Consider the following 56,953-nt stretch of genomic DNA (forward strand, 5'->3'; position numbering starts at 1 on the left):
GCGGCTGATGCAGCGCGCCAGCGGCTATGACGCGACCATCGTCGCGGGCCAGGTCACCTGGCGCGACGGGGAGTCCACGGGCGCCCTGCCCGGCCGCCTGATCCGCGGCGCGCAGGCCGCCCCTCTCGCAAGGAGCGCCGCCTGATGCCGTCGCGCGTGCATGTCTACTCCAAGTTCAACGACCGTATCGTAGAGCCGCTGCAGGCGGTCTTCCCCGGGGCGGAAATCATCACTCTGGACAGCGAGACCGAGTTCGCCGAGGGGCTGGGCGAGGCCGAATATCTGATGTGCCTGAAACCGCCGCGCGGCCACTGGGCGAAGGCGAAGCGGCTGAAGCTGGTGCAGAGCTTCGGCGCCGGCATCGACCATCTGGTGCCGATGGACGGTCTGCCCGACGGCGTGAAGGTCTGCAACGCCGCCGGCCTCGCCGCCGAACCCATGGGCGAATACGCCCTGACCCTGATCCTGATGTGCCTGAAGCGCGCCTGCTGGGCGGTCACCGGCCATCGCTCCGCCACCTGGCGGCAGTACATGCCGGGCTCGGCCAGCGGCGCCACGGTCTGCATCCTGGGGCTGGGCCGGATCGGCGAATCCACCGCCGCGAAATGTGCCGCGCTGGGCATGCGCGTCACCGGCACCCAGCGCCGCCCGCGCGAAGTGGCGCATGTCGACCGGATCTGGCCCGCGGAGCAGACGAAAGAGGCCGTGGCCGATGCCGATGTCGTCGTCTCCATCCTGCCGCTGGTGCCGGAGACGGAGAACCTGATCGACGAGGAACTGATGCGGGCGATGAAGCCCGGCAGCTACGTCATCAATCTGGGCCGCGGCGGGCAGGTGGACGAGGCGGCGCTGATGAAGCTGCTGGAGGAAGGTCACCTTGCTGGCGCGGCGCTCGACGTCTTCGCGCAGGAACCGCTGCCGGCCGACAGCCCGCTCTGGACGACGCCGAACCTGATCATCACGCCCCATGTCGCGGGCGGTTTCCCCGACTACATGGGCGGGATCAGCCGGCTGTTCGCCGACAACGTCGGGGCCTTCGAGGCCGGCCAGCCGCTGAAGACCGAAGTCGACCTCGCGCGCGGGTACTGAGACGGGGGCCGGGGAGGTTCAGGAGAGCTGGCGTCCTGGGGCTTGACCCCAGGACCCAGTCCTTCGGTTCGCTGGGCCCTTGGATCAAGCCTGCCCCGGACGGCGATCCGGGGTCCAAGGGCGTCAGAGGTTTGAATGGCTCGACCTGGCGCTTGTGCCGCTTCAGGCCGCCAGTTCGACGTCGGGCAGGGTCAGGCCCAGCTCCTGGCAGACTTCCGTCGCGCGGCGGACATAGTCGTCGCGCATCTCCGCATTGGTGCGCTGCTTGATCCCCCATTTGCGGAAGATCTCGTTGTTCCTCGATTTCGGCCGGCCGAAGAAGGCGGGCAGATAGGGATAATACCGGTTCACCGCGTCCTGGATGGCCGTGCGGCCTTCTTCCGTCTCCAGCATCTCCTTCGTGAAATCCTTGCCGAACTGGGCGTGAAAGCGCTCCTCCGGCATGGTCATCCGGGCGAGATTGCGCAGCGGGTGGAAGGAGCACATGGCGAGATCCTCGACCTGGATGATCTCCGCCAGATCGGCCAGCAGCTTGATGACGCAGAACTCGGCCCAGGTTTCCAGCGGGAATTCGAAGATCGAGAGCGGGCGCTTGCCGCTTTCGGGCACCATGCGCGCCGGTTCGATACCCATTTCCTCGCCCAGTTCGCGGAAGCGGACGTGATGGCCGTACTCCTCCATGGCCACCCGGCAGGTGAGCCACTTGGCGTAGGGCGTCGGCGCCAGCGCGATGGCGGGCTCGTCGAAGACGCGCGCGCCGTGCAGCTCGTTGACGGCGTGGGAGATGACGATCTTTTCCAGCGCCTCGACATATTCCGGGTCGAGCCCCTTCAGCTCGGCCGCGGTCTTGACCTGCGGGATCTCGGTCATGGCTCAGTCCTCCACGGAGATGTCATGCCCGCCTTGTGCGGGCATCCGGTTTGCGTCGAAACATCCTTCGTCGCGGCGTGGCCGGAACGGTCGTCCGGACCCCCGCACAGGGCGGGGGTGACGGCAAAGGTTACGGAAGCGATCCGGAGCCGCCGGCATCAGACGAAGGGCTCGGTATTGAACGCCTCGAGATCGGTTTCGAGGGGCGTGTAGTCGCTTTCGAAGGCCTGCGCTGCCTCGGCCAGGCTTTCGGGCGTCCAGTCGGCGTCCTCCTTCACCAGCCGGGCGACGGGTCGGGGCTGGCTGAACAGGAAGATCTCGCGGCCGCGCACGCCGAACAGCTGCCCGGAGACATCCTGCGCCGCCGGGCCGCAAAGCCAGGCGACCGCCGTGGCGACGTGCTTCGGGTCGAGTTTCAGCGCGCGTTCCTTGTAGGACGCCTGGGCGTCGTTGGCGGGCTGGATGATGTCGGTGACCCGGGTGCGGGCGAAGGGCGCGAGCGCGTTGGCGGTGATGCCGGAGCGGGCGAGGTCCATCGCCGCGACGCGGGTCAGGCCGACCAGCCCGGCCTTGGCGGAGGCGTAGGGCGACTGGCCGAAATTGCCGTAGAGCCCGGCGGTGGAGACGATGTTGACGATGCGGCCCCGGTCGTAGCTGTCGCCCCCGCCCCGGCCGGTCTTCGCGTTCTCGCGCAGGATCGGCGCGGCGGCGTTGATCAGGTAGAAGGCCGCCGACAGATTGGTGCGGATCACCGCCTCCCAGTCCGCCGGATCGGCCTTGAAGATGAAGGCGTCGCGCAGGATCGCGGCGTTGTTGACGACGATGTCGAGGCCGCCGAAGCGGTCCACGGCCATGTCGACGGCCTGCCGCGCTGCGCCGGGGCTGGCGATGGAATCGGTGAATGCGGCTGCATCGGCCCCCAGTTCGCCTGCGGCCCGGCGGGCCACGTCCGGGTCGCCGCCCTCGCCCGCGATGCCGCCGCCATGATCGGCGATCAGCACCTTCGCGCCCGCCTCGGCGAGGCCCCGCGCGATGGCGAGGCCGATGCCCCGGCCGCCGCCGGTGACGATGGCGACGCGTCCCTCCAGGCTTGCGCTCATGCCCGCTTCCTTTCCTGTTCGGCCAGTTCGCCGGCGCTGTAGAAGGCGTCGGCGTGGCAGTCGGCTTTCGCCAGGCCCATGTCGGCCAGCGCCTCGACCGAGCTCTCCACCATGACCGGCGGGCCGGCCAGATAGGCCTTCCAGCCGTCCAGCGGGAACTGCCGCATCAGGTCGGCGCGCAGCACGTCCATCATCATCCCCGTGCGCCGCGCCGTCGGGCCGGACGGCTCCGACAGGGCGAAGCTCACCGACATGTCCCCGTGCGTCCCGGCCAGCGCCATCAGTTCGTCTTCCATGTAGACGTCGCGTTCGTCGCGGACGCCGACGAAGACGCGGATCGGCTGACCCAACCCGGCATCGACCGCGCGCCTGACGATGGCGCGGATCGGGGCGAGGCCGGAGCCGCCGGCGACCGCCACGATCGGACCGGTATGCTTCTCGCGCAGATACGAGACCCCGAGCGGGCCTTCGACGCGGACCCGGTGGCCGGGCCGGAGGTCGCGGCGGACGAAGCTGCTGACCCCGCCCTCGCCCGAATCGCGGATGTGGAACTCCAGCGCCGGCTCGTCGGGACTGTTGGCCATGGAATAGTCGCGCGCCGGCCAGCCGCCCTCGAAGCGGACCGAGGCGTACTGCCCGGCGGAAAAGTCGAACGGCCCGCCGGCCAGGATCTCCAGCCGGACCCGCGCGGTGTCGTGGGTCAGGGCCTCGACGCTCTCGACGGCGCAGTCCAGCTTGCGCAGCGGATGGGCGACGGTCTCGTCCTGATCCTGCCAGGTCACCTCGGCGTCGGACCAGGGCACGGCCCGGCAGGCCAGAATCAGGCCCTGGCGCTGTTCGGCGCCGGTCAGGGCGTACTCGGAGAAGGGCGCCATCTCGACCTCGCCCGAAGCCAGCGCCGACTTGCAGGCGCCGCAGTTCCCGGACTGGCAACCGCACGGATAGGCGATGCCGTGACGAAGCGCGGCCTGGAGAATGGTCTCCCCCATGTCCACGTCGATGGTCTTCTCGACATTGGCGATGCGGACGGTGAAGGCCACGGACGCTCCCCGGGAATTATTGTTTGGTTACCCAACAATATCGTTCAAGGTGCGTTCATGATCAAGCGTCAGGAATTGAACCGGGGCATCCTGCCCTCACTCGTGGGCTACAATCTGCGTCAGGCTCAGATCGCCGTGTTCAAGGATTTCGCGGACAGCGTCGGCCGGCTGGGGATCACGCCCGGTCAATTCGGGGTGCTGGAGCTGATCGCCAACAATGAAGGGCTCAGCCAGTCGGCCCTGGCCCGGGCGCTGGACGTCGACCGCTCGACCATCGTCGGCGTGCTGGACCGCCTCCAGGAAGCGGGGCTGGTGCAGCGCCGCCCCTCCCCCCGCGACCGCCGCTCCCACGAGCTGCATCTCAGCCCGCGCGGGGCCGAACGGGTGGGCGAGGTGCGCCGCGCCATCGCCGAACATGAGGGCCACATGCTGCGCCGGCTGTCGGCCGAAGAGCGGGCGCGGCTGCTCGATCTGCTGGGCCGCATCCGTTAACGGGTTGTTCGACTTCTCAACCGACTATTGCCAGCCGTCCCGATTCCGCAACAATGCGACAGGGCGAAGGAGCTATCCCGTAGTGGAACTGCCGGAGCACAGCAGCCGTTACGTCACCGTACTGGCCGAAGGCGAGGACGCCCTGGCCCGTGCCCACGGGCATTTCGCCCCGGCCATCGAGATGTGGCGCGCGGGCGGCGGGCCGCTGCCCGACCGGCGCACGCTGGATCCGGCGCGGCTCGGCCGGCTGCTGGACAGCGTGCTGCTGCTGAAGCGCGAGGGCGAGGATCTGATCCACCGCATCGCCGGCGACGGCTTCATCGCCAGCAATGGCGACTTCAACCCCACCAGCCACGGCATCGGGGAACTGTCGGCGACGCGCCGCGTGGCCCGCGTGCTGGCGCCGGTCTATTTCGACGTGGTGCAGCGGCCCAGGCCGGTGCTGGTCGACATCGTCTACGCCGACGATGGCGAAACCCTGGCCGATGCCGAGATGCTGATGCTGCCCTATGGCGAGGGCGAGGCCGATGGCCGCCTCAGCCACGTGCTCTCGGTCTACCGCTTCCGGGAGTAGAGCGCGCGTCGTCGGAATCCGGCCCCGCACCGGTGCTACGCGCCGCGCAGGACTCGGTGATCGATTCAGGAGGTGCGCCCGGCCGGCTTCGGGCCGTCGGGGATGACGTCACGGTGGGCAACGCCTGGGCATGACTTCCGGGCGATAACGCCCCTCAGGGGCAGCCGGCTTCCGCCCAAGCCCTCAGCGCGCCGCGCGAACCGGGTCCGAAGGCGCCGTCGATCGGTCCCTTGTAGTAGCCGGCGCGCTTCAGATAGCTCTGCGCCACCGTCGCGCGGATGACGCCGCGGGAGATCAGGTCGACATTGTCCTTCACCGTGATCTCGGGCTCGCCGGCCCGGCAGGCCGCGCCCGCGCGGTTGATCAGGGCCTTGCGATGGGTCGGGTTGAGGGTGATCGCCTTGCTGAAGTCGGCCAGCGCCTCCTGGTCGCGGCCCAGCCGGGCCAGCTCCCAGCCGCGCCAGTAGAAGCTGTCGGCCAGCTTGGGCTCCTTCTTCATGGAGACCTCATAGGCCTTCATCGCCGCGTCGGTGCGGCCGAGACGCGAGAGCGCGACCGCGCGGGAAAGGTAGACGCCGTCGGTTTCGTGGCCGCGCTCCAGGGCGCGCTCGACGTCTTCGAGGGCCTCGCCGGAGCGGTTCAGTTCCATCAGGGAGACGGCGCGGCGGTGGAAGTGCAGCCCGTTGGCCGGGTCGTGGCGGGTGGCCGAGTCCAGATCCGGCAGCGCGAGGTGATAGTATTTCTTCTTGTTGTAGGCGTGGCCGCGGCTGGAATACAGCGTCGCCAGCATCACGCCCTTGTAGTCGCCCGTTTCGATCAGGGCCGTGCAGGCCTTGACCCGCGCGTCCCAGTTCTGGGACTGCTGGCAGACGTCCATGTTGGCGGCCTGCGCTGTGCCGAACCCGGCCAGCACGGCGACCGCTGCCGCGGCGAGGAAACTACGTACGTTCATCGTTGTCTGACTCCACAGGATACCGAACGCTTCTTCGGGAGCGGTTGATCGTACAGTTCGCATGCGGACCCGGCCGCCCCTGTGCGGCCGCGCCCCTCTGGTGTCCCCTCCGCCGGTCAGGCTCCGTGCAGGCCGACGATCGCGATGGACGACACGTTCTGATGCGGAAACCCGCCCAGATTATGTGTCAGACCGATGGTGGGATCGTCAAGCTGCCTCGCGCCCGCGCGGCCGAGAAGCTGATTGTACATCTCGTAGAGCATGCGCAGGCCGGACGCGCCGATCGGGTGGCCGAAGCACTTCAGGCCGCCGTCGATCTGCGCCGGCACGCCGCCATCGGCGTCGAAGAAGCCGTCGAGGAAGTCCTTCCAGGCCTCGCCCTCCTTCGAGATGAACAGGTCCTCCGCCGTCACCAGTTCGGTGATCGAGAAGCAGTCATGGCACTCGAACATCGAGACTTCCTTGCGGGGGTCCTTGATGCCGGCTTCCTGATAGGCGCGCTTCGCCGCGTGCCGCGTGGTCAGGAAATAGCTGCCGTCCCAGTCGTTGTAGCTCGCCTCCAGGCCGTTGGAGACGGCGAGCTGCAGCGCCTTGACCGAAACCATCTCGGCGCGCTTGCGGCCCAGCTTCTCGGCCATCTCGGTGGTGCAGACGATCGCCGCCGCCGCGCCGTCGGAGACGCCGCAGCAGTCGTAGAGGCCCAGCGGCTCGGCCACCATCGGCGCGTTCAGCACCGTGTCGGTGTCGACCGCCTTCTGCAGATGGGCCTTGGGGTTCTTCGCGCCGTTGGCGTGGCTCTTGACCGAGACCTGGGCCATGGCGCGCTTCAGGTCGTCGGCCGCGACGCCGTGCTTCTTGCTGTAGGCGGAGGCAAGCTGCGCGAAGGAGCCGGGCGCGGAGGCGTTGGCCCAGTACATGTTGGCGACGGGTCCGGCCATGTTCTGCGGCAGGCCGCCATAGCCGGTGTCTTTCAGCTTCTCGACGCCGCAGGCCAGCGCGATGTCGGCGGCTCCGGAGGCGACGGCATAGACCGCGCCGCGGAAGGCCTCGGTGCCCGAAGCGCAGTAGTTCTCGACCCGGGTCACCGGGATGTAGGGCAGGCGCAGCGCCGTCGCCAGCGGCAGGGCCGACTTGCCCACGTGGATCTCCTCCAGCGCGGTCGAGAACCACGCCGCCTCGATCTGATTGGTCTCGACGCCGGCGTCGGCGAGGCATTCTTCATAGGCTTCGACAATGAGGTCGTCGGCGTCGCAGTCCCAGCGCTCCCCGAACTTCGAGCAACCCATCCCCAGAATGGCGACCTTGTCGCGGATACCCGACGGCATTTGGCGTTCTCCCCAGTCAAACAGCGGCCGATGAAATTTCGTTCGCATGTGTATCATATCGCCGCGCCGGGCGGAACGGTGCATGCGTCACACGGGCTGAGAAATGATCGGGGGCCCCGCGGTGATGTTATCCCCGATGGCCGGTGGGCCACTCGGGGACCGGGCGAAGCCGAACGCCGACGTCCTTCCGTCACCCGATGCCCGCGCGCCTTCGGCGGCCGGCAGGACAACAAGGGAAACTCACTCCCCGATCAGCGCCTCCAGCGTCTCCAGGCGGTCGGCCTCCGCCGCCGGCTTGTCCCAGCGGATGCGGGCGATGCGCGGGAAGCGCATGGCGACGCCGGACTTGTGGCGCTTCGAGCGGTGGATGCCGTCGAAGGCGATCTCCAGCACCAGCTTCGCCTCGACGGCGCGGACCGGGCCGTAGCGCTCCACCGTGTGGTTGCGGACGAAGCGGTCGAGCTCGGCCAGCTCCGCGTCGGTGAAGCCGAAATAGGCCTTGCCCACGGGCACCAGCTCCGCGCCCGTCGCGCCGCCGCGCCAGGCGCCGAAGGTGAAGTCGGAGTAGAGCGAGGAGCGCTTGCCGTGGCCGCGCTGGGCGTAGAGCAGGACGCAGTCCACGGTCATCGGATCGCGCTTCCACTTGTACCAGAGGCCTTTCGGCCGGCCGGCGCGGTAGGGGCTGTCGGCGCGTTTCAGCATCACGCCCTCGATCGCCGGATGCGGCGGGTCCATGCGCCGGGCCTCCAGTTCGTCCAGGTCGCGGAAGGGCACGAGCGGCGAGAGGTCGAGGCGCGGATGCGGCCTGGCCCGCGCCCAGGCCTCCAGGCGCGTGCGCCGGTCGTCGAAGCCGAGGCCGCGCAGATCCACCGCGCCGTCGAACAGGATGTCGTAGAGCCGGACGCCCGCGGGGAAGTCGGCCATCAGCTTCTTCGTCACCGTCTTGCGGTTGAGGCGCTGCTGCAGTTCGTTGAAGCGCCCGAGGGCGCCCTCGCGCATGACCAGCAATTCCCCGTCGAGCACGCCCTCGCCTTCCAGGCTCTCCAGCAGGTCGGGGAAGGCGGCGGAGATGTCGTCGCCGGTGCGCGAGAACAGCCGCCGCTCGCCGCCGCGCAGCGCGAGCTGGACGCGGATGCCATCCCATTTCCATTCGGCCCGGAAATCGGCCGGGTCGAGCCTCGGGCGCTCGGCGTCGTCGAGCGCATGCGACAGCATCAACGGGCGGAAGACCACCGCTCCGGAGAGGTCGGGCTTGGGCGCGCGGCCCTCGATCCAGTCGAACAGCGGGCCGTAGGGCGGCGCCAGCGCGTGCCAGACCTCCTCGATCTCGGCCGTGTCCGGCGCGCCCAGCTCGGCCAGCGCCGTCCGCGCCAGCCGCGCCGACACGCCGACGCGGAGCCCGCCGGTGATCAGCTTCAGCAGCGCCCAGCGGCCATTGGCGTCGAGGCGGTCCAGCAGGTCGGCGACCAGCGCCGGCGCGTCCTTCCGCGCCGCGGCCTCCAGCCGTTCGACGGTCTCGGCCAGGCCCGGCGCGGCGTTGGGCCGGACATCCGCTTCGGGCCAGATCAGCGCCACCGTCTCGGCCAGGTCGCCGACATAGTCGTAGGACAGGCGGAACAGCTCCGGGTCGGTGCGCGCGCCGGCCAGTTCGCGCACCAGCGCCGGCTTGACCGTCTTCAGGTTCAGCTCCCCGGCCAGGGCGGCCAGCGCCACGCCCCGGTCCGGGTCGGGCGTGCGGCGCATGTAGTCCGCGATCAGCCGCAGCTTGACGTTGCGCGCGCCGACATGGCTCAGCCGGTCGAGCAGTTCGGCGAAGGCTTCCATGTCCCCGGCGCCCGTGCGGCGTCAGCGCCCGCCCGCGTAGAGCCAGTCGAACAGCGCCGCGTCGGTCCCGGTTAGCCGGCCCGTTCGCGCGATGGCCGTCGCCGCCTCGTTGCGCTTCATCGGGTCGGTGGCGTAGAGCGAGTCCCCCGGCGGTTGGGCCGTGAACTCGACGTGCAGGAATGCCGACGCCAGGGCGATGGCGATCTTGGCCTCGGGCCGCACGCCCTCGATGGCGTAGGGATTGTCGATCGAGATGTAGAACACCGTTTCCGTGCGCGTCGGGCGGTCGCCGGGGCCCAGGCCGACGGAGCGGCGCTGGTCGACGAGCTGCCCCGATTCCACGGTTTCCGTCCATGAGGCCACGAAATCCTCGGCGCTGCGCCCGCCCGACGCGCTCGCCCAGACGCGCTCGAAGAACGGCCGCCAGTCCGGGTGGCGCAGCAGGAACTCCGGATGATCGGTGAAGAACAGCAGCATTTCGGGCTGGCAGCCCGGCGCGAACTCGATCTCAGGCAGGTTCGGGGCGGCGGACCGGAGCGCGTCCTCGTAGACCCGCTTCACGTCGCCCGGCCGGATCGGCTCGTGCTCCTGGAACAGCGCCACCGAACCGACGCAGACGGGATCGTACCAGCGGTCGTAGAGGGCGATCTCCGCGCCCTCGAGCTCGGGCGGGCGCTCGCCTTCCTGCGCCGCGGCGCCGGCGGCAAGCCCCGTGGCGACAAGGCCGGCCGCGAGCAGGGCGGGCAGCCGGAACGGACGGCGGGCGGGTTCGGCGGTCACGGCGTCTCTCCTGTGTCGGCCTGGGAACTCCGTTCGAATGTGGGCGATCGCCGCCGGCCTGTCACCCCGCAAGCCCCCCGGTCCCCGGGGCCGGGCGCGGTTCAGGCGGCTTCCTCGTCCTCCTCGCGGCCGACGAGATGCAGCGCGCGGGCGTCGCGGCCGATGGAGCGGGCGTAATGGACCAGCGCGTCCTCCCGGCCATGCGTGACCCAGATCTCTGGGGCTTCGACCTCTTCGATGGTGCGGGTCAGTTCGTCCCAGTCGGCATGGTCGGAGATGATCAGCGGCAGCTCCGCGCCGCGTTGCCTGGCGCGGGCGCGGACCCGCATCCAGCCCGAGGCGACCGCGGTCACCGGGTCCGCCATGCGCCGCGACCAGCGGTCGGCGATGGCCGAGGGCGGGCAGAGCACCAGCTTGCCCCTGAGCGCCGAACGCGGCAGGCCGGCGACGGGCGCGGTCGGGCCCATGTCGATACCGAAGCGTTCGTAGAGCTTGCAGAGGTTCTGCAGCGCGCCGTGCAGATGGATGGTCTGGTCGAAGCCCGCTTCCCGGATCAGGCGGATGACCCGCTGGCACTTGCCGAGCGCGTAGACGCCCAGCAGGTGCGTGCGCTCGGGGAAGCGTTGTATGGAGGCCAGCAGCTTCGCGATCTCGTCCGCGTCGGGCGGATGGCGGAAGACCGGCAGGCCGAAGGTCGCCTCGGTGACGAAGACGTCGCAGGGCACGACCTCGAAGGCTTCGCAGGTGGGATCGCGGCGGCGCTTGTAGTCGCCGGAGACGACGATGCGCTCGCCGCCGTGCTCGATCACCGCCTGGGCGCTGCCCAGCACATGGCCCGCCGGGGCGAGGCGGAGCGTGGCGTCGCCGATGGTCAGCGTCTCGCCGAGGCGGAGCGGCTGCAGGCTGCGGCCGGCGCGCTCGCCGTAGCGCGCCTCGGCGATGGCCAGCGTCTCCGGCGTCGCCAGCACCGCCCCGTTGCCGGGACGGGCATGGTCGGCATGGCCGTGGGTGACCACGGCCCGGTCCACGGGGCGGACGGGGTCGATGTAGAAGTCGCCGGCATGGCAGTAGAGTCCCGCGGGGCGCGGCTCCAGCCAGGACCGGCGGCGGCTCAACTGAGCAGCAGCGCCGACAGCCGGCGGCGGGTCGGACGGGTCAGCGGATCCTTCGGACCCCAGGCCTCGAACAGCTGCACCAGCTTCTTGCGCGCGGCGTCCTCGTTCCACTCGCGGTCGTGCTCGAAGATGTGCAGCAGGTGCTCGACCGCTTCCTCGCGCCGGCCGGCCGACAGCAGCGCCTCGGCCAGGTCGTAGCGTACCTGCGAGTCGGACGGCTTCCCGTCCAGTTCGGCCTGCAGCCTGTCGACTTCCTCCGATCCCGCCGGGTCGCCGGTATTGCGCGCCAGATCCAGCGCCGCCTTGGCGCCGGAGATCTCGCCATGGAGGGAGATCGCCACCGGCACCTGGTCCAGCACCTCCTGGGCGGCGTCCAGTTCGCCCAGCTCGACATAGCAGCGGATCAGCCCGGCGAAGCCCTCGGGGCTTTCCGGCTGCTCCTGCAGCAGCTGCGCATAGGCGCGCGCCGCGGTGGCGAAGTCGCCTTCCTCGCGCGCGGCGTTGGCCGCTTCGATGAGCTGTTCGGCGGGGCTCGGGCCGATGCCGCCGGCGATGCGGTCGATGAACTCCCGGATCTGGCTCTCCGGCAGGGCGCCCATGAAGCCGTCCACCGGCTGGCCGTCCTGGAACGCGAACACCGCCGGGATCGACTGGATGCGCATCTGCTGGGCGATCTGCTGGTTCTCGTCGACGTTGATCTTCACCAGTTTGACCTTGCCGCCGGCCTGCTGGACCACCTTCTCCAGGATGGGCGTGAGCTGCTTGCAGGGGCCGCACCAGGGGGCCCAGAAGTCGACCAGCACCGGCTGTTCGCGCGACGCCTCGATCACGTCGGCCATGAAATTGCGGGTATCGGTGTCCTTGATCAGATCGCCGGCCGCGGGTGCCGCGCCGCTGTCGGCGCCGCCAATTATCGTTTCCATCTGCTTCGATCCCCGTGGTTCATGTCGTGTCCCGTGATGTAGAACGTCCGGAGCTTCAGGGCAATCGGGGGGGGCGCGCGCGGCCATGGCGGAGGAAAGGACGGGACGGCTGAGGTCCGGCTGGACCACCGGCGCCTGCGCGACCGCCGCGGCCAAGGCGGCCTTCACCGCGCTGCTGACCGGGCGTTTCCCCGATCCCGTGACCATCACCCTGCCGAAGGGGCAGACGCCCGCCTTCGCGCTGGCCTTGCAGGGACTTGCCGAAGGGGCCGCCAGCGCCGGGGTGATCAAGGACGCCGGCGACGACCCGGACGTCACCCACGGCGCACTGGTGATCGCGACGGTGCGCCGCCTGCCGGCCGGTTCGGGCGTCCGCTTCCGCGCCGGCGAGGGCGTCGGCACGATCACGAAGCCGGGCCTGCCGCTGCCGCCCGGGGAGCCGGCGATCAACCCCGTGCCGCGCGACATGATGCGGGCCGCCATCTTCGAGACGGCGAGCGCCCTTGGCGCGGCGGGCGACGCGGAGATCGAGATTTCCATCCCCGGCGGGGAAAAACTGGCCGAGCGCACCTGGAACGGCCGGCTGGGCATCGAGGGCGGGCTCTCCATCCTCGGCACCACGGGCATCGTCAAGCCGTTTTCCTGCGCCGCGTGGATCGCCTCCATCCACCGCGGCGTCGACGTCGCGGTGGCAAACGGCTTCGCGCACGTCGCCGCGGCCACGGGCTCGACCTCGGAAGCGGCGGTCCGCGCCCGCTACGGCCTGGACGAAAGCCATGTCCTCGACATGGGCGACTTCATCGGCGGCACGCTGAAATACCTGAAGGCCCATCCCGTGCCGCGGCTCACCATCGCCGGCGGTTTCGCCAAGCTGCTGAAATTCGCGCAAGGGGCCAACGACCTGCATTCCGGCCGCAGCCAGGTGGATTTCGCCCAGCTTGCGGCGACGCCGGGCCTGCCGGAGGCGCTGCGGGCGAAGGTCGCCGCGGCCAACACGGCCAAGCAGGCGCTGGACCTCTGCCGCGATGGCGGCTTCGATCTGGCCGGGCCGGTGGCGGAGACGGGACGGGCGCGCGCGGCGGAAATGCTGGCGGGCAGAGGGGTCCGGGTCGGCGTGATGATCGTCGACCGACAGGGCGGGATCGCCGCGCTGGCGGAAGATGCAGACGCATGAAGCGGCTCTTGTTGCTGGCCGGCACGGGGGAGGCGCGGGAAATCGCGGCGGCGCTGAAACATCGCTTCGCGGTCACCGCCTCACTGGCCGGCGCGACGGCGCGGCCGGCCGATCTCGGTGTCGCCACCCGGACGGGCGGCTTCGGCGGGGCCGAGGGGCTGCGGCGGTTCATCGAGGCCGAAGCGATCGACCTGCTGATCGACGCGACGCACCCTTTCGCCGCGCGGATGAAGGCGAATGCGGCGGCGCAGACGGCGCCGGTGCTCCATGTCATCCGCCCGCCCTGGCGGCCCGGCCCGGACGAGCGCTGGACCCTGGTCCCCGATCTGGCGGCGGCGGCCCGGGCGCTCCCGGCGGACGCCCGCGCCTTCCTGGCGCTGGGCGCGCGCCATCTCGACGCCTTCCGCGGCCACCCGGCGCACATGCTCGTGCGCAGCGTGGATGCGCCGGAAAGCACGGCGTCTTCCGCCGTTTTCCCCTCCCCCTTGATGGGGGAGGGCCGGGGTGGGGGTGAGAGACCCGGCGCCGGTGGTGTTTCCCCCCACCCGGCGCTGCGCGCCGACCTCCCCCACCAGGGGGGAGGAATGGCGACGGAGGGAGGGAGAAAGACGTCGTGCCCTTTGTGTTCATCCGGGGCGTCCCCGGCACCGTGGCGGACGAGACGGCGCTGCTGCGCAACCACCGCATCACGCATCTGGTCTGCCGCAATTCCGGCGGCGGCGCCGGGCGGGCCAAGCTGGATGCGGCGCACGCGCTCGGGATCGCGGTTATCGTGATCGGCCGCCCGCCCCGGCCTTCCGGCGAGATCGTGGAATCCCCGGAAGACGCCATCCGCTGGGCGCTCGCCCGCGCGGGCGATTGACGCTCCCGCCCCCTCGCCGCACTCTCCGGCAACGGACGATGTCACCGGGGAGGACAGCATGAACGCGGGCGGGGCCGGGCGGCCGGACTATCACGACTTCATGGCCAACTTCGATCCCGACAGCCTGGTGCGGGAGCTGGCCGGCGACATGACCGCGCTCAACGCCTGCGTCGAGTGCTGCGACCGGCACGCCGGATCCGGCCGGGTGGCGGTGAACTACGAGGGCGCGGACGGGACCAGCCGCGCCATCACCTTCGAGGAACTGCGGGACCGCTCGGCGCAGGTGGCGAGCCTGCTGGCGAAGCACGGCGTCGGCCCCGGCGACCGGGTTTCCGGCCTGCTGCCGCGCATTCCCGAACTGGTGGCGCTGGTGCTCGGCGTCTGGCGCGCGGGCGCGGTCTACCAGCCGCTGTTCACCGCCTTCGGGCCGAAGGCGATCGATCACCGCCTGAAGACGAGCGGCGCGAAGGTCGTGGTCACCGACCCGGAGAACCGGCCCAAGCTGGACGAGGTCGAGGAACGCCCCGTCATCATGACCATCGGCGGCCATGGCGGGGACGTGGACTTCAACGCCGCCGCCGACGCCGAGCCGGCCCGCTTCGAGCCGGTGATGCGCAAGGGTTCCGACGGCATGCTGCTGATGGCGACGTCGGGCACGACGGGCCTGCCCAAGGGGGTGAAGGTGCCGCTTTCGGCGCTGCCCGCCTTCGCCGCCTACATGAAGTTCGGCCTGGAGCTGCTGCCCGACGACGTGTTCTGGAACATCGCCGATCCGGGCTGGGCCTACGGCCTCTACTACGCCGTCACCGGGCCGCTGCTGCTGGGTCACCAGACGACGCTGCACGACGGCCCGTTCAGCGTCGACAGCACCGTGCGCATCGTGAAGAAGCTGGGCGTCACCAACTTCACCGGCGCGCCCACCGCCTACCGCATGATCGCCGCCGGCGGCGGCGAGGCGCTGGCGACGATGAAGGGGCAGATCCGCGTCGCCTCCAGCGCCGGGGAGCCGCTCAACCCCGAACTGATGCGCTGGTGGGAGGCCAATGTCGGCAGCCACCTGTTCGACCAGTACGGTCAGACCGAATGCGCCATGGTGCTGATGAACCATCACGGGCTCGGCCATGATGTCCATCCGGGCGCCGCCGGGTTGCCCATGCCGGGCTTCGCGCTGGCCGTGGTCGACGACGAAGGCCGCCCGGTCGAAAAGGGGCGGCATGGCATCCTGGCGGTGGACCTGAAGCGATCGCCCTACATGTTCTTCGAGGGCTATCTGGGCCGCGAGGGGCAGGACTGGGTCGGCGATTACTACCTCACCGGCGACACGGTGGAGGAGAACCAGGACGGCACCATCAGCTTCGTCGGCCGCTCCGACGACGTCATCACCTCGGCCGGTTACCGCATCGGCCCCTTCGACGTCGAAAGCGCCCTGCTGGAGCACCCGGCGGTGGCCGAGTCGGCGGTGGTCGGCAAGCCGGACCCGGAGCGCGGCGAGATCGTCAAGGCCTTCGTCATCCTGACCGCGGGCCATGACGGCACCGACGCGCTGGCCGAGGAACTGCGCCAGCACGTCCGCCAGCGCCTCGGCAAGCACGCCTATCCGCGCGAGGTCGCCTTCCCCGACAGCCTGCCCAAGACGCCGTCGGGCAAGATCCAGCGCTTCCTGCTCAGGAAGGAATAGAGCGGGGGCAGGGTCTGGTGGTGTTCTCCCTCCCCCTCAATGGGGGAGGGCCGGGGTGGGGGTGACCTTGAAACCGCCCCCCTCACAGCGTGTCACCCCCGCCTCTGTGCGGGGGTCCGGAGCGGCTTCGCCGCCTGTCCATGAATTGACCGGATGCCCGCACGAGGCGGGCATGACGACTCGCGTACCTTCCGGATCCTGGAGACGGCGGGCTGGCCGGCCCGGCCATCCCCGGCCCGCCTGCACCAGGAGCTCAGCCCGGCTTCGTCAGGCGGAAATGGCCGACGTCGATGACGCCGTGCTGGAAGCCTGCGGCGCAGTAGGCCAGGTAATAGTCCCAGAGCCGCCGGAAACGCTGATCGAAGCCCGGCATGGCCTGGATGTCCCCCCAGGCGCCGTGGAAGCGTTCGCGCCAGTCCAGCAGCGTCCGCGCGTAGCACTGGCCGAAGAAGCGTTCGGCCCGGGCCTCCAGCCCCGCCGCGCCCGCCGCGCGCACCAGACGCTCGGCGCTGGGCAGCATGCCGCCGGGAAAGACGAAGCGCTGGATGAAGTCGGCGCGGCGGCGGTAGCTCTCGAAGGCCGCCTCGTCGATGGTGATGGACTGCACCACGGCCCGCCCGCCGGGCTTCAGCCGTTCGCGGACGGTGTGGAAGAAGGCCGGCCAGTGTTCCTCGCCCACGGCCTCGAACATCTCGATGGAGACCACGCGGTCATAGGCGCCCGCGGTCTCGCGGTAATCGGTGAGGTGGAAGCTGGCGCGGTCGGCGAAGCCGCCCTCGGCCGCGCGCCGCCTGGCCCATTCGAGCTGCTCGGTGGAGAGGGTGACGCCCTCGACGGTGGCGCCGTATTCGCGCGCGGCGAACGCCGCGAAGCCGCCCCAGCCGCAGCCGATCTCGAGCACCCGGCAGCCGGGCCGGAGCTCCGCCAGCTCGGCGATGGCGCGGTACTTGGCTTCCTGCGCGCGCTCCAGACTGTTGGCGCCGTCGGCGTAGAGGGCGGCGGAATAGGTCATCGAGGGGTCGAGCCAGCGGGCGTAGAAGTCGTTGCCCAGATCATAGTGCTCGGCGATGTTGCGCCGGCTGCCGCGGCGGCTGTTGCGGCGACGGCGGTGGGCCAGCAGGTTGACCACCCGCGACAGGGCCGAGCCCTGCAGCGCGTCGTGCAGCGCCGTGCGGTTGGCCTGGATCACCCGGAACACCGCCAGCAGGTCCGGCGTCGTCCATTCGCCATCCAGAAAGGACCGGGCGACGCCGATCTCGCCGCCGAGCGCCAGCCGTCTCAGCGCCCGCCAGTCGCGGATCGCGACCTCCGCCGTCTCGCCGCCGGCGCCGCCTTCCAGCACCCGCCCGTCGGGCAGGGTCACGCGGATGCGGCCGCACTCCATGCGCGCCAGCAGCCCGGCCAGCAGCCGCGGCCAGAGCCGTCCCGCCAGCCCCGCGCCCTCGCGGCGGCCGGCGTTCCCGAGATCCAGGTCCATCGTCATCCCCGAACGGTTCCCGCCGCGCCGCCATTGCGGCCGATGAAGGGAACGCCCTTCAGCCAGAGCCGCGCCGCCTCCCAGTGAATACCGCCGATCACCTTGTAGGTCATCAGCGGATGACGCAGCGCCGCGCCGAGCAGCGCCCGGTCGGTCAATGGCCGGCGGCGGCCGGTGAAGGCCGCGCCCAGCACGGGTCCGTCGGCATCGGAATGGCGGATCACCACGGCGACGTCCTCGCCGGGCGGACGGACCTGGAAGCGGTACTGGCCTTCCATGGTCAGGAAGGGGGAGACGAGAAAGTCCTTGTCGGCGCGCTGGCGGATCAGGGCGCCTTCGCGTGCGCCATCCACGGGCAGGACATAGGCGTGGCGTTCGCCGAAGGTGTTGTGCACCTCGTAGACCGTGGCCGTCACCGCGTCCCGGCTGTCGCGGCAGAAATAGACCGTCAGCGGATTGAAGACGTAGCCCATCAGCCGCGGATAGCAGAGCATCTCGACCCTGGCCGGGCGCTCGACGCCGATCCCGGCGACGGCCCGGTCGATCCATTGGCGCAATGTGCCCTCGCGCTCCTTCGGTCCGTGATCGCGGCTCCGGATCGACATCAGACCCGCCCGGTCATGGGCGAACAGCCTGAGATCCCGGTCGAGTTCGTCCAGCCGGTCGATGTCCGCCAGCAGGGTGAAGACGCGGTAGGACAGCCGATGGCGGCGCGGTCTCAGACGCTGGTGGACCACGCGGCCTTCATATATGGCGCCGGCATCGGCCATCAGGCGGCCCGCCGCCTGGCGGCCAGCAGTTCGGGCCAGCCGGCCGGAATCTGCAGCCGGCCGGATTCGTCGTCGACCCGCCAGGGCCGCCTCAGTCCGCTCAGTCCCTCGGCCACGGCGAGGCCGGACTGGATGCCGTCTTCGTGGAAGCCGTAACCCAGATGCGCGCCGCAGAACCACAGGCCCCGCGCGCCCTGGATGTTCCAGACCATCTTCTGCATCGCCGCCGCTTCTCCGTCGAACACGGGATGATCATAGGGGAAACTGCGCAGCACCGTCCCGTCTGCCGGCTGGTCCGCAGGGTTGAGGGTGACGAACAGCTCGCGCCGCGTCGCCAGCGGCTGCAGGCGGTTCATCCAGTAGGTCACCGAGGGCGCGCGGTTGTCCGCGTCCTCGCCCAGCAGGTAGTTCCAACTCGCCCAGGCCCGCCGCCGCCGCGGCATGAAGGCCGGGTCGCTGTGCAGCACCGCCAGGTTGCGCTGGTAGCGGAAGCCGCCGAGGACGCGGCGTTCGGCGCCGTCGGCATCCTTGATCAGGCCCAGCGCCTCGTCGGCGTGGCAGGCCATGATCACCGCGTCGTGGATCTCGACGCCGTCCTGGCGGTCCTCGACGCGCACGCCCTCTGGCGTGCGGGTGATGGCCTCGACGCCGGTGTTCAGACGCACGCGATCGCGGAATCCTTCGGTCAGCGCCTCGACATAGGCCCGGCTGCCGCCGCGGACGGTGCGCCAGCGCGGCCGGTCGGCCAGGCCCAGCAGGCCGTGATTGTCCATGAAGCGGAAGAAGGCGGCGGCCGGGAAGTCCAGCATCCGCGCCGCCGGCGTCGACCAGATCGCCGCGCCCATGGGCAGCACGTGCCGGCTGACCAGTTCCGGGCCGAAGCCGTGGCGGTCCAGGAACTGGCCCAGCGTGGCCTCGCCGCCGCCGGCGAGATGGGCCCTGCCGGCGCGATGGAAGCGGCCGATGTCGCGCAGCATGCGGTAGAAGCGCGGGCTGGCGAGATTGGACGTCTGGGCGAACAGCATGGAGGGCCGGGCGGCGCCATATTCGAAGCGCCCGCCCTCGGCGGAAACCGAGAAGGACATGTCCGACGGCGCGGTGTCGACCCGGAGCATGTCGAACAGGGCGCAGAGATTGGGGTAGTTGCGGTCGTTGTAGACGATGAAGCCGGTATCGACAGGCACGGCGCTGCCGCCATCGTCGACGTCGACCGTGTTGGCGTGGCCGCCGGCGTACTCGGCGCGGTCATAGACCGTGACCCGGTAGTTGCCGGCCAGCAGCCAGGCGGCCGACAGGCCGGAGATGCCGGCGCCGACGACGGCGATGCGGGAGCCGAAAGGAAGGCCGGCGGTCATGGGGCGGACATCGTGAACAGTTTCATTTCGATCATGGCCCCACTACGTCTGCCTCTCGGCGGCGGATCACAGCGCCGCCCGGCGGTGATCCACTGGCCGCCGGGGCCGTAGAAGGGATCATGAGGGCAATGGCGACAGTGCGCAGCGACGGACCGACAGGCGCTATGGCCGCACCGGAGATCGACGGCGTCGCGCTCCTGGCGCGGGTTGCCGAGGCGCGGTGCCGGCTGAGCTTTGCCGACCTGTTCGGCCATTTCGGTCCGCGCATCAAGGGTTTCATGATGCGCTCCGGCGCATCCGAGGATCTGGCCGAGGAAGTGGTGCAGGAAACCATGGTGACCGTCTGGACCAAGGCGCATCTGTTCGATCCGGTGAAGGCCGGCGCCAGCACCTGGATCTTCACCATCGCCCGCAACAAGCGCATCGACCTGATCCGCCGCCGCAACCGCCCGGAGCCGGACCCGAACGATCCCATGTTCGTGCCCGACCCGCCGGAGAGCGGCATCGAGACGGTGACCCGCAAGCAGGACGAACGGCGCATCCGCCAGGCGATTTCCGAACTGCCGCCGGAGCAGGCGCAGATCGTGATGCTGTCCTTCTTCGAGGAGCTACCCCATTCCGCCATCGCCGAACGGCTGGACCTGCCGCTCGGCACCGTGAAATCGAGGCTGCGGCTCGCTTTCCGCAAGGTGCGTGATTCCGTGGGAGAGGATTCGTGATGTCGATCCGACACCATCCGGCCGAGACGACCCTGATCGCCTACGCCGCCGGCCATCTGGACGAGGCCCTGTCGGCCATCGTCGCCAGCCATCTGGCCGTCTGCCCGCGCTGCCGCGGGCGCAGCCGCCTGGCCGAGGGCATCGGCGGCGAGCTGCTGGACTCTGCCGAGCCCGCCGCCCTGCGCGACGATGCGCTGGACGCGGTGCTGGCCCGCATCGCCGGCGCGGGGACCGAGACCGCCGAACCGGCGCCGCGGGCCGGCCGCCACGGCGTGGCCGCGCCGCTGGGCCAGCTCCTGCCCGAACGGCTTTCGGACATCCGCTGGCGCACCGTCGGGCCCGGCATCCGCCAGGCCCGCCTGGGCGAGACGGGCCGCGACCCGGAAGGGCTGAAGCTGCTGAAGATCGCGCCGGGCCGCTCGGTGCCGCGCCATACGCACCGGGGCCACGAGATGACCCTGATCGTCTCCGGCTCCTACACCGACGAGCTCGGCCGCTTCCAGGCCGGCGACATCGCCGACCTGGACGGCGAGGTGGATCACCAGCCGGTCTCCGACACCGGCGAGGACTGCATCTGCATCATCGCCACCGACGCCCCGCTCCGCTTCGAGGGCTGGGTGCCCCGGCTGATGCAGCCCTTCGTGCGCATCTGATCCGGCCGCGGAGATCGAAACCGTTGAAGTCCTCGGGTCAAGTCCGAGGGCAACAACATTGGGTGGTTCAATCGAACAGTGGAACGCTCCGGGCCGGCGCAGTGCCGATTTCTGTTGTGCGGCGCTGATTTCGGGGTAAACGGGAACGGCGCTCTCTGATTTCGGGGCGCTTTGGGAACCCCGAGCCCATGACCGGCTACGCCAATCTGATGACCGGCGATCCCGCGCCCTGGTTCCATCAGCGCTCCTTCGCCAACCCGCGCTACGCCTTCGACACGGCGGCGGGCCGCTACATCGTGCTGTGCTTCTTCGCCTCCGCCGGCGACGACCATGCGAAGGCCGCCATTGCCGGGGTCCGCGCCCGCCCCGACCTGTTCGACGACACCATGGCCTCCTTCTTCGGCGTCAGCGCCGACCCGGCCGACGAGCGGGGCCGGCGCGTGGCCGAGAGCTATCCGGGCTATCGCTTTCTCTGGGATTTCGACGGCCTGATCGGCCGTCTCTACGGCGCGTTGCCGAAGGAGCCGGCGGCGGACACGGCCCCTGTGGTGCGCCGGCGCTGGGTCGTCCTCGACCCGACGCTGAGGGTGCTGAAGGTGCTGCCCTTCCGCGGCGACCGGGGCGACATCGCCGAACTGCTGGCCTTTCTCGACGGCCTGCCGCCGCCGTCGCGCCATGCCGGCGTGGAGCTGATGGCGCCGGTGCTGGTGCTGCCCAACGTCTTCGAACCGGCTTTCTGCGCGAAGCTCATCGGCCTCTACGAGGAGCATGGCGGCGAGGAATCGGGCTTCATGCGCGAACGCGACGGCCGCACCGTCGCCACCTACGACAACGCCCACAAGCGCCGCCGCGACCACGTGATCGAGGACGAGGCCGTGATCCAGCAGGCCCGGGCGCGGATCGCGCGCCGCGTGGTGCCAGAAATCCGCAAGATCCACCAGTTCGAGGTGACGCGGATGGAGCGCTACATCGTCGCCTGCTACGACGCCGAGGAGGGCGGACATTTCCGCGCCCACCGCGACAACACGACCCGGGGGACGGCGCACCGGCGTTTCGCCGTCTCGGTCAACCTGAATGACGGGTTCGAGGGCGGCGAGGTCGGCTTTCCCGAATACGGCCCGCGCGGCTTCCGGCCGCCGGCGGGCGGGGCGCTGGTGTTCTCGTGCTCCCTGCTGCACCGGGTCTCGACGGTGACGCGGGGCCGGCGCTACGCCTTCCTGCCCTTCCTCTATGACGACGCCGCGGCGCGCCTGCGGGAGGCCAACAGCCGCTTCCTGGAGGACGGTCAGAGCCGATACCGCGCCACCCCGGCGAGCGAGCCGGAAACCGAAGGGGCGCGTCAGGCGTAGGGCAGCTTCGCCTTGCCGGCCCCCGGCCGCCCGCCTATCTTCCGCCACACGCCGACATTCACGGACCGAGGTCAGGGCGAACCCATGCCGATCCACGCGGCTCTCAACCACAAGACGCTGTACGACTACGACCGCAAGGTCTCGCTCTCGCCGCAGGTGATCCGGCTGCGGCCGGCCGGCCATTGCCGCACGCGGATCATCGGCTATTCGCTGAACATCTCGCCGAAGAATCACTTCATCAACTGGCAGCAGGACCCGCTGGGCAACTATCTCGCCCGCGTGGTCTTTCCCGATCCGGTGGACCATTTCCACGTCGAGGTCGACCTGACCGCCGAGATGGCGGTGCTCAACCCCTTCGACTTCTTCGTCGCCGAGCATGCCGAGACCTACCCCTTCGCCTATGAGGGCGAGGAGGCCGAGGAACTGGAGCCCTATCTGGACCCGGAGCCGGCGGGGCCTCTGCTGCAGGAATACCTCGCGAAGGTCGACCGTTCGGAACGCCACATCGTCGACTTCCTGGTGGCGGTGAACCAGGACCTGGAACAGCGCATCGACTACATCGTGCGCATGGAGCCCGGCGTGCAGACGCCGGAGGAGACGCTGGAGAAGAACCGCGGCTCGTGCCGCGACTCGGCCTGGCTGATGGTCCAGATCCTGCGCCATTGCGGCCTGGCGGCGCGTTTCACCTCGGGCTACCTGATCCAGCTCACGCCGGACCAGAAGGCGCTCGAAGGCCCGACCGGACCGGAGGCCGACTTCACCGACCTGCACGCCTGGGCCGAGGTCTACTTGCCCGGCGCCGGCTGGATCGGTCTCGACGCCACCTCCGGGCTGCTGGCCGGCGAGGGCCACATTCCGCTGGCCTGCGCCGCCGTGCCGACCAGCGCCGCGCCGATCACCGGCAATGTGAGCCGCTCCGAGGTCGATTTCCGCCACGAGATGTCGGTCCAGCGCATCTACGAGAGCCCGCGGGTGACCAGGCCCTACACGGGCGCGCAGTGGGCGGCGATCGATGTTCTGGGCGAGGCCGTCGAGACGCGCCTGACGCAGGGCGACGTGCGGCTGACCATGGGCGGCGAGCCGACCTTCATCTCCATCGACGACATGGACGGCGCGGAGTGGAGCACCGCCGCGCTGGGTCCGACCAAGCGCAAGCTCGCCTACAATCTGATCCAGCGCCTGCGCAAGCGCTTCGCGCCGGACGGTCTGCAGACCTTCGGCCAGGGCAAGCAGTACCCCGGCGAGCCGCTGCCGCGCTGGGCCTTCGGTCTCTACTGGCGGGGCGATGGCCGGCCGCTGTGGAACGAGGAGCGGCTGATCGCGCGCGAGGACGTGGACTACAAGCCGACGCCGGTGGACGCGAAGCGCTTCATCATCTCGCTCTGTGAGCGGCTGGAGGTCGACCCGGACTACGTGATGCCGGCCTACGAGGATCCGCTGGAGCACGTCCAGGCGGAACAGGGCCTGCCCGTGAACCTGGACCCCGATGCGCCGGAACTGCAGAAGGACCAGGACCGCGCGCGGCTGGCCCGGGTGCTGCGTCAGGGCCTGGGCAATCCGGTGGGCTATGTCCTGCCGCTGCAGGCCTGGCAGGCCAAGGCCGGTCCGTCCTGGATCACCGGCCGCTGGCCGTTCCGCGGCGAGCATCTGTTCCTGCTGCCCGGCGATTCGCCGGTCGGCTTCCGGCTGCCGCTGGAATCGCTGCCCTACATCCCGCCCGGCCGCTATCCCTACTATTTCCCGGCCGACCCGTTCTCCATCGAGGGGCCGCTGCCGGAGCCGGACCTGAAGCGCCAGCCCTTCCGCCGCGGCGAGACTGCGCCCGCCGGTGAGGCGCAGTCGGCGCAGCGCCTGCCGGATCCGGCGACCCAGCGCGAGCCGACGGAAGGCGACGTCGGGCTGGTCAGCAAGGACGTGCGCACGGCCCTGGCCGTGGAGCCGCGAGGCGGCCGGCTCAACGTCTTCATGCCGCCGACCAGCCAGGCCGAGCAGTATCTGGAGCTGGCGGCGGCCTGCGAGGACGTCGCCGCCGAGATGGACATCCCGATCCACCTGGAAGGCTACGACCCGCCCCACGATCCGCGGCTCAACGTCATCAAGGTGACCCCGGACCCTGGCGTGATCGAGGTGAACATCCACCCCTCGGCCAGCTGGGGCGACCTGCGCGACGTGACCATGGCGCTCTACGAGGAGGCCCGCCAGTCCCGGCTGGGCACCGAGAAGTTCATGGTCGACGGCCGCCATATCGGTACCGGCGGCGGCAATCACATCGTCTGCGGCGGCAAGTCGCCGGCCGACAGCCCGTTCCTGCGCCGCCCCGACCTGCTCGGCTCGCTGATCCGCTACTGGCAGAACCATCCGAGCCTCTCCTATCTGTTCTCCGGGCTGTTCATCGGCCCGACCAGCCAGGCGCCCCGGGTCGACGAGGGCCGCGACGACATCCTCTACGAACTGGAGATCGCGCTGGCGCAACTGCCCGGTCCCGGCGAGAACGCTCCGCTGTGGCTGGTCGACCGCATCCTGCGCAACCTGCTGATCGACCTGACGGGCAATACCCATCGCGCCGAGATCTGCATCGACAAGCTCTACTCGCCGGACGGGCCGTCGGGGCGGCTGGGACTGGTGGAGTTCCGCGCCTTCGAAATGCCGCCGCATGCGGAGATGAGCCTGGCGCAGCAACTGCTGCTCAGGGCGCTGATCGCGCGCTTCTGGGATCATCCCTACACCAAGCCGCTGGTGCGGCACGGCGACCGGCTGCGCGACCGCTACATGCTGCCCCACTACATCTGGCAGGACTTCCGCGGCGTGCTGCAGGAAATGCGCGAGAGCGGCATTCCCGTGCAGGACGACTGGTACGCGCCGCATTTCGAGTTCCGCTTCCCGCGCTGCGGCGACGTCAGCTATCGCGGCATGAACATCGAGATCCGCACCGCGCTGGAGCCCTGGCACGTCATGGGCGAGGAGCCGGGCGGCGGTGGCACGGTGCGCTATGTCGACAGCTCGGTGGAACGCCTGCAGGTCAGGATCGACGGGCTGACCCATCCCGAGCGCTATGTCATCGCCTGCAACGGCCGCCGCGTGCCGCTGCAGGCCACCGAGACCGCGGGCGAGTACGTCGCCGGGGTGCGGTTCCGCGCCTGGCAGCCGTCCTCGGCCCTGCACCCGACGATCGGCGTGCATTCGCCGCTGGTCTTCGACCTGATCGACAGCTGGAACGGCCGCGCGCTCGGCGGCTGCCGCTATCATGTCGCCCACCCCGGCGGCCGCTCCCACGAGACCACGCCCGTCAATGCCGAGGAGGCCGAGGGCCGGCGGCTGGCCCGCTTCGACGCGCACGGGCACACGCCCGGCGTCGCCGGCGTGCCGGTGCGCGAGCACAATCCGAGTTATCCGCACACGCTCGACCTGCGCGCGCCGGTCATGCGATCGGACGTGTGAGCAGGACCGGCATGGGCGACGGCGAGCGGGCGGCGCCCCGGAATCCCTGGAGCAGCGACTTCCGCCTGGGCTACGGGCCCGAGCCGGGCGTCCATGACGAGATGACCGAATCCCATGGCGGTCTCAGGCCGGCCTGGGGGGAGATCGCCGACTTCATGGCGGAGCTGTCGGAGGAGGACTGGCGGCGGCGCTGGGACCGCGGCCTGCGCACCCTCCGCGAGCATGGCGTCACCTACAACGTCTATCACGGCCGCCAGTCGGAGGCGGACCGCTGGCGGCTCGATCCGGTGCCCATGGTGCTGCGCGCCGACGAGTGGGGCATGCTGTCGGCCGCGCTGGCGCAGCGCGCCAAGCTGCTGGATCTGATCCTGCGCGACCTGCTGGGGCCGCAGACCCTGCTCGCCAGCGGCCTGATCCCGCCGCCGCTGGTGTTCGGCCATCCGGGCTTCTTCCGACCCACCGTCGACGCCGCCGGCGGCGACCGCCAGCGGCTGTTCCTCTACGGCGCGGATCTCGCCCGCACCCCGGACGGCCAGTGGCGCATCATGATGGACCGCACCGAGGCGCCGTCGGGCTTCGGCTATGCGCTGGAGAACCGGGCGATCCTGGGCCGGGTGTTCCCGGAACTGATGCGCCGCGCCAATGTGCGGCCGGTCTCCGCCTTCTTCGCGGCGATGCGGGAGGGTCTGGGCGCGGCCGCCCCCGGCAAGGACGATCCGCGCATCGTCGTGCTGACGCCGGGGCCGCGCAACGAGGCGCATTTCGAACACGCCTATCTGGCGCGGCGGCTGGGCTGCCCGCTGGTTGAGGCCGACGACCTGACCGTGCGCGGCGGCGAGGTATTCCTGAAGACCCTGCAGGGTCTGCGCCTGGTCGACGTCATCCTGCGCCGCACCGACACCGCCTTCTGCGACCCGCTGGAGCTGCGCGGCGATTCGGCGCTGGGCGTCGCCGGCCTGACCCATGCGGCCCGCGAGGGCGCGGTCGCGGTGGTCAACGCGCTGGGCTCGGGCGTGGTGGAATCGCCGGGGCTGATGCCCTTCATGCCGGGCCTGTGCCGCAGCCTGCTGGACGAGGAGCTGCGTCTGCCGTCGGTCGCCACCTGGTGGTGCGGCCAGACGCAGGAGCGCGCCCATGTGCGCGAAAGCCTGGACTCGCTGGTGGTCAAGCCCGCCTTTCCTTCCGATCCGGGCGAGCCCGTCTTCGGGGCCAGGGCGGACGCCGCGCGGCTGGCGGCGCTGGAGACCGCCATCGGCGAGCGCCCCGAACGCTTCATCGGTCAGGAATATGTCCGCCTGTCGACCGCCCCCACCTGGTCCGATCACGGGCTGGAGCCGCGGGCGATCATGCTGCGTATGCTGCTCTGCTGGACGCCCGAGGGCTGGACGGTGATGCCCGGCGGCATGGTCCGCGTCGCCCCCGACCGCCACGACCCGGTCGTCTCCATGCAGCGCGGCGGCGGCGCCAAGGACGTCTGGGTGCTGGGTCAGGTCGGCCCGGAGGGCGGGGAGAGCGAGCCCGCCGAGCGCCCGCCCGAGATCCGCCGCGGCCGCGGCAACCTGCCGTCGCGCACCGCCGACGGCATGTACTGGTTCGGCCGCTATCTGGAGCGCGCGACGGCCATCGCCCGGCGCTTCCGCGGCGCGGTCAACAGCGTCGACGAACGGCTGCTGCCGCTGGCCACGGGCGAGGAGGCGGAGGTCGTGCGCGGCCTGCTCGGCTCCGGCGTCTTCAGCGCGCCCGAGACGGAGAAGGCAACGCCGGCCCGGCTGCTGGATCACGCCTCGGGGCTGCTGTTCGATCCCGATCATCAGGGCGGGCTGCTGCACGCGCTGACGCGGCTGCGCGATTCGGCGGAGACCGTGCGTCACGTGATGTCGAACGACACCTGGCTGGCGGTCACGCGGGTGCACGAGGCGCTGGGCGCGACCCGGCGCGCGCCGCGCCGCCCGACCCTGCTGGGGGAACGGATGGACGACGTCGTCTACGCCCTGCAGGCGGCCAATGGCTCCACCAACGAGACCATGGACCGCGGCCACGCCTGGCGCTTCTACGATCTCGGCCGGCGGCTGGAGACGGGGCTGCAGATGCTGGAGCTGTTCTCCGCCACCGTGCTGCAGCCCAGCGGCGGTTCGCGGCTGATGCTGGAGACGCTGCTGGAGGTCTGCGACTGCGTCACCACCTATCGCGGGCGCTACCGCGACCGCCCGGAATTCACCACGGTCCTCGACCTGCTGATCTCCGACCTCGACAATCCCCGCTCGCTGGGCCATCAGCTCCGCCGCATCACCGGGCATGTGGAGGCCCTGGCCGAACTGCGCGGGCCGCTGGTGGGCGACGACGAGCGCCTTGCGGTCTCGGCCTTCGCCGCGGTCAGGACCGCCGATGCGGCGCAGCTCGCGCTGCTGGAAGACGGCGAAAGACCGCTGCTGGGGCGTTTCGTCGAGTTCCTGCAATCCCATCTGTGGGAGATGAACGACGCCGTCGTGGTGCGCTATTTCAGCCATGTGGAGGGCCGGGGGCGGCAATTGTCCATCGGTCTCGCCGCCGGCATCGAGGACGTGCTGTGATCTACCGCGTCCGCCACAGAACCGCCTACGCCTATGGCGACACGGTGCTGCTGTCGCATCACATGCTGCACCTGACGCCGCGCTCGACGGAGCGGCAGAAGCGGCTGGAGACGCGGCTGGTCATCGAGCCCGAGCCCGCCGGACCGGTGGCGCGGCGGCGCGACTTCTACGGCAACGAGGTGGCGATCTTCGAGCTGACCACGGCGCACCGGCGCTTCGTCGTCGAGAGCTCCAGCCTGGTGGCGGTGGACCCGCTCGTCCTGCCGCCGGCGGGCGCGACCGAGCCCTGGCAGGACATCGCCGCCGACGTCATGAACAACAACGATCCCCGCGCCTATGCGCTGTCGGATTTCGCCGGCCGCAACGAGCATTCCCAGGTGGCGGAGCAGCTGCGCGACTACGTCCGTCCCAGCTTCCCCGCCGGCCGGCCGGTGCTGGAGGCCGCCCGCGACCTGGCGCGGCGCGTCCACGACGATTTCGACTACGTGCCCGGCGTCACCGACGTGACCACCTCCGTCGGCGCGGTGATGCAGAAGCGCCGCGGTGTCTGCCAGGACTTCGCCCATCTGATGGTCGCGGGGCTGCGCGTCATCGGCCTGCCGGCGCGCTACGTCTCGGGCTATCTCAGGACCGAGCCGCCCGAGGGCCAGGCGCGCCTGATCGGCGCCGATCAGTCGCACGCCTGGGTGAGCGTCTGGATGCGCGAGGCGGGCTGGATCGACCTGGACCCGACCAACGCCTGCTTCGCCGGGGAGGATCACATCACCCTGGCCTGGGGCCGGACCTATGCCGACGTGGCGCCGGTCAAGGGCGTGCTCACCGGCGGCGGCGAGCACCAGCTCAAGGTGGAGGTCGACGTCATCCCCGCCGAGACCGGCCCGGCCGAGGACAGCGCCCTGGTGGCGTGAGGGGTCCTGTGTCTGAATGCTCCACTCGGCACTGACGCCCTTGGACCCCGGATCGCCGTCCGGGGCAGGCTTGATCCAAGGGCCCAGTGAACCGAAGGACTGGGTCCTGGGGTCAAGCCTCAGGACGCCAAGGGGGCCCTGTTCTTCATGCAACGATCAAGACGGACCCCCGCCCCGTCCCTCCCCCTGGCAGGGTGAGGGTGACCCGCGTCAGCGGGTCGGGAGGGGGTCGATCCTCCGAAGGGCTCAATGCTGGGCGATGCGGCGGCGGATGCGGCGCAGCACCCAGCCGAGGACGGGCAGGCGTTCGTACATCTGCCCGGCGGCGTCCCAGTAGTCGAGATGTTCGCGGACGCGCCCTTCGGCGTCGAAGCGGATCACGCTGACGCCGTGGACGATCCAGGGCTCGCGCCCCAGCGCCCTGACGAAGCCCGACATGGTCCAGCGCACCATGCCGGTGTCGGCGGCGATCATGCCCATCTCGTCGACGCTCAGCGCATAGTCGCGCATGCCGTCGAACATGGCGGCGAAGACCCGGCGCAGGTCTTCCAGGCCGCGGAAGTCGCTGAAGGGGTCGGCGAAATGCACGTCCTCGGCGTAGATCTCGCCGAGCCGGCCGACATCCGCCGCGGTCATGCCCTCGAAGAAGGCGGCGAAGCGGTCAAGCCTGGCGGCGGCGTCCGCGGGTGGCCCGGCGGATGAGGGGGAGAGCGAGTCCATAGGGCAGGAACCTCAGCGCTTTCATGATCAGGACGAAGGGGAGCGGGAACGCGACCTCGAACCTGCCGTCCAGCACGCCGTCGACGAGGGCGCGCGCCGCCTTCTCGACGGGCATCAGGAAAGGCATGGGAAAGTCGTTCTTCGCCGTCAGCGGGGTCTTGACGAAACCGGGCACGATGACGCCGAAATGCACGCCCTTCGGCTTCAGCTCCGTGTGCAGCGCCTCGGCCATGTTGATCAGCCCGGCCTTGCTCATCCCGTAGGCGGAGGCCATGGGCAGGCCGATATAGCCCGACAGCGAAGCGGTGGGATAGATCCTGCCCGCGCCGCGCGCGGTCATCCGCGCCAGCAGCGGCCGCAGCGGCCGCGCCACGCCCATGACGTTGACCTCGAAGGTCTGCGCCAGCGCCTCCGGGTCGAAGTCTTCGACCGTCATGGGCCGGTAGATGCCGGCGTTCAGGATGGCGATGCCGATGGGGCCGAGTTCGCGCTCCACCGCCTCGATCACCTCGGCCATGCGCGCCTCGTCGGTGACGTCGCCGGGCCAGGCCGTGATGTCGCCCAGCAGGCCATCGGCCTCCGCGGCCAGTTCCTGCAGCCTGTCCTCGCTGCGCGCGGTGGCGGCGACGCGGTAGCCGCGGCGGGCGAACTCCAGCGCCGCCTGCCGCCCCAGCCCCGAACTGGCGCCCGTGATCCAGACGATGGCGCTCATTCGCTGGCCATCCGGGGGCCGTTGACGCACTGCACGCAGCGGTAATCGATGACGCTGCCATTCTCCCGGAAGCGCAGTTTCTCCCAGCGCCCGTCCCCGTCGTACCAGACGTCGATGTCGCGCAGATCGCCGTCGAAGCGGTAGCGGGTGGCCTCGACCGGTCCGGCGTTGGTCGCGATCCGCTCCTGGCCGACGCGGCTGATGCGCACCTCGGCGACGTCGCCGGTCAGCGTGTTGATCAGCCGCGAGCCGGTCACCGCGCCGGGATGCCAGTGATTGCTGGGGAAGACGCCCTGATCGGTGGTCTCGGCGCCGTCCGGGCCGCTGACCACCAGCCGCCCGTTCCGGCGGTCGACCCGCACCGTGCGGCGGTCGCCGTCGTCATTGGTGCTGGCCGTGAGGTCGAGCAGCGCGCCGTCGCGCCAGGACGCGTCCGAGCGGTAGTCGAAGCGGAACACGGTCAGTCCGATCATCTTGACCGCCGCATTGAACTGCGCCCTGACCCCCAGGTTCCCGCCGTCGCGCGTGAAGCGGACGACATGTCGGCCGATCCGGTCCTCGCCGCGATAGACGTCGAAGACGATGCGCTCGCCATAGGCCTTCAGCGGGTCGAAATCGGCTGGCGCCGCAGCCGCCGCGGCCCCCGCCGGCGCAAGCGCGAGCACCAGGGCGGCGGCAAGTCTCTTCATTCCGGACGGCACGATGGATACTCCTGCGGCGCGCGGGGATCTGATCCCGCATATGCGAAGCCTACGCGCCGGCGCAAGGCGTGGATCACGGGGCCCTGTCGGCCTTGCCGGCGCGGGCGGTGCGTGGTCTGCTGACCAGACAGCTTTCCCCGCCTGCCGGACCCCCCGAATGAAACCGCTCCTCTACGTCCTGCTCGCCATCGTTCTGTTGCTGGCCCTTGCCTTCCTGCTGGGCCCGCGGGAGCGGGTGCGCACCGCCATCGGCTTCCGGCCTGCGGACCTGGGCGCCGATCCGGCGGCGGCGCTGGCGGCGTCCGAGGCGCGCTTCGGCGACATCCTCGCGGGCCAGGCCAAGGAGATCGTCTGGCGCGACACGGCGGCGCCGGCGCGCACCGGATGGGCGGTGGTCTACGTCCATGGCTTCTCGGCCAGCAAGGCGGAGATCCGTCCCGTCCCCGACCGCATCGCCGCGGCGCTGGGGGCGAACCTGTTCTATACCCGGCTGGCCGGCCATGGCCGCACCGGCGCGGCGATGGCGGAGGCGGAAGCCGGCGACTGGCTGGACGACGTCGCCGAGGCCCTGGAGGTCGGCCGGCGCATCGGCGAGAAGGTCATCGTGATCGCCACCTCCACCGGCGCCACCGCGGCCGCCCATCACGCCGTGACGGGCGATCACATGGCCGGCGTCGGGGCGCTGATCTTCGTCTCGCCCAATTTCGGCGTCCGCTCGAAGGCCGCCGCCGCACTCACCCTGCCCTGGGCGCGCCGGCTCCTGCCGCTCGCCTTCGGGCGGGAGCGGGACACGGGTGCGGAAAGTCCGGAGGTCGGGCGGCACTGGCAGACGCGCTACCCGACCGTGGCGCTGCTGCCCATGGCGGCGCTGGTGAAGCACGTCGCCGCGGAGGACCACGGCCGGGCCGGGACGCCGCTGCTGGTGTTCCACTCCCCCGACGACAAGGTGGTCGATCCGGCGGCGACGCGGCGGGTCTTCGACCGCTGGGGCGGGCCGAAGCGCTGGATCGACGTGCCCGGCGCCGCCGGTCCCAGCCATCATGTCATCGCCGGCGACATCATGAGCCCGGCAACCACGGACGAGGTCGTCGACGCTGCACTGGACTGGCTGGACGCCACCGCGGGCGCGCGCTGAGCGCGGGCGGGCTTGACCGCGGCGGGAAAAGGCTGAAAAGAAGCGCTCCACCGAACCTATCGTGAGCACGGAGGCCGCCATGGCGGGCCATTCACAGTTCAAGAACATCATGTACCGCAAGGGCGCGCAGGACGCGAAGCGCGCCAAGGTGTTCACCAAGCTGGCGCGGGAGATCACCGTATCGGTGAAGGAATCCGGCGACGACCCGAACGCCAATCCCCGCCTGCGCGCTGCCATCGCTGCCGCCCGCAAGGAAAACATGCCCAATGACAACATCGACCGCGCCATCAAGCGCGCGACGGGCGACGGCGCCGCCGACACCTTCGAAAACATCCGCTACGAGGGCTACGGCCCGGGCGGCGTGGCGCTGATCGTCGAGGCGCTGACCGACAACCGCAACCGCACCGCCTCCGAGGTCCGCTCCGCCTTCTCCAAGCACGGCGGCAGCCTGGGCGAGACCAACTCGGTGTCCTTCATGTTCGACCATGTCGGCGTGATCGAGTACCCGGCCGACGCCGCCGAGATGGAGGCCCTGTTCGAGACCGCGGTGGAGGCCGGCGCCGACGACGTGGTCGCGGGCGAGGAGGGCTTCGAGGTGATCACCGTGGTCGAGGCGTTCAACGACGTCCGCGAGGCGCTGGAGGCCGATTTCGGCGAGGCCAGCCGGGCGGGCCTGGAATGGCGGCCGCAGAACACCGTCGAGGTCGACGAGGAGAAGGCCGGCACCCTGCTGAAACTGGTCGACGCCCTGGACGACAATGACGACGTCCAGAAGGTACACGCCAATTTCGAGGTCTCCGACGAGGTCATGGCCCGGCTGGAAGGATGAATGGGCCGGGCCGGGAGGTCAGTCGAAGGGAATTTCGCCTTCCAGGTCGCGCCAGTCCGGGTTGAGTTTCTCGATCAGCGCGAGCTTCCAGTTCCTGCGCCAGTATTTCAGCGTGCGTTCGCGCTGCCGCGCGGCTTGAATGTCCGAATGATTCTCGAAGTAGACCAGATGGTGGACGCGATATTTCCGTGTGAATTCGGACCAGCCCTCGCGGTGTTGTGCAAGCCGCCGGCGGAGATCGTTGGTCAACCCGATGTAGAGCGTGCCGTTCCGCCTGCTGGCGAGGATGTAGATGAAATATCCGGCCATGGGCCGCCACGATATCATCATCCTTCTGCGTCCCGGAATCCGGCCTTCCGATCCCCCGGCGCTTGCAAATGCCTGGCGCCCTTGGACTCGATCCAAGGGCCCAGTGCCGCAGCGCCGCCGGGCTGGGTCCTGGGGTCAAGCCCCAGGACGCCATGGTGTATCCGGAGCCATGGCGGATGAGAGGGCGTCCGAGACCCTGGAATCGCGAAGCGGCGCGGGCCGCATGACCCGGCTGCGGCTGATCGGCCTGGATCCCGGCCTGCGCCACACCGGCTGGGGTGTGGTCGATGTCGAGGGCAACCGGCTGATCTGGGTGGCCGACGGCTCGGTCGCCTCCGACCCGAAGGGCAGCCTTGCCGAGCGGCTGGTGCAGCTTCATGACGGCCTGCAGGCGGTGATCGCCGAATGGCGGCCCGACGCGGCGGCGGTCGAGGAGACCTTCGTCAACAAGAACCCGACCTCGACCCTGAAGCTGGGTCAGGCGCGCGGCGTCTCGCTGCTGGTGGCCTCGCTGAACGGCCTGCCGGTGACCGAATACGCCCCGAACGCGGTCAAGAAGGCCGTGGTCGGCACCGGCCATGCGCACAAGGACCAGATCCACCTGATGGTGAAGACGCTGCTGCCCGGCGCGCGGCTGACCAACGAGCACGCCACCGACGCGCTGGCCTGCGCCATCTGCCACGCCCACCATGGAACGGGGCCGAAGCCATCTGCGCTGCCGCGCTGAATCTGCTACAACGGCCCGATACCGAATCACCCCCGGACCGCCGCCCGCCATGATCGCCAGCCTCAAGGGAATTCTCGACCGGATCGGCGCCGATCACGCGGTGATCGACGTCGGCGGGGTCGGCTATCTCGTCTTCTGCTCGGCCCGCACCCTGGCGGCGCTGGGGACGGAGGGCGATGCGGTCGCCATCCAGGTCGAGACCCATGTCCGCGAGGACCACATCCACCTCTACGGCTTCGCCGACCGCGCCGAGAAGGAGCTGTTCGGCCTGCTGCAGACCGTCCAGGGCGTGGGCGCGAAGGTGACGCTGCAGATCCTCTCGGCGCTGGCCGCCGATGACATCCGCATGGCCATCGCGTCCGGCGACGTCGCCGCGATCACCCGCGCGCCGGGCGTCGGCAAGCGCCTGGCGCAGCGCATCGCCAGCGAACTGAAGGACAAGGTCGGCGCCCTGCCCGCCCGGCCGGCGCAGGCCGGTGCGGCCCCGGGCGCGGCTTCGGTCGGCGGCGCGGCGGGCGACGCGGCCTCGGCGCTGGTCAATCTGGGCTACCGCCGGGCCGAGGCCGAGGCGGCGGTGCTGCGCGGCGCGGCCCTCGCCGGCGACGACGCCACCGTCGAGGCGCTGATTACCGCCGGGCTGAAGGAACTGGCGCGGTGAGCGGTGCGGAGGGCGAGCGGCTGGTGGCGGGCGAGCAACGCCCGGAGGACGGCGGCGAGATCGGCCTCAGGCCGCTGGAACTCACCGATTTCATCGGCCAGCAGAAGGTGCGCGAGAACCTGCGCGTCTTCATCGACGCCGCCCGCGCCCGGGGCGAAGCCATGGACCACACCCTGTTCTTCGGTCCGCCCGGCCTCGGCAAGACGACGCTGGCGCAGATCGTCGCCCGCGAACTCGGCGTGAATTTCCGCGCCACCTCCGGCCCCGTGATCGCCCGCGCCGGCGACCTCGCCGCCATCCTGACCAACCTGGAGGCGCGCGACGTCCTGTTCATCGACGAGGTGCACCGCCTTAATCCTGCCGTAGAAGAGATTCTATATCCCGCCATGGAGGATTTTCAGCTCGATCTGGTGATCGGCGAGGGGCCGGCCGCGCGCTCGGTGAAGATCGATCTGCCGCCCTTCACCCTGGTGGCGGCGACGACGCGCTCGGGCCTGCTGACCACGCCGCTGCGCGACCGCTTCGGCATTCCCTGCCGGCTGGAGTTCTACGCGCCCGCCGAGCTGGAGCAGATCGTCCGCCGCGGCGCCCGGGTGCTGGGGCTGAAGCTCACCGCCGACGGTGCCGCCGAGATCGCCCGCCGGGCCCGCGGCACGCCGCGCGTCGCCGGACGGCTGCTCCGGCGGGTGCGGGACTTCGCCGCCGTGGCCGGCGCGGACGAAGTGGACGCGATGAAAGCCGACGCGGCGCTGAAGCGCCTGGAGGTGGACGAGGCGGGCCTCGACGCGATGGACCGGCGCTATCTGCGCTGCATGGCGGAGAATTATGGCGGCGGGCCGGTCGGCGTCGACAACCTCGCCGCCGCCCTGTCGGAGCCGCGCGACGCCATCGAGGACATCATCGAGCCCTATCTGATCCAGCAGGCGCTGGTGGTGCGCACCCCGCGCGGGCGGATGATGACCGCCGCCGCCTGGACGCATCTGGGCCTCGCCGCGCCGTCCTCGGCCATGCCGGGGCAGATGGACATGCTGGACGGCGGCGATGGCTGAGCCGGCGGCGGCAGCGCTGGGCCGGGTCGAGGCCGACGCCCACCTGTTTCCCGTCCGCGTCTACTGGGAGGACACGGACGCCGGCGGCATCGTCTACTACGCCAACTATCTGAAATTCGCCGAGCGCGCGCGCTCCGACATGCTGCGCCTGATCGGCGTCGACCAGGCCGCGATCTGGCGCGATGGCGCAATGTTCGCCGTTCGCGACGTGAAGGTCGAATATCTGCGTCCGGCGCGGCTGGACGATGACCTTTTGGTGACCACGCGCCTCGATGCGCTGAAGGGCGCGACGATCGCGCTGCGGCAGGATATCTCCCGGCTTGGGGACCCCCTTGTCCGGGCCCATGTACGTGCGGCATTTATCGGTCTCGACGGAAGGCCCCGGCGCATTCCGCCCGCGATCCGCGCCGCGATGGAACGCCTGACAGGAAACGGCAGGGAAGAATCAACATGAACGAAGACGTCATCGCCCGGCAATTCGCGGGGGCCGCCGAGGTGGATCTGTCGATGTGGTCGCTGTTCCTGCGCGCCGACATCGTGGTGCAGATCGTGATGCTGGCGCTGCTGGTCGCCTCGATCTGGTGCTGGGCCATCATTTTCGAGAAGTGGGTCCGCTACCGGCGGGTGCAGAAGCAGGCCGACGAGTTCGAGCGCCTGTTCTGGTCGGGGGGCAGCCTGGAAAAGCTCTACGACGAGATCGGCGCCAACGCCTCCCACCCGATGGCGGTGCTGTTCGCGGGGGCGATGCGGGAATGGCGGCGCACTGCCGAACGCGGCCTGGCGCGGACCGACAAGCTGCGCGCCGGCCTGCAGGACCGCATCAGCCAGGTCATGCGCATCTCCATCGACCGGGAGGTCGACCGCCTGGAGCGCTATCTGGGCGTGCTGGCGACCGTCGGCTCGACCGCCCCGTTCCTCGGCCTGTTCGGCACCGTCTGGGGCATCATGGACAGTTTCCAGTCCATCGCGGCGACCAACAACACCTCTCTGGCGGTGGTCGCGCCGGGCATCGCCGAAGCCCTGTTCGCCACGGCGCTGGGTCTGGTCGCCGCCATCCCCGCGACCGTCGCCTACAACAAGTTCGCCAATGACATTGCCCGCTACGCGACCCGGCTGGAGGGCTTCGCCGGCGAGTTCTCGGCAATCATGTCGCGCCAGCTCGACGAAGGGGAGAGCCGCTGATGGCGATCCAGGTCCATGGCGGCAGATTCCGGCGCAAGCGCTTCACGCCCATGTCGGAGATCAACGTCACGCCCTTCGTCGACGTCATGCTGGTGCTGCTGGTGGTCTTCATGATCGCCGCGCCGCTGCTGTCCGTGGGCGTGCCGGTGGAACTGCCCCGGGCGGTCGCGCCCAACCTGCAGGGTCTCGACGAGCCGCTGGCGGTGACCATCGACGACGAAGGGAAGATCTACCTGCAGGAAAAGGAGATCGAGCTGGGCGATCTGGTGCCGGCGCTGATCGCCATCACCAACGGCAACCAGGAGCGGCGCATCTTCGTGCGCGGCGACCGCACGATCGCCTATGGCCGGGTGATCGAGGCCATGGGCGCCATCAACGCCGCCGGATTCACGCGGGTCGCGCTGGTCGCGCAGGCGCCGGCGCGGGTCGGGGAATGATGCGGGAGGCGTGATGGTCCGGGGCGCCGCATTCTCGTTCGGCCTGCACGTCCTCGTGGTCGTGATGCTGGTGCTCGACTATGCCTTTCTGGACTCGCCGGCCGAGGTGCTGAGCGACCCCATCATCCCCGTCGAACTGACCACCATCGGCCCGGAAACCAATCAGGCCACCGCGGGCGAGAAGACCGACGCCCCGCCGCCGCCGCAGGCCACCGCCCCGGACAGCCCGCCTCCGCCTCCGCCCCCGCCGCCTGCCGCGGCGCCGGAGCCGCCGCCCCTGCCCGACACCAACGCCCTGGTGCGCGAGGCGCCCGAGCCGCCTGCCCCCGAACCCGAGCCGGCGCCCGACGTCGCCGTGGCGCCGCCCGCGCCGCGCCCGGCGGTCGAGGAGCGCGCCGACAAGGCGGTCGCGCCCAAGGAGAAGGTCGTCGAGGAGGCCGAGAAGCTGGCGGCGCGCGAGCCCCTGCCGGAGCCGAAGGCGCCCGAGCCCGAGCCGGAGAAGAAGGCGGAGCCGAAGCCCGAACCGAAGCCGGAGCCCGAGAAGAAGACCGCCGCGACGCCGCCGAAACCGGCGCCCAAGCCCGCGCCGGAGAAGACCGAGAAGAAGGGCCTCGATCTCGACCGGCTGGCCGCCAAGATCGACCGCATGGCCGATGAGCGCCAGCCGCCGCGGCCGCGCGAGCAGGACCGGCGCCAGCTGGCCGACATCCGCATCGGCGAGGGCGGCGTGTCACAGAATCGGCTCAATCAGAAGCTATCGGTCTCGGAAGTGGACCTCCTGCGACACCGGCTGCGGGAGAACTGGAGCCCGAACCACGGGGCGCCCGGCGTCGAGAGCATGCAGGTCGTGATACGCATATTCCTCAAGCCTGATGGCACGCTGGCGGCCCCGCCCCGCATCATCGACGGCTTCGACGCCGGCCAGTCGCGCGACGTGTTCGGCGCCTTCTCCGACAGCGCGGTCCGCGCCGTCTACAAGTCGCAGCCGCTGCCCCTGCCGCAGGAGAAGTTCGAGGACTGGCAGGAGATCGAGATCAACTTCAACCTCAGGGACATGTACGGCTGATGATCATTGCAGGAATTCGACGCCTTCCGGCCTTCGCGGCGCTGGCGCTGGTCGCCCTGGCGCTGCTGGCCGCGGCGCCGGCCCGCGCGCAGCTTCAGGTCGACGTCACCAGCGCCAATGTCGACCCGCTGCCGATCGCGGTCACCGACATCCACGGCGAGACCCGCACGACGCGCGAACTGGGCCAGGAAATCGCCTCCGTGATCCGGGGCAACCTGACTCGCTCGGGGCTGTTCCGGGTCATCGACCCGCGCGCCTATCTGGAGGAGCCGGCCGCCATCCAGGTCCGGCCCAACTTCGGCAACTGGCGCACCATCCAGGCCCAGGCCCTTGTCGCGGGCAATGTCGGCATCGAGAGCGACGGCCGGCTGCGGACGGAGTTCCGGCTGTGGGACGTCTTCGCTGGAACCCAGCTCACCGGCCTCGTCTACTTCACCTCGCCGGAGAACGCCCGCCGCATCGGCCACATCATCTCCGACGCCATCTACAAGCGGCTGACCGGCGAGGAAGGCTATTTCGACACCCGGATCGTCTATGTCGCCGAATCGGGCCCGCCCGACCGCCGGGTCAAGCGGCTGGCGATCATGGACCAGGATTCGGCCAATCACCGTTTTCTCACCGACGGCTCCAACCTGGTGCTGACGCCGCGCTTCTCGCCGACGCAGCAGGTCGTGACCTACATGTCGTATTTCCAGAACCAGCCGCGCGTCTACCTGTTCAACATCGACACGGGCCAGCAGGAGATCCTGGGCGACTTCCCGGGCATGACCTATGCGCCGCGCTTCTCCCCGGACGGGGAGCGGGTGCTGTTCTCCATGGCCGAAGGCGGCAATTCCGACGTCTTCATCATGGACCTGCGCACGCGGGTGACCCGGCGGCTGACGCGCAATCTGGCGATCGACACCTCGCCCAGCATGTCGCCGGACGGCCAGCGCGTGACCTTCAACTCCGACCGCTCCGGCGGCCAGCAGATCTACACCATGAACGCCGACGGCTCGAACGTGCAGCGCATCAGCTTCGGCGATGGCCGCTACGCGACGCCGGTCTGGTCGCCGCGCGGCGACCTGATCGCCTTCACCAAGCTGAAGGGCGGACGCTTCTTCATCGGGGTGATGCGGCCCGACGGCACCGGCGAGCGGATCCTGACCGAAAGCTTCCTGGACGAGGGGCCGACATGGTCGCCGAACGGCCGCGTGCTGATCTTCTTCCGCCAGATTCCGGGCGGCAATGATGGCCGCGGCGGCAGCGTCAAGCTCTGGTCGGTCGACCTGACCGGGCGCAACCTGAGGGAGGTGCCGACGCCGCTGGACGCCTCCGACCCCGCCTGGTCGCCGCTGTCGGCGTTGTCGCCCTGATTTAGGGCCGAATGACACGTATTTGCCACACCGTAGGGCCGGTTCGGCCCAACTCCGCCGTTTTGCTTTGCGAACTTGGGTGTTAAATGTTGCAGCCACTGTCCGCGTCCGCGTGACTTAATCAAGCGCCGGACAGCATCTGCAACCTGACGTCACGTGGGCGTCAAGCATGAGGGAGCAACAATAAAGATGCGCCAGCGATTTCTGATCAAGATGGGCAGCCTCGCCGCTGCCCTGTTCCTCGTCGCCGCCTGCGGCGAGGAAGAGCCGGTGACCACCACCAGCGACACCGGCGGCGGACAGGCGCAGGCGGCGCCGGCGCCGGCTCCGCAGGCCGAGCCGAGCCAGCCGGCCGGCCCCCAGCCGGGCACGCAGGAACACTTCGTGCTGAACGTGGGCGACCGCGTGTTCTTCGGCTTCGACCGCTATGACCTCGACGGCGAGGATACCGACACCCTGCGCCGCCAGGCCGCCTATCTGCAGCAGTTCCCGTCCAAGAACGTGGTCATCGAGGGTCATGCCGACGAGCGCGGCACCCGCGAGTACAACCTCGGCCTGGGCGACCGCCGCGCCACGTCGGTGAAGGACTACCTGGTCAGCCTCGGCGTTGCGCCCGGCCGCATCACCACGATCTCCTATGGCAAGGAGCGTCCGGTGGCGCTGGGTCACAACGAGGAAGCCTGGGCCCAGAACCGCCGCGCGGTGACCGTCATCGCCAACTGAAGGACGGGCAGGCGCGCTGAACGCATTCGCGGCGGGGGCCGGGAGGGACCCCGCCCGCGGATGCGGGTCCGCGGGGGGGCGATCGAAGAAGGAGACGCGATGAGATCCGCTGTTCGACCTTTCGCCTTCGCCGCCGCGGCGGCGATCCTTGTCCTGTCGGCGGTTCCGGCGGCGGCGCAGGACCTCGCGCCGCTGCAGGACCGGGTGCAGCGCCTGGAGCGCAGCATCAGCGACCTCAAGGCCCATGTGCTGGGCGGCAGGCCCCTGCCGTCGGACAGCGCCGGGCCTGCGGCGTCCGCACCCCCGTCCGGCGGTGACGCGCCGGCGGCCGGGCTGAAGGTGCAGGCGCTGGAAACCGAGATCCGGGAACTCACCAACCGGCTCGAGGAGATCGACTTCACCGTGCGGCGGCTGAACGACCGCATGGACAAGCTGGTCGCCGACATCGATTTCCGTCTGACCGCCATCGAACGCAACCTCGCCGCCGGCGGGGGCGCGCCGCCGGCGGCGGGCCAGGGTCCGGCCGGCGACGGTTCCAACAGCAGCGCCGGCGGCGTTGCGCCGGGACCGCGCAATCTCGGCACGGTCTCGCCGGAGGCGCTGGAACGCGTGCCGGCGCCTGCGGAGAACGGCGCCGCGGGCGGGTCCGAGAACGCGGCGCTGGCCGCGCCGGCGCGGCCCGTCGAGACGCCGGCCGCCGCCGGGGGCACCCCGCAGGAGGCCTACAACGCTGCCTTCGACATGCTGCGCTCCAAGCGCTTCGGCGAGGCCGAGTCCGCCTTCAGCGGCTTCCTTGCCAGCTATCCGGAACACGAGCTGGCCGGCAACGCCCAGTACTGGCTGGGCGAGACCTATTATGTCCAGCAGGACTACGAGAGCGCCGCGGGGGCCTTTCTGGAAGGCTACAAGAAATACCGCGGCAGCTCGAAAGCGCCCGACAACCTGCTGAAGCTCGGCATGACGCTGACCAAGCTGGATCAGAACAAGGACGCCTGCGCGGTCTTCGACGAGCTGCGGGACCGCTACCCCGACGCCGCGCAGAGCCTGTTGCAGCGCGCCGACAGTGAGCGCCGCCGGGCGGGCTGCTGACGGCGGTCCGGCCGCGGCCTTCCGGGCCGCGCTCGCGGCCCTGCCGCCGGCGGGTCCGCACGTCGCCGTGGCGTTCTCCGGCGGCCCCGACAGCACCGCGCTGCTGCGCCTGACCCGGGACTGGGCGGCGGACGGCGGGCGGCGCGTCAGCGCCCTGGTCGTGGATCACGGATTGCGCCCCGAATCGGCGGCGGAGGCGGAGCTGGCGGCGCGCCGGGCGCGGGCGCTGGGCGTCGACGCGGCGGTGCTCGCCCGGCAGGGCGGCCGTCCCGGTTCCGGGCTGCAGGAGGCCGCGCGGGAGGCGCGTTACGCGCTGCTCCTCGACTGGTGCCGCGCGCACGGCGCCGGCGAACTGTTCATCGGCCACCACCAGGACGACCAGGCGGCGACGGTGCTGATGCGTCTCAGGCGCGGCAGCGGGCTGGACGGGCTGGCGGCGATGCGGCCCGAGAGCCGGCGCGGCGGCGTGCGCCTGATCCGGCCCCTGCTGGGGGTGGCGCGGGCCGACCTTCTGGCGCTGCTGCGCGACGCCGGCGACGACTGGATCGAGGATCCCGGCAATGACAGCCCCGAGTTCGAGCGCAACCGGCTGGATGGCTGGCTGGCGGAACTGGACGAGGACGGCCGTCTCCGCCGCCGGCTGGGCCGGCTGGCGCGGCGCGCGGCGCGGGCGGCCGACGCGCTGGAGACCGCCGCCGGCGACGCGTTCGCGGCGCTCTGCGCCGACCCGTCGGCTCGGCCGCTGGTGCTGGACCTCGCCGGCTGGCGGGCCCTGCCCGAGGAGACGGCGCTGCGCGTGCTCGACCGCGCGATCCGGGAAGTGGCGGGCGCGCGTGCGCCGCTGGGCCGGCTGGAGGACGCCATGGCGCGGCTGGAGACCCAGCGCCGGGTCACGGTGGGCGGGACGGTGCTGGCGCTGGACCGGTCGTCGCTGAGCGTGGCGGCGGAGGCGCGGTCGCCGCGCGGCGGTCAACTCTGATCCGGGAAGGCCGGCGGCGAAAGATCGGCCCTTGCGCCTGCTTGCCCGAAACGCTTTAACGCTTATCTAGCAAAGGTGCGCCGAGACTGGCGGTCTCTCCGCCGGAGCGGCCGGCGCCCAGATGACATGATCGAAACGGGAAACACGTGGCACCCTTCGGAAGAAACCTTGCTCTCTGGATCATCATCGCGCTGCTCGCGCTGGCGCTGTTCAACCTGTTCCAGAGCCCCTCGAACAACACCAGCGGGCAGCAGCTCACCTATTCGCAGTTCCTGACCAAGGTCGAGGAAGGCGGCGTCCGCGACGTCACCATCGAGGGCAACAACATCTCCGGCCATCTGCAGGGCGGCCAGCCCTTCCAGACCTACGCGCCGTCGGACCCGACGCTGATCGACACGCTGCGCGACCGTGGCGTGGACATCGACGCCAAGCCGCGGGAGGAGGGCAGCGCGCTGTTCTCCATCTTCGTGTCCTGGTTCCCGATGCTGCTGCTGATCGCGGTCTGGATCTTCTTCATGCGCCAGATGCAGGGCGGCGGCGGCAAGGCCATGGGCTTCGGCAAGTCCAAGGCCCGGCTGATGACCGAACGCCAGGGCCGCGTCACGTTCGAGGACGTCGCCGGCGTCGACGAGGCCAAGGAGGAACTCGAGGAGATCGTCGAGTTCCTGAAGGACCCGCAGAAGTTCCAGCGGCTCGGCGGCCGCATCCCCAAGGGCTGCCTGCTGGTCGGCCCGCCCGGCACCGGCAAGACGCTGATTGCGCGCGCGGTGGCCGGCGAGGCCAACGTGCCCTTCTTCACCATTTCCGGCTCCGACTTCGTCGAGATGTTCGTCGGCGTCGGCGCCAGCCGCGTGCGCGACATGTTCGAACAGGGCAAGAAGAACGCGCCCTGCATCATCTTCATCGACGAGATCGACGCCGTCGGCCGGCACCGCGGCGCGGGCCTCGGCGGCGGCAATGACGAGCGCGAGCAGACCCTGAACCAGCTGCTGGTCGAGATGGACGGCTTCGAGGCCAATGAGGGCGTGATCCTGATCGCCGCCACCAACCGCCCCGACGTGCTGGACCCGGCGCTGCTGCGCCCCGGCCGCTTCGACCGCCAGGTGGTGGTGCCGCTGCCCGACATCCTGGGCCGCGAGAAGATCCTGAAGGTGCACATGCGCAAGGTGCCGCTGGCGCCGAACGTCGACGCGCGCATCATCGCCCGCGGCACGCCCGGCTTCTCCGGCGCCGACCTGCAGAACCTGGTCAACGAGGCCGCGCTGCTGGCCGCGCGCAAGAACAAGCGCCTGGTCACCATGAACGAGTTCGAGGACGCCAAGGACAAGGTTATGATGGGCGCGGAGCGGCGCTCCATGGTCATGGACGAGGACGAGAAGAAGCTGACCGCCTATCACGAGGCGGGCCACGCCATCGTCGGCATCTTCATGCCGGGCTCGGACCCGATCCACAAGGCGACCATCATCCCGCGCGGCCGCGCGCTGGGCATGGTCATGCGCCTGCCGGAGAAGGACCAGCTCTCCATGCGCTACGACCAGCTCATCGCCCACCTCGCGGTGGCCATGGGCGGGCGCGTGGCCGAGGAGATCATCTTCGGCAAGGACAAGATCACCACCGGCGCCGCCAGCGACATCCAGCAGGCGACCGGCCTGTCGCGGCGGATGATCACCGAATGGGGCTATTCCGACAAGGTCGGCATGGTGCGCTACTCCTCCAACGAGGAGGAGGTCTTCCTCGGCCATTCGGTGACCCAGCAGAAGAACATCTCCGAGCACACCGCCGAGCAGATCGACGAGGAAATCCGCCGGCTGATCGACGAGGCGCTGGAGACCGCTCGGCGCATCCTGACCGAGAACCTGGACCTGCTGCACCGCGTGGCCCAGGCGCTGCTCGAATACGAGACCCTCTCGGGCGACGAGATCCAGGCGCTGAAACGCGGCGAGAACATCGACCGTCCCGAGGACAAGGCCGACAACAAGCCCAAGGCCGGGCCGGCCTCCGCCGTGCCCGAAACCGACGGCCATGAGGGTGAGCCCGATGACGGGGGCATGGAGCCGGAGCCGCAACCCGGCAGCTGACTGCTCCGCCACCGGCGAGAACGAACGAACCCCGCGGGCAGCAACCCGCGGGGTTTTTCTTTCCGGCGCCGGCGGGCATTACCCCCTCCCGGCCTGCTGGCGCGGTCCACCCTCCCCCTTGATCAAGGGGGAGGGTCGGGGTGGGGGATCATCCGAATACGGGAAAGATCGGATTCCAGGCCGTTCCGATGCTTGATGGAGTTGCCCTACTCTGTCGCCCCGGGATGCCAAGGCGATTCCATCATTTCAGGGGCCGCCCTCAGAATCGGAGCGCGTGGACCCGCTGGACGTAGTCCTTCAGGCCGGCGACCTGCTTCAGCACCGCCTCGGGCACCGGCCCGTCGACCTCGATGAAGGAGACGGCGTTGCCGTTGGCGCGGCCCAGGTGGAAGGTGCCGATATTGACCCCGGCGTCGCCCAGCAGCATGCCCAGCCGGCCGATGAAGCCCGGCTTGTCCAGATTGCGGATGAACAGCATGTTCTCGCCGAACTCCGCCTCCAGCGAGATCGTGTCGATCTCGACGATGCGCGGCATGTCGCCGGCGAACAGGGTGCCGCCGATGCCGCGCGTGCCGTTCTCCGTCTCCACGAACAGCCGGATCGCCGTCTGGTAGTTGCCCGGCGTCTCGTCGCGCTCCTCGACCACGTGGATGCCGCGCTCCTGCGCCAGCACCGGCGCGTTGACCATGTTGACCGAATCCATCTGGTGCTTCAGCAGGTTCTGCAGCAGCACCGCCGAGAGCGGCTTCACGTTCAGCTTCGCCACCCGGCCCTGATAGGCGATGCGGACGGTCTTGATCGAGCTCTGCAGGGTCTGGCCCATGAAGCCGCCCAGCTGTTCGGCCAGCTTGATGTAGGGGCGCAGCCGCGGCGCCTCCTCGGCGGTGACGGAGGCCATGTTGAGCGCGTTGGAGACCGCGCCGTCGACCAGGAAGTCGGACATCTGCTCGGCCACCTGCAGGGCGACATTGACCTGCGCCTCGGTCGTGGACGCGCCCAGATGCGGCGTGGTGATGACGTCGGGCTGGCCGAACAGCACGTTCTCCTTCGCCGGCTCGTTGAGGAAGACGTCGATCGCCGCGCCGGCGACCTTGCCGTCGTCCAGGGCCTTGCGCAGGTCTTCCTCCACCACCAGGCCGCCGCGGGCGCAGTTGATGATGCGCACCCCGTCCTTCATCTTCGCGATCGTCGCGGCGTCGATGATGTTGCGGGTCTGGTCGGTCAGCGGCGTATGCAGGCTGATGAAGTCGGAACGGGCGTAGAGTTCGTCCAGCTCGACCTTCTCGACACCGATCTCCTTGGCGCGCTCGGTGGAGAGATAGGGGTCGGCGGCAATCACCTTCATGCGCAGGCCCTGGGCGCGGCTGGCGACGATGGAGCCGATATTGCCGCAGCCGATGATGCCCAGCGTCTTGGCCGTGACCTCGACGCCCATGAATTTGGACTTCTCCCACTTGCCGGCCTGGGTGGAGCGGTCGGCCTGCGGGATCTGGCGGGCCAGCGCCATCATCATGGCGATGGCGTGCTCGGCGGTGGTGATGGAGTTGCCGAAGGGCGTGTTCATGACGCAGACGCCGGCCGCGGTCGCGGCCTCGACATCGACATTGTCGACGCCGATGCCGGCGCGGCCGATGACCTTCAGGCCCGGGGCCGCGGCCAGCACGTCGGCGGTGACCTTGGTGGCGGAGCGGATGGCGAGGCCGTCATACTCGCCGATGATCTCGAGCAGCTCCTCCTTGGAGAGGCCGGGCCTCTCGTCGACCTGGACGCCGCGCTGACGGAAGGTCTCGGCGGCGAGCGGGCTCATCTTGTCGGAAATCAGGACTTTGGGCATGGGATGTTCCTTTCCTGGAACAGACCGCAATCGTTGCGGAATGGCGTTTCATTGACGGCAACCGTTTCGCTCGGACGGTCATGCTCGCCCCCCGAACGGGGTCAGGGGCCGGCCTGTGCGGGCATCCGGTGGCAGAGGTGAAGCTGCGACGCCGGAACCGGACCCCCGCACAAGGCGGGGGTGACCGGTGTTGGCGGGCATTCAGCCGGAGATCTCGGCCTTGACGGTGGCGTAGGCCCAGTCGAGCCAGGGACAGAGCGCCCTGACGTCGCCGGTCTCGACCGTGGCGCCGCACCAGATCCGCAGGCCGGGCGGCGCGTCGCGGTAGCCGTTGATGTCGTAGGCGACGTCCTCCTTCTCCAGCAGCGTGGCCATCCGCTTCGGGATGTCCTTCTGCACGTCGGCCGGCTGGGCGGAGAACCAGTCGTCGGTGATCGCCAGGCAGACCGAGGTGGAGGAGCGGCTGGCCGGATCCTTCGCCAGGAAGTCGACCCAGTCCGTCCGCCCGGCCCATTCGGCCATGGCGTCCAGATTGGCGCGGGTGCGGCCGATCAGGCCGTCCAGTCCACCGACGCTCTCGGCCCATTTCAGGGCGTCCAGCGCGTCCTCGACGGCCAGCATGGAGGGCGTGTTGATGGTCTCGCCCTTGAAGACGCCCTCGTTGATCTTGCCGGACTTGGTCAGCCGGAAGACCTTGGGCATGGGCCAGGGCGGGGTGTGGCTCTCCAGCCGTTCGACAGCGCGCGGCGACAGCGCGAGCATGCCGTGCGCGGCCTCGCCGCCCAGCACCTTCTGCCAGGACCAGGTGACGACGTCGAGCTTGTCCCAGTCGAGCGGCATGGCGAAGGCCGCCGAGGTGGCGTCGCAGATCGCCAGGCCGGCGCGGTCGGCCGGGATCCAGTCCGCGCCGGGCACGCAGACGCCCGACGTGGTGCCGTTCCAGGTGAAGACGACGTCGTGGCTCCAGTCGACTTCGGAGAGGTCGGGCAGCGCGCCATAGTCCGCCTCGAGCGTGCGGGTGTCCTTCAGTTTCAACTGCTTGATCACGTCGGTGACCCAGCCGGAGCCGAAGCTTTCCCAGGCCAGGACATCGACGGGGCGCTGGCCCAGCAGCGACCAGAGCGCCATTTCCACGGCGCCGGTGTCGGAGCCGGGCACGATGCCGAGGCGCCAGTCCTCGGGCATGCCGAGGATCGCCTTCGAGCGGTCGATGACCTCTTTCAGCTTCTGCTTGCCGATGGATGCACGGTGAGAGCGGCCGAGCGCAGCCTCGGCCAGGGCTTCGGCGGACCAGCCCGGGCGCTTGGCGCACGGACCGGACGAGAATTCAGGCGCCGCCGGACGCCTTTCCGGTTTCTGCATTGAGTACCTTCCAGTACTGAGCCTCCCGTTGGGGGGAGGTGACCCGCCGCGGAAGATAGGCTGCGACAGATTCCGGTCAACATGCGACACCGGCCTGCGACGTTATGGCTTCAACCAACGGTCGACGCGCGGGGGTTGGCATGGCTGGCTCGCGCGCCTTCCGGATCATTGGGCTTTCGGCGGAGCCGGGTGTCTCACCGCCGCTTCGGTGTCATGCCCGCCCCCGTGCGGGCATCCGGTCAGGGACGGCGACTTGCGGCGAAGCCGCTCCGGACCCCCGCACGGAGGCGGGGGTGACAGGCTGAGTGAGTGGCGGTTCAGCCGATTGACGGAACGATCCGGGGTCAAGGCCGAAGCGGTGAGCCGGTCGTTCCCCGGATGACGTCACCGCGCCCAGTCCGGCTTGCGCTTCTCCGCGAAGGCGGCGAGGCCTTCCTCGAAGTCGTCGGTCTCCGCCAGCGCGCACATCATCTCCACCTGGGCGGCGACGTTGCGGCGGTAGTCCAGGTCCTGCGCCCGCCAGAAGGCCTGGCGGCCGAGGCGCATCACCGTCGGCGACTTGGCGGCGAACTTCCCCGCCAGCGCCATCGCGCTGTCCATCAGTTCCCCGTCGGGGACCACCTGGTTGACCAGCCCCATGGCCTTCGCCTCGGCAGGGGTGAAGGTGTCCCCGGTGAACAGCAGCTCGAAGGCGCGGTGCCGGCCGATCACCGCCGGCAGGTGGGCGAAGTGGATGGCCGGCAGCACGCCGACATTGATTTCCGGATAGCCCAGGCTCGCGCTCTCGGCGCAGACGATGACGTCGCAGGTGATGGAAAGCGTCATCCCCGCGCCCCGCGCCGGACCGTTGACGGCGGCGATGGTCGGCTTGGCGAGCTTCGCCTGCAGATCCAGCGTGTCGAGATAGAAGCGGTTGAGGAAGTCGCGCATGCCGAGGCCGCCGGCGCCGCGGATCATCTTCAGGTCCATGCCGCCGCAGAACATGCCCTCGACCGCGCTGGCCAGCACGATGGCGCCGACACCGCGGTCGGCGTCCGCTTCGCGCATCCGGTCGTGGATGGCGTCGATCATGGGGAAGTCGACCGCGTTCACCGGCGCGCGGTTCATGGTGATGACCGCCACGCGGTCGCGCACCTCATAGCCGACGCGGGCCGCGCCTTCGCTGCTGTTCATCATGTCCTCCCCTTCGGATCGATTCGCAGGATGCCACCGTACCGCCAGTTGGCGGAAGCGCATCCCCCACCCCTTCCCTCCCCCTTGCGAAGGGGGAGGGCGGTCCCGCCGCGGCGGGAGCGGGAGGGGGTCGTGTATCTGGTCGGCGCCCGACCGGGCTCTCTGCCCCGTCCGCTACAGCCCCAGCACCGCCTTGGCGAGGACGCCGCGCTGAACCTCCGAGGTGCCGCCGGCAATGGTGAAGCCGCGGTGGTGGAGCTGGCCCGAGGTGATGCCGACCGCGTGATCCGGGCCGACGGGCAACTGGTTCTCGCCGCGGAACAGGAAGCCGGAATGGTCCGGCGCGCCGTAATAACCGATGGCGCGGTAGAGCACCTCGTCCAGATCCTGGACCATGTGGCTGCCCAGCAGCTTGGTCATGGAGGGCTCGGCGCCGATCCGCCCGCCCGCGTCGGCCTCGGCCAGGATGCGCAGCGAGGTCATTTCCAGCGCCTTCAGACGGCTCTCCAGGTCGGCGACCCTGAGCGCGAAGTCCGGGTCTTCCAGCAGCGGCCGGCCGTCCGAGGATTCGGCGGCGCAGACTTCCTTGACGATGGAGAGGATGCGCGTGTTCTCGGACACGCGGGAGACGAACAGCCGCTCGTCGCCCAGCAACTTCTTGGCCACGGTCCATCCCTCGTTCTCCCGGCCCAGCAGGTTGGCCACCGGCACCCGCACCTCGTCGAATGTGACGATGTTCCACAAGCGCCGGCCGTTCAGCGCGATCAGCGGCTTCACCTCGACGCCGGGCGCGGTCATGTCCATCAGCAGGAAGGAGATGCCCTCCTGCTTCTTCGCGTCCGGGTCGGTGCGGACCAGGCAGAAGATCATGTCGGCGACGTCCGCCGCGCTGGTCCAGATCTTGGAGCCGGTGACGTGGTAGTCGTCGCCGTCGCGTACCGCCCGGGTCGAGACGCCGGCCAGGTCGGAGCCCGCGCCGGGCTCGGAATAGCCTTGGCACCACCAGTGCGCGTCCGAGAGGATCTTCGGCAGGTAGTGCGCCTTCTGCGCGTCGGTGCCGAAGGCGATCAGCGCCGGCCCGATCATGTGGAAGTTGAACGCCATCGCCGGCGGCGCGTGGGCCAGGCGGCATTCCATGTCGAAGATATGGCGTTCCATGATGGAGAAGCCGGCGCCGCCCGCCGCCTTCGGCCAGTTGGGCGCCAGCCAGCCCTTCTCCTGCAGGATGGCGTGCCAGCGCAGCATGTCGGGCTTCGCCACCATCAGGCCGCGCTTGACCTTGTCGGCGATGTCGGCGGGCAGGTTCGCGGCCAGCCAGCCGCGCACCTCCTCGCGGAAGGCCTCTTCCTTCTTCGTCGGCGAAAGGTCCATTCGTCTCTCCTTCGCCCCCTCGACGTCATCCCCGTCGATCCGCAGGACCGCACGGGGATCGGGTCGATCGGGGCCCTTTTTCTGAACCCGATCCCCGCGCAGCGCCTCGCCTGGCGGGGATGACATGACGGGCGCTGGTCAGTTCCCGGCGAACTTCGGCTGGCGCTTCTCCTGCCAGGCGGCGATGCCTTCGCGGAAGTCGTCCGATTTCAGCGCCGCCTCCATCTCGCTCTGCGACTGGTCCTGGGCTTCGTCCATGTCCTGGATCAGGGAGCGCCAGACCAGGTCCTTGATCACCCGCGTGGACCTGGGCGAGACGTCCTCGGCCAGCATCCGGGCATAGGCCGTCGCTTCCGTCAGCACCGCTTCGGGGGCGACAGCGCGGTCGACCAGGCCCATGCGCTCGGCCTCGGCGCCTTCCACCAGCCGCGCCGAATAGAGCAGGTCCAGCGCCCGGGACGGCCCCACGACGCGCGGCAGCAGCCAGGCCAGGCCGTACTCGGCGACCAGCCCGCGTTTGGCAAAGGCGGTGCCGAGCTTGGCTTCGGTCGAGCAGATGCGGATGTCGGAATAGAGCGCCATGACCAGGCCGACGCCGACCGCGGCGCCGTTCACGGCGGCGATCACCGGCTTGGGCACGGTGGTCAGCCAGGCGTATTTCTTCGCGAAGCCTTCCGGCAGGTCGAGGCCGTTCGCGATGGCGCCCGCGACGGGCAGCGGCTCGGCCTCCCGCCCGCCGCCGGCCGCCGTGTTCGACAGCCGGGCCACGTCCGCCCCGGCGCAGAAGCCGCGGCCCGCGCCGGTCAGCACGATGGCCTTCACCGCCGGATCGTCGCTCGCGGCCTGCATGGCGTGGCGCAGCTCCCCGTTCATCACCGGCGTCATGGCGTTCATGCGGTCGGGCCGGTTCATGGTGACGACGGCCACACCGTCCGCCGCCTCGTAGATGATCTGTTCGTAGTCCACCGGACCTCGCCTCCCGCTGTGATGCACATGCATTAATCGGGCGGAGAATAGCGGGGGAGAGGGGGAAGGGGAAGGGGAAGGGGAAGGGGAAGGGGAAGGGGAAGGGGAAGGGGAAGGGGAAGATCTAACTGAACGAAGCTAACGGATTAGGGTGACGAAATAAGTGCCTTCCCCAACGAAAGGGCCAATCCAAATGTAACCATAATTGGAATTAGTGAATAAAAAAGATATTCTAATTGACCCGGCATCGATCTATTTTTGAGTATTAATAATTCATTGCGGCTCCTCATATACAATTCAGTAGCTTGCCGAATATGATCCATTTGTCCTTCAAAAAACCGTGCTTTGGGAAGAGTTGAAATATTTAAACCCATATCCATTGCTTTTGGCAATTCAAGTAATTCTCTATTCTCTGGAATTTCGTCAATTTTTTGATACCATTCACACAGCGCTTTCTTTTCCATTTCGACATTCTCAAAGTTTGATGGCGATATTTCCGATTTCCTTCCAGGTAGGCAAACAGATGATCCAAGGGACGACAAGTAAATTCGCATTGGCGCGGCGCTGCCAATAATAGAAGGCAGCCTATCATTGAATTGAACTGAATTTATGTACCTGTAAGCACCAATAAAAATAGATAAAGAGGCAATGCAGCTTGTTACTACAATTAGTATTTCTAAACTTCTAATACTAATCCTCTTTCTAAGAAATACAGTTACCAAAACAACTATTACAAACTCGCTCAGCCACAGCAGTGTATTTTTAGAAATATCATCAAATAGCATTTCAATGCTCCGACAAGCATTCTGCGAACAGTTTGACGCAAACGCCATCCTGAGTCGAATTGAACTTGACTCGCAACCTAGCGTCTATGAACCAACAGTTCATGCTCACACGCTTTTGACCCAGAGGCCACACCCAAGCGGTGCGTGTTCCCATATTACCCCATCGGAAAAAACAGCCATTCCGGGGCGTTAGCCGGGCCGATGGGGCTTGACGGGGCCTCTGCGCGCGCGTAGAAGCGCGCCTTCGAACGGTTCCCGGGCGGGGCCGCGCGTGTCCGTGCGCGTCCCGGCCCCCGACGATCCTGAAGGACGAGAGCGATGAAAACCTTTTCCGCCACGCCGGCGACGATCGAGAAGAAGTGGATTCTGATCGACGCCGAGGACGTGGTCCTCGGCCGGCTCGCCGCCTTCGCCGCCAACCGCCTGCGCGGCAAGCACAAGCCCGGCTACACCCCGCACATGGATGACGGCGACAACGTCATCATCGTCAATGCGGGCAAGGTCAAGCTGACCGGCTACAAGCGCGACGACAAGGTCTACTACTGGCACACCGGCTATCCGGGCGGCATCAAGAGCCGCACCGCCCGCGACATCCTGGAGGGCGATCATCCCGAGCGCGTCGTCGAGAAGGCGATCCAGCGGATGATCCCGAAGGGCCCGCTGGGCCGCCAGCAGTTCAAGAACCTGCGCGTCTACGCGGGCGCCGAGCACCCCCATGAGGGCCAGCAGCCCGAAGTCATCGACTTCAAGTCCCTCAACCACAAGAATGCGAGGTAGGCCGCGTCATGGCTGAAACCGAACTCCCGAACGCCGAAGAAGGCGCCGTCACCGATCTCGCGGACCTGGGCCAGGCCATGGGCACCGAGGCCGCGCCGGAACCCGTCGAGCCGCAGATCGACGCACACGGCCGCGCCTACGCCACCGGCAAGCGCAAGGACGCGGTGGCCCGCGTCTGGGTCAAGGCCGGCGTCGGCCGCATCACCGTCAACGGCCGCGAGGTGGAAACCTATTTCGCCCGTCCGGTGCTGCGCCAGGTCATCCAGCAGCCCTTCCAGATCACCGGCCGCGACGGCCAGTTCGACGTCTACGTCACCGTCGCCGGCGGCGGCCTGTCGGGCCAGGCGGGCGCGGTGCGCCACGGCATCTCCAAGGCGCTGACCCGCTTCGAGCCGGAACTGCGCGCGGTGCTGAAGAAGAACGGCTTCCTCACCCGCGACAGCCGCACGGTGGAGCGCAAGAAGTACGGCAAGGCCAAGGCCCGTCGCTCCTTCCAGTTCTCCAAGCGCTAAGGCATCGGGGACAGGCGGGTCCCGGACGGGACCGCCAGCCGATCCGTCTGCCGAAGGGGCCATGCGAGCGATCGCGTGGCCCTTTCCTTTTCCAGCCAGGCTGACACGCGAGGGATGGCGTGGCTGGCCCGCGCGCCTTCTGAATCTTGGAACCGCAGGGCCGGACGTGCCGGTTCACCCCCGAACGGTGTCATGCCCGCCTTGTGCGGGCATCCGGTCGAAAATCATCGATTTGCGGCGAAGCCGCTCCGGACCCCCGCACAGAGGCGGGGGCGACACGCGGAGTGAGTGGCGGTTCAATCAGGCGCCGGAACCGCTTACAACGCCCTGACCTTCTCCACCATCTCGGGGAAGCTGTCGGCGATGACGTCGTGGTCCGGATCGGGTTCCGGATCCGGCGGACCCTCGGCGCCCCATTCGTCGGGACGGCGCACGAAGGCCGACTTGAAGCCCACCTCGCGGGCCGCGCGCAGGTCGAAATTGTGGCAGGCCACCATCATGCACTCGCCGGGATCGAGCCGGAGCCACTTCGCCGCCGTGCGGTAGGCCTCGGGCCGGGTCTTGTAGATGCCGATCATCTCGCAGGAGATCACCGCGTCCCAGGACAGCCCGTTGGCGCGGGCGGTGTCGACGATCAGCGAGGTCGACAGGATGGTGAAGGAGGCGACGACATGACTGGTCCGGAGATCGGCCAGCGCGGCGGGGAAGTCGGGCCAGCATTTCAGCTCGTGCCAGCGGTACCAGATCGCCTCCCGGTCCTCGCCGGTCAGGGCGCCGAGATCATGGTCGGCGATGACCTTGTCCAGCATGGCGCGGTGAACGTCGTCGATGTTGTACTGCGCCGGGCCGTCGGCGCCGTGATTCAGCATCTGCTTCAGCGAGCGGCGGCGGTAGTCGTTGGTTATCGCCGCCCAGTCGCGTTCGATGCCGCGCTTCCGGCCGGCCTCGGCGAAGGCCGCGGAGACGCCGCCGTGCCAGTCGAGGATGGTGCCGCCGGTGTCGAAGGTCAGCGCCCTGATCGCGCCCATGTCCGTCCCTCCCTTGTCGTTTCCGGCAGGCTAGCAGCATGCGGCCCCGGCGTCTGCGTTTGCGCAGGCCTTGAACGGCGGCCGCGGTTCGCCTAATTAGCCGTCCGGCGCTGAGCCAATCACAACAACACCGGAGGCGTCCGTTGCGGCTCCGGGACAGATCAGCGTACCAGCGGCAGTCGAAGGGGGAGAGCGGGCACGTGACAGCGATGCTAGAGGTGTCTGATCTGGTGAAACGCTTCGGACCGTTCGCGGCGGTCGACGGGATCAGCTTCCGCGTCGGGCGCGGCGAGGTGCTGGGTTTCCTGGGTCCCAACGGCGCGGGCAAGTCCACGACGATGAAGATGATCACCGGCTTCCTCGGCCCCACCGCGGGCACGGTGACGGTGGCCGGCATCGACGCCCTGGCCGACCCCATCGCGGCGAAGCGGAAGATCGGCTATCTGCCAGAGGGCGCGCCGGCCTATCCCGACATGACGCCTGCGGGCTATCTGTCGTTCATCGCCGACGTGCGCGGGCTGAAGGGCGCGAAGAAGCGCGAACGCATCGCCGAGATCGCCGGCCGCATCGAGCTGGAACGGGTCATGCACCAGCCCATCGACACGCTGTCGAAGGGCTTCAAGCGCCGCGTCGGCCTGGCCCAGGCGCTGCTGCACGACCCGGAGATCCTGATCCTGGACGAGCCGACCGACGGCCTCGACCCGAACCAGAAGCACCAGGTGCGCGACCTGATCGCCGAGCTTTCGCCCGAGAAGGCCATCATCATCTCGACCCACATCCTGGAGGAGGTCTCGGCGGTCTGCAGCCGCGCCATGATCATCGCCCGCGGCAAGGTGGTCGCCGACGGCACGCCCGACGAGCTGATGGCGCGCTCGCGCTTCCGCGGCGCGGTCGTCGTGGTCATCGAGGGCGAGGGCGCGCCGGACTTCGAGACCGTGCGCGAGGACCTGCTGAAACTGCCGGGCGTCGCCGCGGTGGAGCAGGAGGCGCCGGGCCGGCTGACGGCCCTGCCGGCCGAGGGCGCGATGATCGCCGACGCCGTCTCCGGCCTGATCCGCGCGCGCGGCTGGCCGATGCGGTCCTTCCACGTCGATCCGGGCCGCCTGGACGAGGTATTCCGCAGCATCACTTCGGGGCGCGAGGGCCCCACGGAGAAGGCCGCATGAACGCGCTGATCGTCTTCCGCCGGGAACTCGCCGGCTATTTCCTCACCCCCGTGGCCTATGTCTTCATCGTCATCTTCCTGCTGACGACGGCGGCCTTCACCTTCTACCTCGGCAACTTCTTCGAGCGCGGCCAGGCCGACCTGAAGTCCTTTTTCACCCATCTGCCCTGGCTCTACCTGTTCCTGATCCCGGCCATCGGCATGCGGCTGTGGTCGGAGGAGCGCAAGACCGGCACGATCGAATTGCTGCTGACCCTGCCGATCTCGGTGCCGGCGGCGGTGCTGGGCAAGTTCCTCGCCGCCTGGGCGTTCACCGCGATCGCGCTGGCGCTGACCTTCCCGCTCTGGGTCACGGTCAATTTACTGGGCGATCCCGACAACGGCGTCATCCTGGCCGGCTATGTCGGCAGCCTGCTGATGGCCGGCGGCTATCTCGCCATCGCCAGCTGCCTGTCGGCGACGACCCAGAACCAGGTCATCGCCTTCGTCGTCGCCACCGTGGTCTGCTTCGCCTTCACGGTCTCCGGCGCGCCGCTGGTGCTGGAGTTCTTCGCCGCCTGGGCGCCGCAGAGCCTGCTCGACCTGATCGCGGGGTTCAGTTTCCTGGTCCACTTCAACTCCATCGTCGAGGGCGTGATCGACCTGCGCGACCTGGTCTATTTCGCCTCCCTGATCGCGGTCTGGCTGTTCGCCAACTGGATCGTCGTCGAACACAAGAAGCAGGCGGGATGAGGGCGATGCTGAACCAGCGTTTCATCAACATCTCCGCCGTCGTGCTGGCCGCGGCGCTGTTCCTGGCGGTCAACGTCATCGCCGACCGCCTGCTGGGCGCGGCGCGCATCGACCTGACCGAACACCGGCTGTTCACCCTTTCCGACGGCACGCGGAACCTGCTGGAAGGCCTGCAGGAGCCGGTGACGCTGAAGCTCTACTATTCGCGCTCGCTGGCCTCGAACGCGCCGGAGGTGCGCAACCACGCCGAGAACGTGATCAACATGCTGGAGGAGTACGAGGCGGTCGCCGACGGCATGATCAACCTGGAGATCATCGACCCCGAGCCCTTCTCGGAGGCCGAGGACCGCGCTGTCGACGCCGGGCTGTCGGGCGTGCCCGTCGGCGCCGCGGGCGAAAACTTCTATTTCGGCCTGGTCGGCCAGAACATGACCGACGACCAGGAGGCCATCGGCTTCTTCG

General features: G+C 69.5%; 55 protein-coding genes (2 of these 55 cut by a window edge). 32 read left to right on the top strand and 23 right to left on the bottom strand.

The genetic code is table 11. The annotated features are described in order from the left end of the window. Together TEF_01240 and TEF_01245 are read left to right on the top strand one after the other, a co-directional pair. On the top strand, window positions 1-145 hold the end of the coding sequence (locus TEF_01240) for an amidohydrolase (protein ANK79570.1). The gene continues 1,595 nt to the left of window position 1, outside the view; 145 of the gene's 1,740 nt are visible here — the last part of the coding sequence; the start codon falls outside the window, past its left edge; its stop codon occupies window positions 143-145. Further along, a complete protein-coding gene (locus tag TEF_01245) occupies window positions 145-1,089 on the top strand; it encodes a hypothetical protein (protein ID ANK79571.1) in 945 nt (314 codons plus the stop codon). The genes TEF_01240 and TEF_01245 overlap by 1 nt, the downstream gene beginning before the upstream one ends. A gap of 162 nt (window positions 1,090-1,251) precedes the next feature. Here TEF_01245 and TEF_01250 read toward each other — a convergent pair whose 3' ends face one another. The 3 genes from TEF_01250 to TEF_01260 form a co-directional block, all read right to left on the bottom strand. After that, entirely contained in the window at window positions 1,252-1,875 is a 624-nt protein-coding gene (locus tag TEF_01250; protein ID ANK83200.1) for a hypothetical protein, read from the bottom strand. Window positions 1,876-2,117: 242 nt separating this feature from the next. After that, window positions 2,118-3,059 (bottom strand): hypothetical protein, encoded by a 942-nt coding sequence (locus tag TEF_01255; GenBank protein ANK79572.1) that lies wholly within the window; start codon window positions 3,057-3,059, stop codon window positions 2,118-2,120. Then, entirely contained in the window at window positions 3,056-4,048 is a 993-nt protein-coding gene (locus TEF_01260) for a hypothetical protein (protein ID ANK83201.1), read from the bottom strand. Before TEF_01260 ends, TEF_01255 begins: the two co-directional genes overlap by 4 nt. A gap of 108 nt (window positions 4,049-4,156) precedes the next feature. Between TEF_01260 and TEF_01265 the strand changes: the two genes are divergently transcribed. Together TEF_01265 and TEF_01270 are read left to right on the top strand one after the other, a co-directional pair. Beyond that, the gene (locus TEF_01265; GenBank protein ID ANK79573.1) at window positions 4,157-4,591 is read left to right on the top strand and encodes a hypothetical protein; all 435 of its coding nucleotides are present in this window, start codon (window positions 4,157-4,159) and stop codon (window positions 4,589-4,591) included. 82 nt (window positions 4,592-4,673) lie between these two features. Next, the gene (locus TEF_01270; protein ANK79574.1) at window positions 4,674-5,165 is read left to right on the top strand and encodes a hypothetical protein; all 492 of its coding nucleotides are present in this window, start codon (window positions 4,674-4,676) and stop codon (window positions 5,163-5,165) included. 154 nt (window positions 5,166-5,319) lie between these two features. Here TEF_01270 and TEF_01275 read toward each other — a convergent pair whose 3' ends face one another. From TEF_01275 to TEF_01300, 6 genes are all read right to left on the bottom strand, one after another. Continuing rightward, on the bottom strand, window positions 5,320-6,117 hold the full coding sequence (locus TEF_01275; GenBank protein ANK79575.1) for a hypothetical protein: 798 nt from the start codon (window positions 6,115-6,117) through the stop codon (window positions 5,320-5,322). A gap of 116 nt (window positions 6,118-6,233) precedes the next feature. Then, entirely contained in the window at window positions 6,234-7,442 is a 1,209-nt protein-coding gene (locus TEF_01280; GenBank protein ANK79576.1) for an acetyl-CoA acetyltransferase, read from the bottom strand. A gap of 240 nt (window positions 7,443-7,682) precedes the next feature. Further along, complete coding sequence (locus TEF_01285) at window positions 7,683-9,266, bottom strand: ATP-dependent DNA ligase (GenBank protein ID ANK79577.1); 1,584 nt, start codon at window positions 9,264-9,266, stop codon at window positions 7,683-7,685. A 21-nt stretch (window positions 9,267-9,287) separates the two neighbouring features. After that, window positions 9,288-10,046, bottom strand: a complete 759-nt coding sequence (locus TEF_01290) for a hypothetical protein (GenBank protein ID ANK79578.1) — start codon at window positions 10,044-10,046, stop codon at window positions 9,288-9,290. 101 nt (window positions 10,047-10,147) lie between these two features. Further along, window positions 10,148-11,161 (bottom strand): DNA ligase-associated DEXH box helicase, encoded by a 1,014-nt coding sequence (locus TEF_01295; GenBank protein ID ANK79579.1) that lies wholly within the window; start codon window positions 11,159-11,161, stop codon window positions 10,148-10,150. Next, a complete protein-coding gene (locus TEF_01300; GenBank protein ANK79580.1) occupies window positions 11,158-12,084 on the bottom strand; it encodes a thioredoxin in 927 nt (308 codons plus the stop codon). Before TEF_01300 ends, TEF_01295 begins: the two co-directional genes overlap by 4 nt. 85 nt (window positions 12,085-12,169) lie before the next feature. On the opposite strand from TEF_01300, the gene TEF_01305 reads away from it, so the two are divergent. Then, window positions 12,170-13,258 (top strand): cobalt-precorrin-5B (C(1))-methyltransferase, encoded by a 1,089-nt coding sequence (locus tag TEF_01305; protein ANK79581.1) that lies wholly within the window; start codon window positions 12,170-12,172, stop codon window positions 13,256-13,258. Window positions 13,259-13,338: 80 nt separating this feature from the next. Here TEF_01305 and TEF_01310 read toward each other — a convergent pair whose 3' ends face one another. Beyond that, on the bottom strand, window positions 13,339-13,680 hold the full coding sequence (locus tag TEF_01310) for a hypothetical protein (protein ANK79582.1): 342 nt from the start codon (window positions 13,678-13,680) through the stop codon (window positions 13,339-13,341). 200 nt (window positions 13,681-13,880) lie between these two features. On the opposite strand from TEF_01310, the gene TEF_01315 reads away from it, so the two are divergent. Further along, a complete protein-coding gene (locus TEF_01315; protein ID ANK79583.1) occupies window positions 13,881-14,120 on the top strand; it encodes a hypothetical protein in 240 nt (79 codons plus the stop codon). Between the two features lie 58 nt (window positions 14,121-14,178). After that, complete coding sequence (locus TEF_01320; protein ID ANK79584.1) at window positions 14,179-15,798, top strand: AMP-binding protein; 1,620 nt, start codon at window positions 14,179-14,181, stop codon at window positions 15,796-15,798. A gap of 253 nt (window positions 15,799-16,051) precedes the next feature. Here the strand turns inward: TEF_01320 and TEF_01325 are convergent, their stop codons facing one another. Genes TEF_01325 through TEF_01335 form a run of 3 tightly spaced genes read right to left on the bottom strand, consistent with a single transcriptional unit; the run spans window position 16,052 to window position 19,400 of the window. Beyond that, a complete protein-coding gene (locus TEF_01325) occupies window positions 16,052-17,281 on the bottom strand; it encodes a hypothetical protein (GenBank protein ANK79585.1) in 1,230 nt (409 codons plus the stop codon). Next, window positions 17,278-18,045, bottom strand: a complete 768-nt coding sequence (locus TEF_01330; GenBank protein ANK79586.1) for a hypothetical protein — start codon at window positions 18,043-18,045, stop codon at window positions 17,278-17,280. The genes TEF_01325 and TEF_01330 overlap by 4 nt, the downstream gene beginning before the upstream one ends. After that, entirely contained in the window at window positions 18,045-19,400 is a 1,356-nt protein-coding gene (locus TEF_01335) for an NAD/FAD-binding protein (protein ANK79587.1), read from the bottom strand. Before TEF_01335 ends, TEF_01330 begins: the two co-directional genes overlap by 1 nt. Window positions 19,401-19,564: 164 nt before the next feature. Between TEF_01335 and TEF_01340 the strand changes: the two genes are divergently transcribed. The 6 genes from TEF_01340 (at window position 19,565) to TEF_01365 (ending at window position 29,037) form a co-directional block, all read left to right on the top strand. Further along, window positions 19,565-20,119, top strand: coding sequence for an RNA polymerase subunit sigma (locus TEF_01340; GenBank protein ID ANK79588.1), 555 nt, complete (start codon window positions 19,565-19,567; stop codon window positions 20,117-20,119). Further along, on the top strand, window positions 20,119-20,772 hold the full coding sequence (locus tag TEF_01345; protein ANK79589.1) for a transcriptional regulator: 654 nt from the start codon (window positions 20,119-20,121) through the stop codon (window positions 20,770-20,772). The genes TEF_01340 and TEF_01345 overlap by 1 nt, the downstream gene beginning before the upstream one ends. A gap of 188 nt (window positions 20,773-20,960) precedes the next feature. After that, window positions 20,961-22,121 (top strand): peroxiredoxin, encoded by a 1,161-nt coding sequence (locus TEF_01350; GenBank protein ID ANK79590.1) that lies wholly within the window; start codon window positions 20,961-20,963, stop codon window positions 22,119-22,121. A gap of 84 nt (window positions 22,122-22,205) precedes the next feature. Further along, on the top strand, window positions 22,206-25,559 hold the full coding sequence (locus TEF_01355) for an IMP dehydrogenase (protein ANK79591.1): 3,354 nt from the start codon (window positions 22,206-22,208) through the stop codon (window positions 25,557-25,559). 101 nt (window positions 25,560-25,660) lie between these two features. Further along, complete coding sequence (locus TEF_01360) at window positions 25,661-28,129, top strand: hypothetical protein (GenBank protein ID ANK83202.1); 2,469 nt, start codon at window positions 25,661-25,663, stop codon at window positions 28,127-28,129. Beyond that, entirely contained in the window at window positions 28,126-29,037 is a 912-nt protein-coding gene (locus tag TEF_01365) for a hypothetical protein (protein ANK79592.1), read from the top strand. Before TEF_01360 ends, TEF_01365 begins: the two co-directional genes overlap by 4 nt. Before the next feature lie 246 nt (window positions 29,038-29,283). On the opposite strand, the gene TEF_01370 is transcribed toward TEF_01365, so the two are convergent. The 3 genes from TEF_01370 to TEF_01380 are packed head-to-tail and all read right to left on the bottom strand — an operon-like array spanning window position 29,284 to window position 31,158. Further along, the gene (locus TEF_01370) at window positions 29,284-29,673 is read right to left on the bottom strand and encodes a hypothetical protein (protein ID ANK83203.1); all 390 of its coding nucleotides are present in this window, start codon (window positions 29,671-29,673) and stop codon (window positions 29,284-29,286) included. 25 nt (window positions 29,674-29,698) lie between these two features. After that, window positions 29,699-30,469: a hypothetical protein gene (locus TEF_01375; GenBank protein ID ANK79593.1), complete on the bottom strand. Its 771-nt coding sequence runs from the start codon at window positions 30,467-30,469 to the stop codon at window positions 29,699-29,701. Continuing rightward, on the bottom strand, window positions 30,466-31,158 hold the full coding sequence (locus TEF_01380) for a hypothetical protein (protein ANK79594.1): 693 nt from the start codon (window positions 31,156-31,158) through the stop codon (window positions 30,466-30,468). Before TEF_01380 ends, TEF_01375 begins: the two co-directional genes overlap by 4 nt. 169 nt (window positions 31,159-31,327) lie before the next feature. On the opposite strand from TEF_01380, the gene TEF_01385 reads away from it, so the two are divergent. Both TEF_01385 and TEF_01390 read left to right on the top strand, forming a co-directional pair. Continuing rightward, window positions 31,328-32,305 carry a hypothetical protein gene (locus tag TEF_01385; protein ID ANK79595.1) on the top strand — a complete coding sequence of 326 codons (978 nt, stop codon included), beginning with the start codon at window positions 31,328-31,330 and terminating at the stop codon, window positions 32,303-32,305. Between the two features lie 79 nt (window positions 32,306-32,384). Then, window positions 32,385-33,134, top strand: coding sequence for a transcriptional regulator (locus TEF_01390; GenBank protein ID ANK79596.1), 750 nt, complete (start codon window positions 32,385-32,387; stop codon window positions 33,132-33,134). Window positions 33,135-33,152: 18 nt separating this feature from the next. Here TEF_01390 and TEF_01395 read toward each other — a convergent pair whose 3' ends face one another. Further along, complete coding sequence (locus TEF_01395) at window positions 33,153-33,443, bottom strand: excinuclease ABC subunit C (GenBank protein ID ANK83204.1); 291 nt, start codon at window positions 33,441-33,443, stop codon at window positions 33,153-33,155. Between the two features lie 223 nt (window positions 33,444-33,666). Between TEF_01395 and TEF_01400 the strand changes: the two genes are divergently transcribed. From TEF_01400 to TEF_01455, 12 genes are all read left to right on the top strand, one after another. Continuing rightward, a complete protein-coding gene (locus TEF_01400; protein ANK83205.1) occupies window positions 33,667-34,170 on the top strand; it encodes a crossover junction endodeoxyribonuclease RuvC in 504 nt (167 codons plus the stop codon). Window positions 34,171-34,219: 49 nt separating this feature from the next. Next, window positions 34,220-34,828 carry a Holliday junction DNA helicase RuvA gene (locus TEF_01405; GenBank protein ANK79597.1) on the top strand — a complete coding sequence of 203 codons (609 nt, stop codon included), beginning with the start codon at window positions 34,220-34,222 and terminating at the stop codon, window positions 34,826-34,828. Then, on the top strand, window positions 34,825-35,877 hold the full coding sequence (locus tag TEF_01410; GenBank protein ANK79598.1) for a Holliday junction DNA helicase RuvB: 1,053 nt from the start codon (window positions 34,825-34,827) through the stop codon (window positions 35,875-35,877). Before TEF_01405 ends, TEF_01410 begins: the two co-directional genes overlap by 4 nt. Further along, on the top strand, window positions 35,870-36,331 hold the full coding sequence (locus TEF_01415) for a tol-pal system-associated acyl-CoA thioesterase (protein ID ANK79599.1): 462 nt from the start codon (window positions 35,870-35,872) through the stop codon (window positions 36,329-36,331). The genes TEF_01410 and TEF_01415 overlap by 8 nt, the downstream gene beginning before the upstream one ends. Next, entirely contained in the window at window positions 36,328-37,059 is a 732-nt protein-coding gene (locus TEF_01420; protein ID ANK79600.1) for a protein TolQ, read from the top strand. The genes TEF_01415 and TEF_01420 overlap by 4 nt, the downstream gene beginning before the upstream one ends. Then, window positions 37,059-37,496 carry a protein TolR gene (locus TEF_01425; protein ANK79601.1) on the top strand — a complete coding sequence of 146 codons (438 nt, stop codon included), beginning with the start codon at window positions 37,059-37,061 and terminating at the stop codon, window positions 37,494-37,496. Before TEF_01420 ends, TEF_01425 begins: the two co-directional genes overlap by 1 nt. Window positions 37,497-37,509: 13 nt before the next feature. Next, entirely contained in the window at window positions 37,510-38,562 is a 1,053-nt protein-coding gene (locus TEF_01430) for a hypothetical protein (GenBank protein ANK79602.1), read from the top strand. After that, a complete protein-coding gene (locus TEF_01435) occupies window positions 38,562-39,917 on the top strand; it encodes a Tol-Pal system beta propeller repeat protein TolB (protein ID ANK79603.1) in 1,356 nt (451 codons plus the stop codon). Before TEF_01430 ends, TEF_01435 begins: the two co-directional genes overlap by 1 nt. A 189-nt stretch (window positions 39,918-40,106) precedes the next feature. Continuing rightward, the gene (locus TEF_01440) at window positions 40,107-40,640 is read left to right on the top strand and encodes a peptidoglycan-associated lipoprotein (protein ID ANK79604.1); all 534 of its coding nucleotides are present in this window, start codon (window positions 40,107-40,109) and stop codon (window positions 40,638-40,640) included. A 99-nt stretch (window positions 40,641-40,739) separates the two neighbouring features. Next, window positions 40,740-41,729 (top strand): tol-pal system protein YbgF, encoded by a 990-nt coding sequence (locus TEF_01445; GenBank protein ID ANK79605.1) that lies wholly within the window; start codon window positions 40,740-40,742, stop codon window positions 41,727-41,729. Next, on the top strand, window positions 41,704-42,708 hold the full coding sequence (locus tag TEF_01450) for a tRNA lysidine(34) synthetase TilS (protein ID ANK79606.1): 1,005 nt from the start codon (window positions 41,704-41,706) through the stop codon (window positions 42,706-42,708). The genes TEF_01445 and TEF_01450 overlap by 26 nt, the downstream gene beginning before the upstream one ends. Before the next feature lie 146 nt (window positions 42,709-42,854). Then, a complete protein-coding gene (locus TEF_01455; protein ANK79607.1) occupies window positions 42,855-44,786 on the top strand; it encodes a cell division protein FtsH in 1,932 nt (643 codons plus the stop codon). A 259-nt stretch (window positions 44,787-45,045) separates the two neighbouring features. On the opposite strand, the gene TEF_01460 is transcribed toward TEF_01455, so the two are convergent. From TEF_01460 to TEF_01480, 5 genes are all read right to left on the bottom strand, one after another. Further along, on the bottom strand, window positions 45,046-46,620 hold the full coding sequence (locus TEF_01460) for a phosphoglycerate dehydrogenase (protein ID ANK79608.1): 1,575 nt from the start codon (window positions 46,618-46,620) through the stop codon (window positions 45,046-45,048). 201 nt (window positions 46,621-46,821) lie between these two features. After that, window positions 46,822-47,982 (bottom strand): phosphoserine aminotransferase, encoded by a 1,161-nt coding sequence (locus tag TEF_01465; GenBank protein ANK79609.1) that lies wholly within the window; start codon window positions 47,980-47,982, stop codon window positions 46,822-46,824. 384 nt (window positions 47,983-48,366) lie between these two features. Then, the gene (locus TEF_01470) at window positions 48,367-49,155 is read right to left on the bottom strand and encodes an enoyl-CoA hydratase (GenBank protein ANK83206.1); all 789 of its coding nucleotides are present in this window, start codon (window positions 49,153-49,155) and stop codon (window positions 48,367-48,369) included. A gap of 174 nt (window positions 49,156-49,329) precedes the next feature. Further along, complete coding sequence (locus TEF_01475; GenBank protein ANK79610.1) at window positions 49,330-50,526, bottom strand: hypothetical protein; 1,197 nt, start codon at window positions 50,524-50,526, stop codon at window positions 49,330-49,332. 138 nt (window positions 50,527-50,664) lie between these two features. Next, window positions 50,665-51,492: a hypothetical protein gene (locus TEF_01480; GenBank protein ID ANK79611.1), complete on the bottom strand. Its 828-nt coding sequence runs from the start codon at window positions 51,490-51,492 to the stop codon at window positions 50,665-50,667. Window positions 51,493-52,595: 1,103 nt separating this feature from the next. Here TEF_01480 and TEF_01485 point away from each other — a divergent pair. Both TEF_01485 and TEF_01490 read left to right on the top strand, forming a co-directional pair. Next, window positions 52,596-53,054 carry a 50S ribosomal protein L13 gene (locus TEF_01485; protein ANK79612.1) on the top strand — a complete coding sequence of 153 codons (459 nt, stop codon included), beginning with the start codon at window positions 52,596-52,598 and terminating at the stop codon, window positions 53,052-53,054. A gap of 77 nt (window positions 53,055-53,131) precedes the next feature. Beyond that, complete coding sequence (locus TEF_01490; GenBank protein ANK83207.1) at window positions 53,132-53,566, top strand: 30S ribosomal protein S9; 435 nt, start codon at window positions 53,132-53,134, stop codon at window positions 53,564-53,566. A gap of 317 nt (window positions 53,567-53,883) precedes the next feature. Here the strand turns inward: TEF_01490 and TEF_01495 are convergent, their stop codons facing one another. Continuing rightward, window positions 53,884-54,594: a haloacid dehalogenase, type II gene (locus tag TEF_01495; protein ID ANK79613.1), complete on the bottom strand. Its 711-nt coding sequence runs from the start codon at window positions 54,592-54,594 to the stop codon at window positions 53,884-53,886. Window positions 54,595-54,803: 209 nt separating this feature from the next. Here TEF_01495 and TEF_01500 point away from each other — a divergent pair, with 209 nt between their 5' ends. The 3 genes in view from TEF_01500 to TEF_01510 are tightly spaced (each overlapping or abutting the next) and all read left to right on the top strand, a layout consistent with a single transcriptional unit that may run on beyond the window. Further along, on the top strand, window positions 54,804-55,760 hold the full coding sequence (locus TEF_01500) for an ABC transporter ATP-binding protein (protein ANK79614.1): 957 nt from the start codon (window positions 54,804-54,806) through the stop codon (window positions 55,758-55,760). Next, a complete protein-coding gene (locus tag TEF_01505) occupies window positions 55,757-56,491 on the top strand; it encodes an ABC transporter permease (protein ID ANK79615.1) in 735 nt (244 codons plus the stop codon). The genes TEF_01500 and TEF_01505 overlap by 4 nt, the downstream gene beginning before the upstream one ends. Continuing rightward, window positions 56,488-56,953, top strand: the 5' portion of a protein-coding gene (locus TEF_01510; protein ANK79616.1) for a hypothetical protein. Its footprint extends 1,442 nt past the window's final position; only the first 466 of its 1,908 coding nucleotides appear in the window; the start codon lies at window positions 56,488-56,490; its stop codon lies off the right edge, out of view. Before TEF_01505 ends, TEF_01510 begins: the two co-directional genes overlap by 4 nt.

The sequence above is a fragment of the Rhizobiales bacterium NRL2 genome (genome assembly GCA_001664005.1).
GTDB lineage: Bacteria > Pseudomonadota > Alphaproteobacteria > Minwuiales > Minwuiaceae > Minwuia.

Coding starts and splice junctions, on each gene's coding strand:
- TEF_01505 (ANK79615.1), top strand. CDS start 55,757: ATGAACGCGCTGATCGTCTTCCGCCGGGAACTCGCCGGCTATTTCCTC.
- TEF_01380 (ANK79594.1), bottom strand. CDS start 31,158: ATGAAGAGACTTGCCGCCGCCCTGGTGCTCGCGCTTGCGCCGGCGGGG.
- TEF_01360 (ANK83202.1), top strand. CDS start 25,661: ATGACCGAATCCCATGGCGGTCTCAGGCCGGCCTGGGGGGAGATCGCC.
- TEF_01255 (ANK79572.1), bottom strand. CDS start 3,059: ATGAGCGCAAGCCTGGAGGGACGCGTCGCCATCGTCACCGGCGGCGGC.
- TEF_01430 (ANK79602.1), top strand. CDS start 37,510: ATGGTCCGGGGCGCCGCATTCTCGTTCGGCCTGCACGTCCTCGTGGTC.
- TEF_01435 (ANK79603.1), top strand. CDS start 38,562: ATGATCATTGCAGGAATTCGACGCCTTCCGGCCTTCGCGGCGCTGGCG.
- TEF_01330 (ANK79586.1), bottom strand. CDS start 18,045: ATGGCCGATGCCGGCGCCATATATGAAGGCCGCGTGGTCCACCAGCGT.
- TEF_01325 (ANK79585.1), bottom strand. CDS start 17,281: ATGACGATGGACCTGGATCTCGGGAACGCCGGCCGCCGCGAGGGCGCG.
- TEF_01260 (ANK83201.1), bottom strand. CDS start 4,048: ATGGGGGAGACCATTCTCCAGGCCGCGCTTCGTCACGGCATCGCCTAT.
- TEF_01350 (ANK79590.1), top strand. CDS start 20,961: ATGACCGGCTACGCCAATCTGATGACCGGCGATCCCGCGCCCTGGTTC.
- TEF_01300 (ANK79580.1), bottom strand. CDS start 12,084: ATGGAAACGATAATTGGCGGCGCCGACAGCGGCGCGGCACCCGCGGCC.
- TEF_01340 (ANK79588.1), top strand. CDS start 19,565: ATGGCCGCACCGGAGATCGACGGCGTCGCGCTCCTGGCGCGGGTTGCC.
- TEF_01320 (ANK79584.1), top strand. CDS start 14,179: ATGAACGCGGGCGGGGCCGGGCGGCCGGACTATCACGACTTCATGGCC.
- TEF_01275 (ANK79575.1), bottom strand. CDS start 6,117: ATGAACGTACGTAGTTTCCTCGCCGCGGCAGCGGTCGCCGTGCTGGCC.
- TEF_01280 (ANK79576.1), bottom strand. CDS start 7,442: ATGCCGTCGGGTATCCGCGACAAGGTCGCCATTCTGGGGATGGGTTGC.
- TEF_01465 (ANK79609.1), bottom strand. CDS start 47,982: ATGCAGAAACCGGAAAGGCGTCCGGCGGCGCCTGAATTCTCGTCCGGT.
- TEF_01375 (ANK79593.1), bottom strand. CDS start 30,469: ATGAGCGCCATCGTCTGGATCACGGGCGCCAGTTCGGGGCTGGGGCGG.
- TEF_01370 (ANK83203.1), bottom strand. CDS start 29,673: ATGACCGCGGCGGATGTCGGCCGGCTCGGCGAGATCTACGCCGAGGAC.
- TEF_01445 (ANK79605.1), top strand. CDS start 40,740: ATGAGATCCGCTGTTCGACCTTTCGCCTTCGCCGCCGCGGCGGCGATC.
- TEF_01355 (ANK79591.1), top strand. CDS start 22,206: ATGCCGATCCACGCGGCTCTCAACCACAAGACGCTGTACGACTACGAC.
- TEF_01500 (ANK79614.1), top strand. CDS start 54,804: ATGCTAGAGGTGTCTGATCTGGTGAAACGCTTCGGACCGTTCGCGGCG.
- TEF_01490 (ANK83207.1), top strand. CDS start 53,132: ATGGGCACCGAGGCCGCGCCGGAACCCGTCGAGCCGCAGATCGACGCA.
- TEF_01385 (ANK79595.1), top strand. CDS start 31,328: ATGAAACCGCTCCTCTACGTCCTGCTCGCCATCGTTCTGTTGCTGGCC.
- TEF_01495 (ANK79613.1), bottom strand. CDS start 54,594: ATGGGCGCGATCAGGGCGCTGACCTTCGACACCGGCGGCACCATCCTC.
- TEF_01285 (ANK79577.1), bottom strand. CDS start 9,266: ATGGAAGCCTTCGCCGAACTGCTCGACCGGCTGAGCCATGTCGGCGCG.
- TEF_01425 (ANK79601.1), top strand. CDS start 37,059: ATGGCGATCCAGGTCCATGGCGGCAGATTCCGGCGCAAGCGCTTCACG.
- TEF_01265 (ANK79573.1), top strand. CDS start 4,157: ATGATCAAGCGTCAGGAATTGAACCGGGGCATCCTGCCCTCACTCGTG.
- TEF_01390 (ANK79596.1), top strand. CDS start 32,385: ATGGCGGGCCATTCACAGTTCAAGAACATCATGTACCGCAAGGGCGCG.
- TEF_01400 (ANK83205.1), top strand. CDS start 33,667: ATGACCCGGCTGCGGCTGATCGGCCTGGATCCCGGCCTGCGCCACACC.
- TEF_01415 (ANK79599.1), top strand. CDS start 35,870: ATGGCTGAGCCGGCGGCGGCAGCGCTGGGCCGGGTCGAGGCCGACGCC.
- TEF_01335 (ANK79587.1), bottom strand. CDS start 19,400: ATGACCGCCGGCCTTCCTTTCGGCTCCCGCATCGCCGTCGTCGGCGCC.
- TEF_01460 (ANK79608.1), bottom strand. CDS start 46,620: ATGCCCAAAGTCCTGATTTCCGACAAGATGAGCCCGCTCGCCGCCGAG.
- TEF_01440 (ANK79604.1), top strand. CDS start 40,107: ATGCGCCAGCGATTTCTGATCAAGATGGGCAGCCTCGCCGCTGCCCTG.
- TEF_01345 (ANK79589.1), top strand. CDS start 20,119: ATGTCGATCCGACACCATCCGGCCGAGACGACCCTGATCGCCTACGCC.
- TEF_01475 (ANK79610.1), bottom strand. CDS start 50,526: ATGGACCTTTCGCCGACGAAGAAGGAAGAGGCCTTCCGCGAGGAGGTG.
- TEF_01245 (ANK79571.1), top strand. CDS start 145: ATGCCGTCGCGCGTGCATGTCTACTCCAAGTTCAACGACCGTATCGTA.
- TEF_01395 (ANK83204.1), bottom strand. CDS start 33,443: ATGGCCGGATATTTCATCTACATCCTCGCCAGCAGGCGGAACGGCACG.
- TEF_01305 (ANK79581.1), top strand. CDS start 12,170: ATGGCGGAGGAAAGGACGGGACGGCTGAGGTCCGGCTGGACCACCGGC.
- TEF_01485 (ANK79612.1), top strand. CDS start 52,596: ATGAAAACCTTTTCCGCCACGCCGGCGACGATCGAGAAGAAGTGGATT.
- TEF_01420 (ANK79600.1), top strand. CDS start 36,328: ATGAACGAAGACGTCATCGCCCGGCAATTCGCGGGGGCCGCCGAGGTG.
- TEF_01470 (ANK83206.1), bottom strand. CDS start 49,155: ATGAACAGCAGCGAAGGCGCGGCCCGCGTCGGCTATGAGGTGCGCGAC.
- TEF_01405 (ANK79597.1), top strand. CDS start 34,220: ATGATCGCCAGCCTCAAGGGAATTCTCGACCGGATCGGCGCCGATCAC.